Source organism: Flavisphingopyxis soli, from assembly GCF_007995095.1.
Lineage (GTDB): Bacteria > Pseudomonadota > Alphaproteobacteria > Sphingomonadales > Sphingomonadaceae > Flavisphingopyxis > Flavisphingopyxis soli.
In genome coordinates this window covers 914909-972579 of sequence record NZ_VOPY01000001.1, presented here as the reverse complement: position 1 = coordinate 972579, position 57671 = coordinate 914909, and the positions used below count along the sequence as shown (strand labels likewise).

Genomic DNA, 57671 nt, shown 5'->3' with positions numbered 1-57671 from the left:
AGCACCAGCAGAAGCGCACCGACTTCACCCGCGAGGAATTCGTCGCCAAGGTGTGGGAATGGAAGCACGAGAGCGGCGGCACGATCACCCAGCAGCTGCGCCGCCTCGGCTGCTCGATGGACTGGTCGCGCGAACAGTTCACGATGGACCCGCATTTCACTGCCGCGGTCACGAAAGTCTTCGTCGACCTCCACGCCAAGGGGCTGATCTACCGCGACAAACGCCTCGTCAACTGGGACCCCGGCCTCAAGACCGCGATTTCGGACCTCGAAGTCGAAACGCGTGAGACCAAGGGGCATTTCTGGCATTTCCAGTACCCGCTCGCCGACGGCAGCGGTTCGATCAACGTCGCCACCACCCGCCCCGAAACGATGCTCGCCGACATGGCGGTCGCGGTCCATCCCGACGATGAGCGCTATCGTGACTGGGTCGGCAAGACCGTGCGCCTGCCGATCACCGGACGTGAAATCCCGATCGTCGCCGACGAACACGCCGATCCCGAACTCGGCTCGGGCGCGGTCAAGATCACCCCGGGCCACGACTTCAACGATTTCGAAGTCGGCAAGCGCGCCGGCATCGCGGCGGGCGACATGCTCAACATGCTCGATGGCGACGCCAATGTCGTCCAGACGAGCGACGGGCTGATCCCCGAAGCCTATCTCGGCCTGTCGCGCGAAGACGCGCGCACGAAGGTCGTCGCGCAGATGAAGGCCGAAGGCTTTCTCGTCGCGCATATCGACAAGGACGGCGCGCAGCACGACGCCGAACCGCGCACGATCCAGACGCCCTATGGCGACCGCTCGGGCCAGGTCATCGAACCGTGGCTGACCGACCAATGGTATGTCGACGCCGAAACGCTGGCAAAACCCGCGATCGAAGCGGTCAAGTCGGGCGCGGTCGAGATCGTCCCCAAGTCGTGGGAAAAGACCTTCTATCACTGGATGGAGAACATCCAGCCATGGTGCATCTCGCGCCAGCTCTGGTGGGGCCACCGGATCCCCGCATGGTATGGACTACAAAAACGGGATGGCTCGTTTTACGGAAACGTTTTCGACAGCATGGAAAACCATGTCTTCGTTGCGGCTGACGACAATGACCTTAGCGAGCAGCTCGCAGAATATTATGGTGCAGGTACTGAACCTGTTTTTGTGGATAGTTGGGACGAGTTTCGTAAGTGGAATACGAAATTCGCAACGGACATCGAATTCCAAAATACTAACAAATCCAAGATTGTTCTTGTCCACGACCCCGACGTCCTCGACACCTGGTTCTCCTCCGCCCTCTGGCCCTTCGCCACGCTCGGCTGGCCAGAGCAGACCGATCTCGTCCAGCGCCACTATCCCAATGACGTCCTCATCTCGGGCTTCGACATCCTGTTCTTCTGGGATGCGCGGATGCTGATGCAGGGGATCGAGCTGACCGGCACGCCGCCGTGGAAGACGCTTTACCTCCACGGCCTCGTCCGCGCCGCCGACGGGCAGAAGATGTCGAAATCGAAGGGCAACACCGTCGATCCGCTCGGCCTGATCGATCAGTATGGTGCCGACGCGCTGCGCTTCTTCATGGCCGCGATGGAGAGCCAGGGCCGCGACATCAAGATGGATGACGCACGCCTCGCCGGCTATCGCAACTTCGCGACCAAGCTGTGGAACGCCGCGCGCTTCTGCGAGTTCAACGGCATCGGCTCGAGCACCGACATCGCCGCCCCCGCCGCCACGCTCGCGGTCAACAAGTGGATCATCGGCGAAGTCGCCCAGACCGCGACCAGGATCGAGACCGCGCTCGCTGCCTACCGCTTCGACGATGCTGCCAACGCGATCTACCACTTCACCTGGGACCGCTTCTGCGACTGGTATCTTGAACTGATCAAGCCGGTCCTGTCGTCCCCCACCCCCTCCGCTCACCCTGAGCCTGTCGAAGGGTCAGCGGAGAGCGGCGATAGAGGCTTCGACAAGCTCAGCCTGAGCGCGGAACAGGAAGAGACCAAGGCCGTCGCCGGCTGGGCGTTCGACCAGATCCTCGTCATGCTCCACCCCTTCATGCCCTTCATCACCGAGGAACTGTGGCATGCGATGGCCAAGGGAGAAAATGGCCGGGATCACTACGACCTGATCACCGCCAAATGGGTCGCACCCGACGCCAGCGTCGATGGTGCCGCCAGCGCCGAGATCGACTGGCTGATCGCGCTGACCCGCGAAATCCGCTCGGCCAAGACCGAACTCGGCCTCGCGCCGGGGGCCAAGCTGACCGCGCATTTCCCCGCCAGCCTCAGGGCGCGCGTCGAAACCTCGCGCCAGGCGCTGAGCCGCGTTGCCCGCCTCGAAACGATCTCGTTCGATCCCGCCCCCGAAGGTGCGTCGATCCAGCTCGTCGTCGAAGGTGAAACGATCGGCATCCCCTTGGAAGGCGTCATCGACCTCGCCGCCGAACGCGACCGCCTGACCAAGGCGCTCGCCGCCGCGACCAAGGACCGCGACGGCCTCGCCGGCCGCCTCGCCAACGCCAGCTTCGTCGAGCGCGCCAAGCCCGAGGCAGTCGACAAGGCGCGCGCCGATCATGCCGAGAAATCGGCCGAAGCCGAACGCCTCCAGGCCGCGCTCGACCGGCTGGGCTGAGCCCCCGCCCCTCTCCCCTTCAGGGGAGAGGCAGCGAGACTTGGCCGCAAAGCGGCCTAGTCGCAGCGGAGAGGGGCGGTTGGATGCGGCAACCTTCCGCCAAGTGCCCCCCTTGACGGAACGGTAACGATCCTCAGCCATTATAAGCGCATGGCCAGCCGCTTCACCTTCGGACGGATCACCGCAATCGGGCTCGTCGCGGGCCTCGTCGCGGGCGGCGCAACCGCGAGCTTTACGCTCTCGCGCGCCAATTTCGATCGCCCGGGCAGCGGGGGCGACCAAGGCAGCTTTACCCGCTTCAGCGGCAATGCCGATGCGACTGGCGGCGGAATTGACATGGCGAACCGCTGCCCCGGCTGCCGCGACAGTTACGACATGGTCTATCTCAACGACCCGCGCCGGACGCGCTCGGACGTTCGCGTCGGTCGCGGCGATCGCGTTGTCGGCGGCGCGCCCGAAGCGGCCGAATATTCCGAAAGCCTCGATCGTCCGCCACCCGAAACAGGCTGGGGCGACAAGCGCCCGCTCGAAAGCCCGCGCGCCGCGCCGCGCTTCTCGACCGTGCCGACGCCCGAGGAGATCGCCCGCGCAGAGGAAACCGCCGCGCGCGACGAACGCATGGCGCAGGCCGCGCGCCAGATCGCGCGCACCGTCGTCCAGACGCAGGGCATGCAGAACCCCGTGACGATCCACCGCCCCGCACCGCCGCCCGAGCCCGCGCGACCGGCTCCCGGCCCCCTGCCCCCGCCGCGAAACTGATGAGTCCAGCCGAGCGCCGCGCGATTTGACCGCAAGCGCCCGGACCGCCATCCTGCCGTCCTGACATCAGGGGGCAGGCTTGCACACATCACTCAACCGTCCGGTATTTTTCGTGCCGCTGGCCGTCCTTGCCGCGACGCTCGCCGCCAGCCTGATCGGCGGCGATGCTTTCCTCGCGTTCGAAGGCGCGCTGCGCGACGGCATCGTCGGCGGATTCGGCTGGCTGTTCACCGGCGCGGGCCTCGCCTTCCTCGTCCTGCTAACGGCCATCGCGCTCTCGCCGCTCGGCGGCAAGCGGATCGGCGGCGATGACGCGAAGCCGATCCTGTCGCGCTGGCGCTGGTTTTCGGTCACCTTGTGCACCACGATCGCCACCGGCATCCTGTTCTGGGGCACCGCCGAGCCACTGTTCCATCTCAACGCGCCGCCGCCCGCGCTCGGCTTCGAACCGGGCAGCGCCGCCGCCGCGAGCTTCGCGATGGCGACGATGTTCCTCCACTGGACGCTGACGCCCTACGGCATCTACACCGTCGCCGGGCTCGCCTTTGCGCTCGTCTATTACAATCACGGCGAACCGTTCAGCCTGTCGTCGCTGTTCGTCCCGCTGTTCGGTCAGCGCGCGCACGGACACATCGGCACCGGCATCGACATCGTCTGCCTCTACGCGCTCGTCGCAGGGATGGCCGCCGCGCTCGGCGCGGGCATTCTCGCGCTCGCCGGCGGGATCGAGGGGATCGGCGGGTTCGCTGGCGGCCATGCGCTGCGCTGGGGCCTTGCGGCCGCGATCGTCGGCACCTTCATCATCTCCGCCGCGAGCGGGCTGCAGCGCGGCATCGCGCGCCTCTCGGCGATCAACATCTGGCTGTTCTTCGGATTGATCGCCTTCGTCTTTGTCGCCGGACCGAGCCTCGCGATGCTGCGCCTCGGCGGCAGCGGGCTTGGCGACTACGCCGCGCAATTCGTGCCGCGCAACCTGGCGCTGGGCGTCGATCGCGAGTGGGCGCAGGACTGGACGATCACCTATTGGGCCAACTGGTTCGCCTGGGCGCCGGTCACCGCCCTGTTCCTCGGTCGCCTCGCGGTGGGCTACACCGTGCGGGCCTTCATCGGCTTCAACCTGCTGCTGCCGTCATTGTTCGGCGGTGTCTGGATGGTCGTCTTTTCGGGCGCGACGATCGCGCTCGACCGGTCGAGCGGCGGCGCGCTCAATGCGGTCCTCACCAGCCAGGGTCCCGACCCGGTGCTCTACAATCTGTTTGCGCAGCTGCCCGGTGGCGCCATCGCCGCGGTATTCCTGATTGTCGCGATTTTCCTGAGCTACGTCACCGCTGCCGACAGCAACGTCTCGGCGATGAGCGCGCTGAGCACGCACGGTATCTCGCCCGACACGCCCGAGGCACCGCTCGGCGTCAAGATCGTCTGGGGCGTCGCGGTCGGCCTCGTCGCGGTGATCCTCGTCGGCGGCAAGGGCCTCGACGGCATCCGCATGATCAGCGTGCTCGGCGGTTTTCCCGCGCTGTTTGTCGTCATCGGCGCGGCACTGGCGCTCGCCCGGCTGGCGCTGTCGCCGCCGGGCGAGCGCGCCTAGCTCACTTGCTCTCGGCGCCCGGCGCGATGCCGTACCCTTTCAGCAGCGGCGCGATGTCGGGGTCCTTGCCGTAGAAGGCGCGGAACATCTCGCCATAATCGAGCTCATGCCCGCGCGACAGGATCATGTCGCGATAGCGCTGGCCGTTGGCGCGCGTCATCCCGCCATTGGCGACGAACCAGTCGTAGCTGTCCTCGTCGAGCATCTTGGTCCACAGATAGGCGTAATAGCCTGCCGCATAGCCATTGCCCCAGATGTGGAGGAAATAGCTCGACCGGTAGCGCGGCGGCACGTCGGCGGTATCGAGCGGCAGGCTGGCGAGCGCGGCGGCTTCGAAGCTGTCGGCGTCCTGCTTGCCCGCGCTGGCCGGCAGCGAGTGCCACTTCATGTCGAGCAAGGCTGCCTCGAGCGTCTCGCCGACACCATAGCCATTGCCGAAGTTCGCCGCCTTCTTGAGCTTGGCGACGAGCGGCGCGGGCATCGGCGCGCCGGTCTTGTAGTGCTTGGCGTAGTTGGCGAACACCTTGGGGTCGCTCGCCCAATGCTCGTTGAACTGCGACGGGAATTCGACGAAGTCCCGCGCAGTGTTGGTCCCCGAAACATAGGGATAGACCGAATCGGCGAACAGGCCGTGGAGCGCGTGACCGAACTCGTGGAACATCGTCGTCGCGTCGTCGAAGGTGATCAGCGCGGGCTGGCCGTCGGCGGGCTTGGCGAAATTGCCGACGTTATAAATCACCGGCTTGGTCCCGTTGAGGTCCGACTGGGTGACGAAATTGTTCATCCACGCGCCGCCCTGCTTGTTGTCGCGCTTCCAGTAATCGAAATACATCAGGCCCAGCTCGGAGCCGTCGGCATCATAGACGGTATAGACCATCACGTCGGGCTGGTAGACCGGCAGGTCGGTACGCTTCTTGAAGGTCAGGCCGTAAAGCTGGTTGGCGGCATAGAACACGCCGTCCTCGAGCACCTTGTGGATCTCGAAATACGGCTTCACCTCGTCCTGGTTGATCGCGTATTTGGTCTGGTAGACCTTGTTGGCATAATACTGCCAATCCCACGGCTGGAGGTCGCCCTTGACGCCGTCGGCCTTCATCGCCGCCTGGATCTCGGCGGCTTCGGCCTTCTGCGCGGCGGCGAGACCCGGTGCGAGCTTTTGCATGAAGCCGATCGCCGCGGCGGGCGTCTTGGCCATCTGGTCGTTCAGCGTGTAGCTCGCATAATCGGGGAAGCCGAGCAGCTTGGCCTTCTGCGCGCGCAGCAGCGCGATCTGTTCGATCGTGTCGCGCGTGTCGTTGGCGTCGCCGCGCTCGGCACGGTTCCAGCTCGCCTCGAACAGCTTCTTGCGCGTCGCGCGGTTCTTGAGGCTGGTCTGGTAGGGCTGCTGCGTCGTGTTCTGCAGCGGCAGGACGTACTTGCCCGGCATGCCGCGGTCCTTGGCTTCCGACGCGGCCTGCGCGATCTGCGCGGCGTCGAACCCGGCCAGCTCGGCCTTGTTGTCGATCACCAGCGCGCCATCCTTGGCGGCCGCGACGAGCTTCTGCGAGAACGCCGTCTCGAGGCTCGACAGCTTGCCGTTGAGGTCCTTCAGGATTTCCTTGTCGGGACCGCTCAGCTGCGTTCCGGCATGGACGAACTGGTCGTGATAGAGGCTCAGCACCTGCTTCTGCTCGGGCGTCAGGCCGAGCGCGTCACGCCGCTTGTAGAGCGCATCGACGCGCGCAAAGAGCTTTTCGTTGAGGTAGATCGCATCGTTGTGAGCGGCGAGCTTGGGGCTCATCTCGGTCGCCACCGCATCGAGCGTGTCGTTGGTGTTGGCGCCCTGGAGGTTGAAGAAGGTCAGCGCCACGCGCTCGAGCATCCGGCCCGATTTCTCCATCGCGGCGATCGTGTTGTCGAACGTCGGCGCCGCCGGGTTGTTGGCGATGTTCTGGATCTCGGCGAGGTTGATCGCCATGCCCTGCTCGAACGCCGGGGCGTAATCGGCGTCGCTGATCTTGTCGAACGGCGGGGCCTCGAACGGCAGCGTGCTGGCCTGGGCGAAGACGCCCGTGCCCTTGGGGACCGGGGTCATCCAGTCGGTCGATGCAGTCGTCGTCGCGCCGCCCTCGACGCCGCCGTAAACGCCGGTGTCGCCCGTCGTCGTGCAGCCCGCTACTGCCAGCGCGGCCGTTGCCGCTCCCAGCCAAAGTGCCGTCTTCATCATGTTCGTCTCCCAATAGTTCATGAACCACCGCGCACGCCAGGGCGCGCGCCTTGCCGGCGGCATAAGAGGTTTCGTTGCGGGCGACAATAAGCCAGCCGGGCTGAAGCTGGGTTGAACGGGTCCCCGGCTTCGCCACCTTGCCCCGCGCGGCCCGCTTCCTATCTAGCAATCAACCCCTTCGCGCCTTGCGCAAATAGAACAAATATGGAACACGCCGGCTATGGCCCTTACCCACATTTCCGTCCGCGGCGCGCGCGAGCATAATCTCAAGGGCGTCGACGTCGACCTGCCGCGCGACAGCCTGATCGTCATCACCGGCCTGTCGGGATCGGGCAAATCCTCGCTCGCCTTCGACACCATCTATGCCGAGGGGCAGCGGCGTTATGTCGAGAGCCTCTCGGCGTACGCGCGCCAGTTTCTCGAGATGATGCAGAAGCCCGATGTCGAGCATATCGACGGCCTCTCGCCAGCGATCTCGATCGAGCAGAAGACGACCAGCCGCAATCCCCGCTCGACCGTCGCCACCGTTACCGAGATCTACGATTACATGCGCCTGCTCTGGGCTCGCGTCGGCATTCCCTATTCGCCCGCGACCGGAGAGCCGATCACCGCGCAGCAGGTCGCCGACATGGTCGACCGCGTCATGGCGCTGCCCGAGGGGACGCGCGCCTATCTGCTCGCCCCCGTCGTGCGCGGCCGCAAGGGCGAGTACCGCAAGGAGCTCGCCCAGTGGCAGAAGGACGGCTTCACGCGCGTCCGCATCGACGGCGAGTTCTACGCGATCGAGGACGCGCCCAAGCTCGACAAGAAATACAAGCACGACATCGAGGTGGTGGTTGATCGCATCGCGGTGCGTGACGACCTCCAGGCGCGCCTCGCCGACAGTTTCGAGACCGCGCTGAAGCTCGCCGACGGCCTCGCCTATGTCGATCTCGCCGACGGCAACGTCCCCGGCCGCGAGGATGAAGCGAGCGATCCGGGCAAGATGAAGGGCGCCGGCCTCCCGCCCAACCGCATCGTCTTTTCTCAGCGTTTCGCCTGCCCGGTCAGCGGCTTCACGATCCCCGAGATCGAACCGCGCCTGTTCAGCTTCAACGCACCGCAGGGCGCCTGCCCCGCGTGCGACGGCCTTGGCGAGCGGCTCGAGTTCGACCCGCAGCTCGTCGTCCCCAACGAACATCTCACCCTCAAGAAGGGCGCCGTCGTCCCCTGGGCCAAGTCGAACCCGCCCAGCCCCTATTACATGCAGGTGCTGAGCTCGCTCGGCCGCGCTTATGGCTTCGACCTTGAAACGCCGTGGGAGCAGCTCGACCCGAGCGACCAGGACGTCATCCTCCACGGCACGCGTGGGCGTCCCGTCGAGCTGACCTTCAAGGACGGTCGCAAGTCCTACTCGGTCCGCAAACCCTTCGAGGGCGTCATCGGCAACCTCAATCGCCGCATGCTGCAGACCGAGAGCGCGTGGATGCGCGAGGAGCTCGGCAAGTATCAGACCGCGCAGCCGTGCGAGACGTGCCACGGCAAGCGCCTCCGCCCCGAGCCGCTCGCGGTCAAGATCGCGGGCAAGGATATCGCCACCCCGACGCAGTACAGCGTCACCGACGCGCTCGCCTACTTCACCGCGCTGCAGGCCGACGACAGCCCGCTCACCGTCCAGCAACGGCAGATCGCCACGCCTATCTTGAAGGAAATCGTCGAGCGGATCGGCTTCCTCAACAATGTCGGCCTCGACTACCTCAACCTCGACCGCACCTCGGGCACGCTGTCGGGCGGCGAGAGCCAGCGCATCCGCCTCGCGAGCCAGATAGGTTCGGGATTGTCAGGCGTTTTGTACGTATTGGATGAACCGAGCATCGGCCTGCATCAGCGCGACAACGACCGTCTGCTGATCACTCTCCGCCGCCTGCGCGATCTCGGCAACACCGTCATCGTCGTCGAGCATGACGAGGACGCGATCCGCGCCGCCGACTATATCCTCGACATGGGCCCCGGCGCGGGCGTCCACGGCGGCGAGGTCGTCGCCAAGGGCACGCTCAATCAGATCCTCAAGGCAAAGAACTCGCTCACCGCCGATTATCTCAACGGCACGCGCGAGATCGAGATTCCCGCCAAACGCCGCAAGGGATCGGGCAAGAAGATCACCGTCCACGGCGCGCGGGCAAACAATCTTGCCAACGTCACCGCGTCGATCCCGCTCGGCACCTTCACCTGCGTCACCGGCGTTTCGGGCAGCGGCAAGTCGAGCTTCACGATCGACACGCTCTACGCCGCCGCCGCGCGCCAATTGAACGGCGCCCGCATCATCGCGGGCCAGCATGACAAGGTCACCGGCCTCGAATATTGCGACAAGGTCATCGACATCGACCAGTCGCCGATCGGGCGCACGCCTCGTTCGAACCCCGCGACCTATACCGGCGCCTTCACCAACATCCGCGACTGGTTCGCCGGCCTGCCCGAGTCCCAGGCGCGCGGCTACAAGCCGGGCCGCTTCAGCTTCAACGTCAAGGGCGGCCGGTGTGAGGCGTGCAAGGGCGACGGCCTGATCAAGATAGAGATGCACTTCCTCCCCGACGTCTACGTGACGTGCGAAACGTGCCACGGCAAACGCTACAATCGTGAGACGTTGGAAGTGAAGTTCAAGGGCAAGAGCATCGCCGACGTGCTCGACATGACCGTTGAGGACGCGGTCGAATTCTTCAAGGCGGTCCCCCCGATCCGCGACAAGATGGCGATGCTGGCAGAGGTCGGCCTCGGCTACGTCAAGGTCGGCCAGCAGGCGACGACGCTGTCGGGGGGCGAGGCGCAGCGCGTCAAGCTGGCCAAGGAACTCAGCCGCCGCGCCACCGGCTCGACGCTCTACATCCTCGACGAACCCACCACCGGCCTCCACTTCGAGGACGTGCGGAAACTGTTGGGCGTGCTCCAGGCACTCGTCGAACAGGGGAACACGGTCGTCGTCATCGAGCATAACTTGGACGTCATCAAGACCGCCGACTACATCCTCGACCTTGGCCCAGAGGGCGGCGTCAAGGGTGGCGAAGTCATCGCTGAAGGCACCCCCGAACAGGTCGCCGCCAGTCCGCGCAGCTTCACCGGCGGTTATTTGAAGGACATGCTCGCCAAGCAGGGCGCAAGGCAGCTCGAAGCGGCGAAATAGAACAGTCCCTCTCCCTTGATGGGAGAGGGTTGCGCAGACTTGGCAGCTTGCTGCCTAGTCGAAGCTGGGTGAGGGTGCCCGCGTAGAGATCGTCGCCGACCCGCTGATGAAAGACATCGGCATCCTCGATAAGCTCATCGACGAACTCGCCAAGGGCAAGGAGATGGAGAGGGTTTTGCGGGCGGGATTACGCCGAAATTAAATAAGGTCGTCAATTGAACACTTGGCGAATGCTTACTTAAGGCTATTATCGCAAACGGGCATGCTCATATGTCCACTACGGTAAAGAGGAATAGTCATGGAAAAACCTGAAACGTCCCCGATTATCTCTGAGGAAGAAGCCGCTAATCTCCCCGAGAACATAAATGGCGCGCAATGCTACATGCAGGCACATGACCGCTGGTACAATGACGGCGAAACGACCTGTGTGAATGGGCGTGATCACCGCTGCCGCGACGGTCGCTGGGTCGCGCTCGGAACCAGCGACTACTGCTGACCCACATGGATTGGGCGGCGCATTCTCGCGGCGCCTCCCAATCCTCAATCTCACCAGCGCATGAACCCCGATCGCAGCCTCGTCACCGGCACCGTCTGCGGCGTCCGCGTAGAGGATGTCCCCGACCCGCTGATGAAAGAGATCCGCATCCTCGACAAGCTCATCGACGAACTCGCCAGGGGCAAGGCGATGGCGAAGGTTTTGCGGGTGGGGTGATAAACGCTAGCCTGAATGGCCACCAGTGCCCTCAACATCTTCGAAAGGTTGAGCGAAAAGGCATCCTAGAATGGTTGCCTTTCGGCGGGCCAACCTCAATGCCACCTTTCCAGTTTCAATTTCCGTTCTATACATATCGGCATGAAGCTCGCCTCGATCTCAATTAATAATTATCGCGCGATCTCCAGTCTTGAGATTTCGATCAACGACGTCACGACGTTGATTGGCTCAAACGGCGTCGGAAAGTCCTGTGTTTTAAAGGGAATCGATAAGTTCTTCGCAAAAAGCGCCGCCGTATCCCTAGAGGATTTCCACGACAGAAACGTGTCCGATCCAATTGAAATTGGTCTTACTTTTAACAACCTCCAAGAGGATGAGCTCGAACGATATTCGACGCGGGTGCATGGCAATTCACTGCGCATCGTGCGCGTCTTTCACAGTAATGTAGGCAACCGGGATAACGGACGATATTTTGGTTTCGCATATCGCCATGGCGCCTTCGAACAAATTCGGCAGATTGATGGTGCCAACGATCAGAAGTCTGCTTTCAACGCATTGGCTGCTTCAGACGCCTATCCGGAGTTAGAGCCGCAAACTCGCATTGCAGATGTTTCCCAAGCGATGGCGGACTGGGAGGCGGCGCATCCAGATCAGTGTAATCTAGCTCGCGACGATGGGCAATTTGAAGGTTTCGCAAACGTTGCACGCGGTGGACTACAGAAATTTGTATCGTTTGTTTTTATTCCGGCAGTCCGAGACGCCTCCGCTGATGCAGCAGATCATAAGAATGCGGTTCTAGGGCAACTTCTAGAGCTATACGTGAAGACAGTAGTTCAAGCCAAGAAGGCGATTAAGGACTTTCAAGAGGAAGTTGATGAACGTTATAAGGACCTTGTTTCCCCTGAAAAGATCGGTGAACTTGGTGAACTGTCCGTAAGTCTTACAAAGACTCTAAGAAGCTTTTATGGTGAGAGTGAAGTAACCTTAAATTGGAAGGAGGTTGATCCACTGCCACTTCCTATGCCAACAGCGGAAACACTACTTACAGAGCAAGGTTATACGGGACCAGTCGAAGGTAAGGGACACGGACTACAAAGAGCATTTATATTTACTATTCTTCAACATCTGGCGATCGCGCTACACGCTAGTGCGGATGAGGTTTCTATTGAGTCTGACTTGGGTGACAAGGAGAAACAGGAATCACATTCAATAATTCTTGCGATAGAGGAACCCGAACTTTATCAGCACCCTACCAAGCAACGGCATTTTGCCGAAGTGTTGCGTAATTTGAGCAGTTTGGATGCCCATTCCAGCACTCAGTCTGTTCAATTAATACTATGCTCACACTCTCCTCACTTTTTGTCCACGGATCGTTTCGAGGAAATTCGCGTAATTCACCGAGGTTCTAACGAAGATGGTGGATCTGTCTCCGAGGTTAAGCAGGTAACTTACCAAGAGGTTGTCGATAGCCTTGCGGAAATAAGCGATACCCCTGAAAAGGGTTTGAATGTAGAAGCCCTTAAAGTCAGACTGCACACTCTGACTTCGATAGTTGCCGAGGGTTTTTTTGCCAAAAAAGTGGTTCTCGTGGAGGGTGTAAGCGACGTAGCTGCTCTTAGGGCAGCGGCTACCGTAAAAAATCTATCTTTTGAAGCTGAGGGAATCGCACTACTAGATGTAGGTGGGAAAACAAATCTAGATAAACCTCTGATAATTTTTTCCAAACTCGGAGTGCCAACGTTTGTAGTATTTGATTCTGATGGTCACAAGAAAAACGACCATGAGAAAAAAATTAATGCCAACATCCAAATTCAAAAACTCTGCGGGGTAGAGGACCCTCAAGGAATTAGAACCATAGTCGGGTCTAATTTTGCAAGTTTCGAATCATGTTTGGAGAATGTTCTTAAAGAGGAGGTCGGCCAACTGGAATTTGATAAAGCGGTTGGACAGGCTGCGCACGATTTTGGATTGGAAGCGTCTCGGGTTAAAAAGGTTCCAGCCGCGATGACACAAGTAGTAAAAACTTGTAGTATAGCGGGTGCTAAAAGTGTAACTTTGGACGCTATAGTTGAGGCGATTTTTCATGGGAGTTTTTGAACAAATTCGCGAAGCTATTGAAGCTCGTACGGTTATAGAATTCGATTACAAAAGCTCGCGCAGGGTTGTCGAACCCCATCTTGTCGGAATTAATCGCAAGGGTAATTTAACATTAAGTGCATTTCAACTTTCTGGTGGGTCTGGAGTGTCGTTTCGTGCTTTTATGGTTGATGAAATATCCGGCTTGCGAACGCTAGATGAGGGTTTCGACGGGCCTCGGCCTGGTTTCAATCCGAACGATCAAACAATGGACTCCGTCTTATTTACTATCTGAGGAGATATCGAAGGTGCGCATTAGAACCGCCTAGCCAATTTCCCCCTTTCCTACACATTTCCCCCTGGCATATATATCCGGTCCCCTTTTGTTCCTCAGCATAGCGAGGTGGATCGATGGACCACGAGACTTTCCCCCAGGGCGCGCCCGGCGCCGACACTCCCGACGCACTCCACGACGACCGCGCGCCCGACGCCGCGCCGGTCCTCGCCGCGCTCCCCGCACCCGATGCGCCCGACCCCGATGACCCTTCATCCGCCGAAGCCTTTGGCGAAGGAGGAGCCACCGACGCCTATGGCCGCACCCCCGATCGCTGGGCCGGGTCGGGCGATCCCGACGATCCCACCGCGGGGCTGACCGACCGCGAATACGATATCTACTGGGCGGGCGTGCGCGACTCGATCCGCCTCGCGCGGCACCCGCAACCGGGCGAGGCTCCTTCTCCCCTCCCGCAGGCGGGAGGGGCCGGGGGTGGGCACGATGGTGAACTCGCTTCGACTGAATTGCCCACCCCTAACCCCTCCCGCCTGCGGGAGGGGGACTACGCCGACCCCGACGACGCGCTCGTCCGTCCCTGGCTCAGGCAGTTCGATGCCGGGCTGCGCGATGCCGATAACGATGCCGCCACGCGTGACGGCGGCTGGAACCCGCGGCGCAAGCGCGTCTTCCTCGCGACGCTGGCCGCCTCGGGCATCGTCACCGATGCCTGCCGCGCCGCCTCGATCAGCCCGCGCTCGGCCTACAATCTGCGCAACCGCGACGCGGTCTTTGCCGAGGCATGGGTCGCCGCGCAGGCGCTCGCCCGCCAACGCCTCGCCGACGAGCTGCTCGAACGCGCGCTGCGCGGCCAGGCCGACCGCATCGTCAAGAACGGAGAGGTGATCGCCGAGCGTCACCGCACCGACAACCGCCTCGCATTGGGCCTGCTCACCCGCCTCGATCGCCTCGCCGCGCCCGAGCCGGTCTCGTTCGTCCCCGTCGATCCCGCGCCGCACAAGGTCCTCATGGCACACTGGGACGCCTTCCTCGACACGATCGACGCGCCATCCGCCGAAGACGACGCCATCCCCTCCCGCGCTCATCCTGAGCCTGTCGAAGGAGCCTCTGGCGAAACCCCCGAAGGTCACACCCAGGGTCACACCCGTGAACCCGTCCCTGGACGGTGTGAACTGCATGAACTTGTCAGGACTTTGGAGGCTTCGGGCGATTCCGCCCCCGACCCCGCAACCGCCCCCGCTTCACCCGTCGAAGCCGACGAGGACGAGCACGAGATCTGGCAGGACAGCGAGGGCCATTGGTGGACCGACTTCCCCCCGCCCGAGGACTTCAATGGCCGGCAGGACGGCCGCTACGGCGACTGCGACTATCAGCGCACCCTCGACGGGGACGAACGGTTCGCGGTCGAGGAAGAAGACGACGAAGACCGCGCCGAACGCGCCCGCCTAGAATCGCTCCGCCGCGCCGCCTTCGGCCTCCCCGCCGAAGACGAGGACGAGGAGGATGAGGAGGAGGACGAGGAGGAGGAGGACGGAACCCAAATTCCTCCCCGGACCGGGGGAGTCGCAGACGATCTCTCCGATCAGCGGGACCGCGAAGCGGTGGAGGGGCACGTCACCCCATGCGCCGACATCGCAAAGCCAGGCGATTCCGCCGACACCGCGTCACCTCCGCCGCCGCCCCCGATTGCCGCCGGGCCAGAACCCGCCGCAGCTCAGCGTTTGGGCGATCCGTAATCGGGCTTGCCGCCGCCGCCCGATCCGGGGCCGGCGTCCTCGTCGTCGGGATAGGCGTCGGGCGTCGTCGTGCCGACATCGGGGCGGTTCTCGACCGGCTCGATGCCGTGCGGCGTGGGGATGGTGTCGGTATCTTGGGTCTTGGTCGGTTCGGTCATCGCGGGCGCTCCTGCGGGCTTGGGACAAGGATCACCGGGTCAACGCCCATCCCGCTGCGCCGGTTCCTGCCGCCCGCGTCCGCCCCGCATCCGGGCGCGCCCCTTGAACGTAGCTCGGCGGTAACCAGATGCTTACCCCGACGCTTTATCGGGGCAGCAAGGGAGGACACGGCATGCGGAAAATCAGCGGACTGACAGTCGGGCTCATCGCCTTTGCCGCGACCGGCGCCGCGATCGTCGTGCCCGTCCTTGGCCAGCCCGTTTCGCCTCGCACGTCCAGCGGCGCGAGCACGGCTATCGCCGCCCCCGCACCCTCGCTCGACACGCTTACCGCGGGCTAGGATACGCCCGGCGCGGCGCGCTCAATGCCGCGTCGTGAAGCCCTTCGGTCCGAAGAACTTGCCGAGCGCCGCATTCGCCAGCGCATTGAGCGCCTGGCCCAGTTCGTCGGCGCTCTTCGACACATCATCGGCCGCCGCCTCGACATCGGGCGCTTCGCCATCGCCATCGGCTTCGGGCGCTTTCTTCTTCTTGCTCGCCTTCGCCGCCATTGCCGCGCCCGCCGCGATCAGTCCCGCCGCAGCCAGGTCGCGGACCAGCGGCCCGGTCACCGTCCGCGCAAATTCGCGCCCCTTGCGGCGCAGTTCCTCGGGGATCTCGAACTCCTTGAAGCTGTCGTCCATCTCGATGCGGATATGCGGCCCGTTGCCGCGGTGCGGTCGCCGACTGTCATCCTCGCCGCCGCGCGCGTTTCGCCGCGCAGCGCGCATCTCGGCCTTCGCCGCGCGCAGTTCGTCGCGCGCCTTGCGCATCTTTTTCGCCGCCTTGCGGGCTTTCTTGGCAATTTTTTCGGGGTCATCACTCACGAGTCGTCTCCTTCGCAACTGTATTACTCCTGTAAGGCAGTCAATGCAATCAGGAACGTTCGACGCCTCCGCTCGTTACCGTCACGCAACATTCAAAGGATCCCCGTCATGTCTGCAACCTCCACCACCGCAAAACTCGCCATTCCGCTTCTCGCCCTCGCCGGACTCACCGGCTGCGCGACAATCGCCGGCACCGTCGGCGAAAGCTGGAACACCGCCATGGTCGGCAACCAGGAAGTTCCCGGCCCGGGCGATCCCGACGGCACCGGCACTGCCAAGATCACCGCCGATGCAACGACCAACACCGTCTGCTACGACATTACCGTCCAGCGGATCGGCACGCCGACCGCGGCGCATCTCCATCGCGGCGCTGCCGGTGTTTCAGGCCCGCCCGTCGTCACCTTCAAGGCTCCGACCGCCGGCGCCACGTCCGAGTGCCTCAGCGTCGACAAGGCGCTCGCCGCGTCGATCATCGCCGATCCGTCGAATTATTATGTCAACGTCCACACCGCCGATTACCCGGGCGGCGCCATCCGCGGCCAGCTCGCACGATGAGCACGATCCACAAGAGCGGCTCGGCCCGATACGAAGGCCTCGGCAAGGACGGCAAGGGCCATGTCTCGACCCAGTCTGGCGCGCTCGATAACCAGCCATATGGTTTCCAGACGCGCTTCGAGGACAAGCCCGGGACCAATCCCGAGGAGCTGATCGCAGCCGCGCATGCGAGCTGCTTCACGATGGCATTGAGCTTTGGCCTCGCCAAGGCGGGCCATAGCGACGGCACGCTCGAGACAAAGGCGGTCGTCAGCCTCGACAAGGAGGGTGACGGGTTCAGCGTGACGAAATCGGCGCTGACGCTGAGCGCAACGATCGACGGCATTACGGCCGAGGATTTCGCCAAGGCGGCCGCCGAGGCGAAGGTCAACTGCCCCCTGTCGAAGCTTCTCAATTGCGAAATCACGCTCGAGCACAGCCTCAACGGCGGCTGACATCGGCGGGTTAAACGCCCCCGCAGCACGCTCGCCCAACGAAAAATGGGAGCCGACATTGCTGTCGGCTCCCACTGCGCCACGGATGGATTTGTTCTGATCCGAAGATCGTCGCATTTCCGTCGGGCGTCCGGTTTGATTTTTCTCCGAAGAGATAAATCAGACCCGATATCGCGTCCTTCCGGTTCGAAACCTAGGCTCGCGCCGCGGATTCTACTTTGGTTTTCTTCGACATCCCGCGTCCGCATTTCACATCGTGCTCCACGAGGGAGCCTTCCGCGCCGTGCCTGGCGGTCATCCAGTGGAACCTTCATCATCCGTTCGCCGCGTCTCCGAAGAGTCTTGGCGTCCGTCCGAAGGTTCGCCCTTCCGATGAATTGACAATGGCCCGCCAACCCGAGTCGAATCAAACGAAAAAAACCGACTTATCCACAATCACGCAACTAAGCTGTGGATAACCCCGATATCTGTAACAATGTTGCGTGGCTCAGGGCTTATCGCTCTCGGTCAGCGTCTCGTCGTTCGCTTCTTCGTCGTCGATCGGCTCGCCGCGATCGGGGTTGAGATCTGTCTCGATCCCGTCCTTGACCGGATGATGGCCCTCGACCTCAAGGATTTCGGCGCGCTGATCCTCGTCATAATCGCTCAAGTCTTCGCCGCTCGTATCGACCTGTCCGTCCATCATGATTTCCTTTGTGGTTGTATCGTTCAAACGCCCGATCAACGCACCCGTTCCTCGCATATGCGCTAGACCGCCCGCGTCGCCATCGCCGCCATCGTCTCGCGGAAATTACCGTAGCGCGTTTCGAGCTCGTCGAGGGCGGGCCCACTCAGCGACCCGCGTGCCTGGCTGAGCAGCAGCGCGCCCTCCTTAGCGATCGCATCGCGCCGACGCTGTGACGACGATGCGGTCGCGCTCGCGTACAGGCAGTCGAGGAAATTCTTTGCCGCCAGAGGACTGCCTGCCGCCGACGCGCGGATTCCGCCAAACCCGCGCCCAAGGAAATGTGTGAAATCGTCAGCCAATGGCATGACCCGGTCGCGCTTGTAGCCGCCCTGCTCGGGTCCGCGCGTCAGGTCGCGCCGCGCGATTTCGCCCGTCGCCGCGCCGAGCCAGTGCATCGCGGTGATCGCGGTGAACGGATCGTTGATCCCCGGCGATAGCGCGCGCAACGCGATCTCGACCAGCTCGTCGATCAGGAATTCTAGGTCCTGCGTCGGCGTGCGCCGCCCGCCCATTGCGAAACAGTCGCGGATTTCGCCAATCGCTTCGTCGTCCCATTCGCCGCCGGCAACCTTGGCAAAGGTCATATCGGGATGGACGAAATCGCCAGTACGCACGTTGAGCACGATCGTGCCGCCGCGCGCCTCGGCAATGTCGTCGAGCGACGAGAAATCGATGATCTGGACATAGCCGCTGTCGCGCGCGGTAATTGCATCGCCGTCGGGCCGCTCGCCTGGCTCGGTGCCATCGTCATCTTCGGGAAAGCGGCGCTTGAGATCTCGGATCAGCCGCTCGCCGATTCCTTCGAGCACCGTATTGATGCGGATGCTCGACGGGATGTGGTTGAGGAAATAGACGAGCACGGCGACCGCGACGGCCACCATGACCGTAGCGATCAGCAACGACAGTTGCGGTACGAAACCCGGCGCGATGGTTGATACCGCATCAGCAACCGTTGTCGCCTGTTCGCCCTCGCTGCGCACGACGCGCAGGACCATTACCGCATAGACGAAGGTGGCGATAAAGGTTCCAAGCGAAAGCTGGTTGCCCCGGTCCTCCATAAAGTTGGTCAGCAGCCGCGGGCCATACGTGCCAGAGGCATAAGCAACCGCCGCGATGGTGATCGAGAACACCGTCGATGCGACGCCGATCATCGATCCCGCGATCACCGTCAATGTGTTGCGCGCGCCATCGGGCCGCGCCGGGCTCAGCCAGTCGACTTGGCTCAGATATTCGGCCGCCCAGACGCGATCGATATAGACGGTAACGAACGCCAGGATCGCCGCCAGACCAGAGAAGATCGCCGGATAGAACCAGTAGCTCGCGTTGACACTAACCCACCAGCTGCGCAGCGTCGCGATCATGCGCCGGGATGACCCAGGTCGCCCTGCCCCAATGTGCCGGCGGCCATTTCGAGCATTCGGTCGAGCGATTTCTTGGCGGCGATACGCACGTCCTCCTCGATCTCGATCCGCGGTTCGAGGTCGCGCAGCGCGACATAGAGCTTCTCCATCGTATTCAGCGCCATGTACGGACAGATGTTGCAGTTGCAGTTGCCGTCGGCGCCGGGCGCGCCAATGAAAGTCTTCTCGGGTACCGCCTTTTCCATCTGGTGGATGATGTGCGGTTCGGTTGCAACGATCAGCGTGTCGCTCTCGCTGGTCTTGACGAACTGCAGAATCCCGCTGGTCGATCCGACGTAATCGGCATGGTCGATGATGTGCGGCGGGCATTCGGGGTGCGCCGCAACCGGCGCGTCCGGGTATTGCGCCTTGAGCTTGAGCAGCTCGGTTTCGCTGAACGCCTCATGGACGATGCACACGCCGGGCCAGAGCAGCATATCGCGGTCGAACTTGCGCGCAAGATAGCCGCCCAGATGCTTGTCGGGGCCGAAGATGATCTTCTGATCCTTGGGAATCTGGCTCAGGATCGTCTCGGCCGACGAACTGGTGACAATGATATCACTCAATGCCTTCACCGCCGCCGAACAGTTGATGTAGGTCAGCGCGATGTGATCGGGATGCTTGGCACGAAACGCCTTGAACTGTTCGGGCGGGCAGCTGTCCTCCAGACTGCATCCCGCCGCCATGTCGGGGAGGATGACGATCTTTTCGGGACTTAGGATCTTGGCGGTTTCGGCCATGAACCGCACGCCGCAAAAGGCAATGACGTCGGCATCAGTATCGGCGGCTTTTTTCGACAGCTCCAGACTGTCGCCGACGAAATCGGCAAGGTCCTGAATCTCGGGCTTCTGGTAATAATGCGCCAGGATCACCGCGTTGCGATCCTTGCGCAGCCGGTCGATTTCGGCGCGCAGGTCGACGCCGGCAAGGCTGGCATTGGGTTGGGCTGTCATTGCGAAGCGTCCTTTTCTCCGTCGAAGCGCACTTCGACCGTAACATTATCATAGCCCGCCACTTGCAGCGGAATCGTGAGGTTTTGCTGTACCGCATCGCGCGCAGCCGTCCGTGCGAGGTTCATCAGCACCGGGTTCGCGGCCTGCTTGGCCGCCTGCTGTTCGGCGAGGCGCGTGTTATTCCGGTTGAGGCGCTCCTGCGCGTCGCGCGTAATCAACACGCCCTCGCGGATATATTGTGCGCGGGCTTCGTCGAGATTGGGGCGACTGACGGTCAGCGGTGGCAGCGTTACCGTCAGCGTACGGTTTGCATCGTTCCAGCGCATCCGCTGGCGGTCTATTTGCGACAGGTCGAGGCGGTACTCAACGCGCGCCGGGATCACCGCGATCTGTTTCGATTTGAGCAATCCGAGCATGCGTTCATCGTCACTCGCCACGACCGGTGCGAGCTGCGCGCTGAACACCGTCAGGCTGTTCTGCTTTTCAAACGCCAGCAACGACGTTGCCAGCGGGTCGCCGAGTTGCTCGGGGCCAAAGGCACGCCACGCGAGCCAGACAGCGGCCGCAAGCGTCAGCGCGAACAGGACCCAGGGCGCGCGCCGAACAGGCGGCGCCATGGTCGGCGCGACCGTCCTTGGCTGCTCGCGGTCGGACGTGGCCATCAAGTTGCGCGAAGTTTCCATTGCTCTCCTGAACGGGCGACACGCCCTTGGCGTTCCAGTTCGATCAGATGCGCCAGCACCGATCGTCCTGCCGCGCCGTATAGCCGCGGGTCGAGCCCCTTGTACATCGACGGCACCATCTCTTCGATCCGATCGGTGCCCTCGGCAATGCGGCGCAAGATCTGCCCTTCGCGCTGGCGGCGATGGCCCATCATGCCACGCACCAGCTTGCGCGGCGTCTCGATAGCGCGCCCGTGCGCTGGATAGTAAATCCGGTCGTCGCGATCGAGCAGCAATGCCATGCTCGCCATATAGTCTGCCATGTCGCCATCGGGCGGGCTGACCACGGTGGTCGACCAGCCCATGACGTGGTCGCCAGTGAACAGCGCGCCCGATTGATCGAGCGCGAAACATAAATGGTTTGACGTATGACCGGGCGTCGCGACGGCAGTCAGCGTCCAGCCGTCGCCCGCGACCTGCTCACCGTCGGCAAGGACACGGTCGGGCGCATAAGCGACATCGAACGCGGCGTCGGCTCGCGGCCCGTCATCGTCGAGCGTCAGCGCCGCACAGCCGATGATCGGCGCGCCGACCAACCGCGACAGCGGCGCTGCCGCCGGACTGTGATCGCGGTGCGTGTGGGTGCACATGATCGCACGCACAGGACGATCCGCGATTCCGGCGACAATCGCAGCGATATGGTCCTCGTCGGCCGGACCCGGATCGATCACTGCAAGGTCGGATCGGCCAACCAGATAGGTCTGCGTACCGGTATAAGTGTAGGGCGAAGGATTGGGCGCGAGAACCCGCGCGACGAGAGGCTCGATCTGCTCGGCAAGGCCGACGGGTCCTGGTGCGGGAATAGCCATTGCCCTCCATGTGGCATTGCCAAGAGCAAACGAAAAGGGGCGACGCTGCGCGCCGCCCCGATCACGATTGGCTGAACCGCTTAAATCAGTCGGATTGCGCCTGCATCTTTGCGATCTGCGCCTCGAGCTCGGCGAGAACCTGCGCCTTTACCGAAGCGGGCATATCGCTGTCCTGCGAGATTTCAGCGCGGGCCTCGCGCAATCCATCAATGGCACTGGCGCGCGCAGTCCGCGCCATTTCGCGGTCACCGCACATGCGAATGATGATCTTTTCGCGATTACCGTTCTCGCTCGCACTAGTCTCGGTAATTACTGGATTGGTTACGTCACATTTGCCCTTCATCCGTGCGATATCGATTTCAGGGATCATGGCCCTGATTTCAGCCTCGCTCGGCACCGCCTCGCCGGGTCCGCCCCTGACGATCCGACGCTCGACCGTCCGCTTTCCGTCTTCTTTGAGGACGATCATGACATGGCGCTCACCCATATCGCCATCCTGCGCGGTCGGGGGTGCGGGCGGAGCGTTCGGTGGCGTTGGCACCGCAGAAGCCGTTGGTGCAGCCGGGGCCATCGGTGGTAACGGCGGCTGCGGGGGCTGAGGAATGGCGTCACTCTGTCCACCATCTTGAGCAGCAATTGCAGGAACGACGGTCGCCGTCGCGATCAGCCCCGTTGCAAGCAGGAGCCCGATTCCGAAAATTCCGGCGGCAGTCCGGGGGCGTGAAAAGGCGCGTGCATCTTTCAACATGATCAGTCTCTCCTTGAGATCTTTCTGAACTATCATTGGCGCAACCAGGCGCAGAGTGCGCGATCCCGGTCCAATCACTGCCTTGGCGAGTGTTGCGGCATAGAGCGCGCGGTCCTCGCCGTCGGCTTGTGCCGTCACCCGCGCATCGCAGCATTTTTCCTGGTCGAGCCGGAACGCACTCCACGACAGCCAGGCAAGCGGGTTGAACCAGTGGGCCGACAGGACGCATGCGGCGGCGATATTCGCCCACAGGTCGCCATGGCGATGATGCTCGGCTTCGTGGCGTAGGATATGGAGCTTTTCCGCCGCGCCGAACTGCGTTTCGAAATCGATCGGAACGACGATCAGCGGACGCGTAATCCCGATCGCGAGCGGTAAGGTGACTGCGGCCGTCCGAACGACGCGGAAACCCTCGAACCGCGGCGCTTTGATCGCCCCGGCGAGAAGCCGCCGGCGAAAGGCCCAATGCGCGAAGCCGATCGCGGTGAGACACACGATTGCCCCGCCCAGCCAGATCATAGGCAGCGCCGACACCAGCAGGTCCACCGTAGAGGGTTCGGCGATTACGCCCGACGAAGCAGTCGAGGCGGCAACGCCATTGAGCGAAGAAATCGGAATCGAAAGGCTCGCGACGCTCTCCTGCGGCGGACCCGTGAGCGCTGGCATGACACAACGGGCCGCAGGGATCATCCACAACAAATAGGCGATGCGCGGTCCAAACGTGCGCGCCACGGGACGCCGGATCAGCAGCACCAGCGCCATCATGACGCTCGTCGCGAGCAAAGTGTCGCTCAGCCACGCGATCGTGATCGGGCCGATCACGCGCGCAGTTCCTTCAGCAGCGCCTCGATCTCGGCAATGTCGTCTTCGCTCAGCGCATCACGTTTGGCGAGCTGCGCGACGAGCGGACTGACCCGGCCGGCGAACAGCCGATCGAGCAGACGCCGCGACTCGGCGACCGCATGATCGTTGCGCGCGATGAGCGGGCGATAGAGATAGCGACGCCCCTGCGTCTCGAACGCGACCGCGCCCTTGGCGACAAGCCGCGACAACAGCGTCTTGACGGTTTGCAGCGTCCAGTCGTTGTCCTTGGCGACGCGATCGGCGATTTCGACCGCCGTCAGCGGCGCCTTGTCCCAGAGCGGTTCGATGACCGCATATTCCGACTCGCTGATCCGTTCGATAGCCATAATGCCTCTTTCGCTTACGGCTACGTTTGTAATCCTATCCAACTACGCATGTAAACATAAATCTTGATCTCTCGGCGGAGCGCCGTCGTGTCGGGATCTTTGACACTCTTTCATCCCGTCAACCTCTGGGTAACCATCGTCTCCCGCCAAACGGCTGGATAGCACCTGTTCTGGCATGGAGCATGCAACGCCATAATCGTATCTGAGTGTTTCGCTCTAGAGTGACGGGTCGGACTGGTTTGGTCCCTGGTTCGACCCGTCCTCACCCGAAATTCCATATCCTCGCAGAACGACCAAAAACGCCGCCACCCTAAGGTGCCGACGCCAGCTTGGTTGTCGTAAATTCAGTTATGCGGCGCGCGTAGCCCAATCGAGGCTATTCGGCCTTCATCACGGCCTTGTCGGTCATCAACTGGGCGAGTTCGCCAGCTTCGAACATTTCCATCATGATATCCGATCCACCGACGAATTCGCCCTTTACGTAAAGCTGGGGAATCGTCGGCCAATCCGAATATTCCTTGATCGCCTGGCGGACTTCCATGTCCTGGAGAACATCGACGCTTTCATATCCAACGCCGAGATGATCGAGGATCGCGATGGCGCGGCTCGAAAATCCGCATTGGGGAAAGAGCGGTGAACCTTTCATGAAAAGCACGACATCGTGCTGGCCGACCAGGCTGTCGATGCGATCTTTGACGGGAGCGGTCATGATGATGTTCCTTCAGGTAATGCGGTCGTGAGTTGCAGCGCGTGGAGAGCCCCACCCATGCGGCCACCAAGTGCCTGATAGACCGCCTTGTGCTGGGCGACCCGGCTGGTTCCGCGAAAGCTTTCGGCGACGACGCGCGCTGCGTAATGGTCGCCGTCACCGGCAAGGTCGGTGATTTCCACCGTCGCGTCGGGAATGGCGGTCGCGATCATCGCTTGGATCTGTTCTGCGGTCATCGCCATGATCGCTCAGTCCTTGTCGACGCTATCGATAAACTGGCGGTGCGCCTCGACCGATTTTGCCTCAAGCGCGGCGCGAACGCCAGCGTCATCTATATCGCACTTGGCTGACATCATGTCGCCCAGAACCTTGCGAATGACGTCCTCGTCACCCGCTTCCTCGAAATCGGCCGCGATGACTTCCTTGGCATAAGCCTCGGTCTCTTCAGGCGTGAGTCCCATCTTTTCCGCCGCCCATTCGCCGAGCAGGCGATTGCGCCGCGCGGTTACGCGAAATAGCGCTTCGGCCTCGTGCGCGAATTTTGCCTCGAAGGCTTTTTCCCGGTCATTGAAATCTGTCATCGCGTCGCACCCCTCTGATTACTCATATGAGATAGGCAGGCCAGTGGTCTTTCGCAAGCGGTTGACGCCTTGCCCGTTTGGCGCGACAGACCGCGACGATGACTCCCGACACCCCATTGCGGCTGTTCGACAGCCTGACCCGCTCGCTGGTCGATTTCACGCCGGTGCATCCCGGCGAGGCACGCGTCTATTCGTGTGGTCCGACGGTCTATAATTACCCGCATATCGGCAATATGCGCGCCTATGTCTTTGCCGACACTTTGGGACGCACGTTGACGTGGCGCGGCTACAAGCTGACGCACATCATCAATATCACCGATGTTGGTCATTTGACCGACGATGCCGATGCGGGCGAGGACAAACTCGAAAAGGCCGCCGCGCAAAGCGCCCAATCGATCTGGGACATCGCGCGACACTATACCGAGGCCTACTGGCGCGATGTTCGCCGGCTCAATATCCGCCAGCCGGCGCACTGGACGATTGCGACCGAGCATATCGAGCCGATGATCGCATTCGCCAAGAGCATCGCCGACAAACATTGCTACCAGCTCGGCAGCGGCCTGTATTTCGACGTCACGACGGTGCCCGATTACGGACGTCTGGCGCGGGCGAAAACCGACGATGGCGAAAGCCGCATCGATCCCGTCGGCGGCAAGCGCAATCCGCAGGATTTCGCGATCTGGCGAACCACGCCAGCAGGCGAAACACGGCAGATGGAATGGGATTCCCCATGGGGTCGCGGCGCGCCCGGTTGGCATCTCGAATGCTCGGTCATGGCGATGCAGTATCTTGGCCGACAGTTCGACATCCATACCGGCGGTATCGATCATCGCGAGATCCATCATCCAAACGAGATCGCCCAGAACCAGGCGATCACCTGCTCATCGGCGACGGGCGCCAATATCTGGATGCACAACAACTTTCTTGTTGAGCGCGCGGGCAAGATGTCGAAATCGTCGGGCGAGTTCCTGACGCTGCAACGGTTGGTCGATCGCGGCTATCATCCGATCGTGTATCGGATGATGTGCCTGCAGGCGCATTACCGAAGCGAACTCGAATTCAGCTTCGACAATCTCGAGGCAGCCTCGACCCGGCTCAAGCGGCTGGTAATGACGATCGAGCGGCTGCGCGAGGCGGGTCCACCGATCCTCCCGAGCGATCCCCACCCGCATATCGCCAAGGCGCTCGCTGCCTTCGATCGCGCGATGTGCGACGATCTCAATACACCGCTGGCGCTCACCGCGCTCGAGGACATCGTCGGCAACAAGCAGCTGGAGCCAGGCGAACGGCTGGGCGCGGTCGAGCGCATGGATGCAGTGCTGGGCCTCGAGCTACTCGACCTCGAACGCACCGACCTGCGCGTGCGCCCAAAGGATTCGGACCTGTCCGAAGCGGACATCGCGATCCTGATGGCCGAACGCAAAACGGCGCGCGACGAAAAGGATTTTGCCCGGTCGGACGCAATCCGCGACGATCTTGCGGCGCGCGGAGTCATGCTGATGGACGGCGATCCGCTCGGCTGGGACTGGGTCGCGCGCCGGGGCTAAGGCCTAAATCCCTTCGCTGCCTGCCATCAACGCGGTGTTGCCGCCCGCTGCGGTAATATCGGTCGAGATCGTCTTTTCCTCGGCGAAGCGCAGCAGATATTGCGGACCGCCCGCCTTTGGTCCGGTGCCCGACAATCCGCGGCCACCAAACGGTTGCGAACCGACGATTGCCCCAATCTGGTTGCGGTTGACGTAAACGTTGCCGACCTGCGCGCGCGCCGCAACATGCGCCGCGAACGCATCGATCCGGCTGTGAATGCCAAGCGTGAGGCCGTAACCGGTGGCGTTGATTGCATCGATCACGCGATCGAGATGCTTGGCTTTCCAGCGAACGATGTGGAGCACCGGGCCGAACACCTCACGCTCCATTTCGGCAATGTCATCTAGGCGGATAATCGTCGGCATGATGTAGCTGCCGTTGTCGGCGATCGTCCCGGTTCGGACCGCTTGAAGAACAATCCGCCCCTTGGCGGCAAAGGTATCGATGTGATGCTGGATGCTCGCCTGCGCCTCGCCATCGATGATCGGCCCGACGTCGGTCGCGAGTTCGGACGGATCACCGATGGTAAGTTCAGCCGCCGCGCCGGCAATCATTTCGAGCATGTGATCGGCAACGTCGTCCTGAAGATAGACAACGCGCAGCGCCGAACAGCGCTGACCCGCCGACTGGAACGCCGACGATACAACGTCGCGCGCAACCTGTTCGGGCAAGGCGGTCGAATCGACGATCATCGCGTTCATCCCGCCGGTCTCTGCGATCAGCGTCGCAATTGGCGCGTTGCGCGAGGCGAGCTTGCGGTTGATCAGGTGCGCAACCTCGGTTGATCCGGTGAATACGACACCGGCGATCTCGGCATGGCCGGTCAGCGCCGCACCGACGACTTCGCCACGCCCGGGGAGGAAATGGAGCACGTCGCCGGGCACGCCGGCAGCAAGCAGAGCACGCACCGCCTCGTGCGCAATGACCGGGGTTTGTTCGGCCGGCTTGGCGAGCACGGCATTACCCGCCGCCAACGCGGCACCGACCTGTCCGAGGAAGATCGCCAACGGGAAATTCCACGGGCTGATGCATGTGAACAGGCCGCGCCCCTCAAGGATCAGTTCGTTGCGCTCACCGGTCGGCCCGGGCAGAAGGACTGCGTGTTCGAAATGCTCGCGCGCTCCTGCGGCGTAATAGCGCAGGAAATCGACTGCTTCTCGCAGTTCGGCGATCGCATCAGCCAACGTCTTGCCCGCTTCGTCCATCGCCAGCGCGAGGAACTTGGGAGTGTCCGCTTCGAGCAGGTCGGCGGCCTTTTCGAGCCGTGTCGCACGAAAATCGCCGCCGGCTAGGCTCCATTCGCGCTGCGCGGCAAGCGAAAGCGCAATCGCATCGTCAATTTCGCTCAGGCTCGCCTCGACGCACTGGCCAATCGGATCACCGGTTGCCGGATTGATCACCGCCAAGGCGCTGTCGCCTTGCCCTTCACGTCCGCCGATGATCGGCCCGACATGCCAGTCGTTACGCCGATGCTTCGCCATGTCGGCCATCAGTGCTTCGGCCTGTCCGGGTTCGCCGAGGTCATAGCCCTGGCTGTTGCGCCGTTGCGGCAGGAACAATTCGGCCCCGGTCGCGATGCGCGGTGCGGCGACATCGACCTGCTCCCGCGCGTCGACTGACAGATCCTCGATCGTAACGTCAGGATCACTGAACTGGTGGACGAACGAGCTGTTCGCGCCATTCTCGAGCAGGCGGCGAACGAGATAGGCGAGCAAGTCCTTGTGCGTGCCCACGGGAGCGTAGACGCGTACCGGGCGCGGCGGCGGCGCGATGTCGCGCATCGCATCGTGCGCGCCTTCGCCCATGCCGTGGAGGCGCTGCAATTCATAGCCACGCTCGCCGGCAAACAACTTGGCCACAAAGGCGATCGTCATCGCATTGTGCGTCGCAAAGGCGGGGTAAATGTGGTCGGTCATCCCGCGCAGCAACAGGGCGCAGCGCAAATAGCATAGGTCGGTATGCGGCTTGGCGGTCCAGACGGGAAAATAATCGGTGCCCGCGACCTGCGAACGCTTGATCTCGGTATCCCAATAGGCGCCTTTGACGAGCCGCAGGGCGAGATGCACGTCGTGTTTCTGGGCGAGCGCATAAACCAACTTCACCAGTTCGGGCGCGCGCTTCGAATAGGCCTGGACGACAAGCCCGAGTCCGCTCCAGCCATCGGCCACGCCCGCTTCGACGAGGCCGGTAACAATATCGAGATGCGGTTCGAGCCGGTCCGATTCCTCGGCGTCGAGCGTCATCGGGATGTTTGCCGCCCTTGCCTGCAAAGCCAGCTCGACGACACGCGGTAAAAGCTCTTCGCGCACGCGGTCCATCTGGAGATATTCGAAGCGCGGATGGAGCGCGGAAAGCTTGACCGAAATGCCGTGGTTGGCGTGCGGGTCGCCCGCCTTCGCAGTGCGACCGATGCGCGCAATCGCGGCTTCGTAGGAGCGGAAATAGCGCGCTGCGTCGCTCGCAGTGCGTGCTGCTTCGCCGAGCATGTCGAACGAACACAGTTCGCCCTTTGCTACTTTCGCCGCGCGCTTGACGGCGCCGTCGATCGTCTCGCCCATGACGAACTGCTTTCCGAGCAGTTTCATCGCGGCCAGCGCCGCCTGGCGGATGACCGGTTCGCCCGACTTGCGGATCATCCGTTTGAGGATCGTCGCCGGATTGTCGCTGCTCCCGAAGGCGTCGAGTAGCAGGGTCGTGCTGCCAAGCGATAGGCCATAGGCCGAGAGGTCGACCAATCGCGAACCGCTGTCGCCGTTTTGGGATACCCAGTTTCGTCCGGTGATCTTGTCGCGGATCAGCGCATCAGCGGTCCCGGCATCGGGCACGCGCAGCAGCGCCTCTGCGAGGCACATCAGGACCACGCCCTCTTCGGTCGACAGGCGATACCGGTTCATGAAGGCGTCGATCAGCGTCTCGCTGTCGTCGGCCTTGGCATGCGCGACGAGCTTGCGACCCAGCGCCTTCACTTCGGCGACCGCTGGCGCGCCTTCGGCCATCTCGTCGACAAATTGTTGGATCAACGTGGCTTCGTCGGCGCGCAAGGCGGAGCGTAGGGCGGAGCGAGATTCGGGGGATAATGTCATGGTTGCGCCGCTAGACCAAAGCACCGCCCGCGGCCAGCATGGTTTTGCCTAGCCGGCAACGCGGAGGCTGAAGCGTTGGAGCTTGCCCGTCGCGGTCTTGGGCAGGGCATCGACAAAGACGATCGCGCGCGGATATTTGTAGGGCGCGACCGCCGCCTTCACATGATGCTGGAGTTTGACGACGAGATCATCGCTTTCTTCATGGCCCTTGGCGAGCACCACGAACGCCTTGACGATCTGACCACGTTCGTCGTCGGGTGCGCCGATGACCGCACACTCCAGAACGGCGGGATGGGCATAAAGCGCCCCTTCGACTTCGGGCGCGGCAATGTTGTAGCCAGACGAAACGATCATGTCGTCCGACCGCGCGACAAACCAGAAATATCCGGTGGCATCGAGCCGGTAGGTGTCGCCGGTCACGTTCCAGCCGTTATCGACATAGTCCGATTGGCGCTCGTCGTCGAAATAGCGACAGCCGGTCGGCCCCTTGACCGCCAGCCGCCCGACTCCGCTATCGAGCGGTTCGCCTGCGTCATCGAGGACCGTCGCGACATAGCCCGGCACAACCTTTCCCGTCGCACCGGGGCGAATGTCATCGCCGGCGGCCGAGATGAAAATATGCATCATCTCGGTCGCGCCGATGCCGTCGACAATGCCGAGCCCGGTCGCCTCGCGCCATGCCTGCCACGTTGCGGCGGGAAGGTGTTCGCCGGCCGAGACGCAGGCCCTGAGCGATGAAAGGTCATGCCCATCGATCAGCGGGATAAGCGCTTTGTATGCGGTCGGCGCGGTCCCGAGAACGGTGACGCGGTGCCGCTCGATCGCTTCGATCAGCGCTACCGGTCCGGGCGTCTCTATCGTCACAGCGGCGCCGCCGAAGCGCCACGGAAATATCAGTTCCATGCCAAGGCCGAATGTGAAGGCCAGCGGCGCCGAGCACGCCCAGCGATCGCTAGAGCTTGGGGTGAGCAGATATCGCGCGAAACTGTCAGCGCAGGCGAGGACGTCGCGGTGGAATTGGACGCATGCCTTGGGCTTGCCGGTGGTTCCGGACGTGAAGGCAAGCAGCGCGACATCGTCGCGGCACGTGTCGCATGATACGAAATCGGGTAAGAGGTTCGCGGTCAGCCGCTCCATCTCGCCTGTCCCGGCATCACCGTCGTAGCTCAAGGTTCTCGGCGCGCTCCGCGAAAGCTTGCAGCCTTCGTCGAAATCCTGGGAGAAGCGTGCGTCGACGATAGCGTGGCTGATCTTTGCACAATCGAGGATCGTCGCGATCTCCTTGCCGCGCAGCATCGGCATGGTCGCAACCACGATCCCGCCCGCCTTTATGACGCCCAGCCAGGCGGCGAACATCGTTGCCGTATTGGGCCCGCGCAAGAGCACGCGATTGCCGGGAATCAGGGCCTCGCGCTCGACCAGCAACCGCGCGATGCGGTTCGACCAGTCGGACATCTCGCCATAGGTCCATCCGCCGCAATCATTGACCAGAGCGAGATCGTCGCGCGGCGCGCGATCGATCAGCTCGACCGCGCAATTGAAACGCTCGGGGTACCGGAGCTCGGGACGGACGAAGAGGAACTCAGGCTGGTCCTGCGGCGGCGGCAGGCCGTCGGCGATGAAACGGTCGATCAGGCCCGACTTCATGCGGGCACCACCGCCGTCGTTTCGATTTCCACCTTTGCGCCGTGTTCGACCAAGGCGGCGACCGCGACGACCGCCATCGCCGGATAGTGCTTGCCGATGATGTCGCGCCACGCCGCTCCGATCTCGGCCAGGCTTGCGACATAGGCATCGCGATCGGTGACGTAGCAGGTTATCCGCACGATATGTTCGGGAGCAGCGCCCCCTTCTGCCAAGATCGCGACGGTGTTGCGCAGCACCTGCGCGAATTGACCGGCGAGATCATCGCTGACGATGCGTTCGTGCGCGTCCCAGCCGATGACACCTGCGGTGTAGATTGTTCGCCCGCTCGCGGCGATGCCGTTGGCATAGCCCTTGGGTCGCGGCCAGCCGGGCGGCAGCAAGGTTTCATGCACCGTCATGCAGCGAATCCCTTGAGATGTTCGCGCGCGATCACCTGACGCTGGACCTCACTGGCGCCCTCGTAGATGCGCAGCGCGCGGATCTCGCGGTAGAGGCTTTCAACCGCGACGCCGTGCGTCACCCCGAGACCGCCGAACAGCTGGACCGCCTTGTCGATCACCCGCTGCGCCCCGTCGGTTGCATGGAGCTTGGCGAGCGCGGCCTCGCGCGTGTTGCGCACGCCTTTCACGTCGCGCAGCCAGCCCGCGCGATAGATCAGCAATGCTGCGGTATCGATATCGAGCACCATGTCGGCAAGGTTCGCCTGCGTCACCGCATTGTCGGCGAGCACGCCCGCACCAAGTCTGCGGTCGAGCGCACGCGCCGTCGCTTCATCGAGCGCGCGCCGGGCGAATCCTAAAGCCGCGGCACCGACGGTCGTACGGAAGATATCGAGCGTCGCCATGGCCTGGGCAAAGCCGCGGCCCGGCTCACCGAGCAAGCTGTCTGTGGGCACTTTCATGTCGGTGAACTCGAGCGTCGCGAGCGGATGCGGCGCGATGACGCGAATCCGTTCGGTAACTGCCAGTCCGGTGCTGTCGGCATCGACAATGAAAGCGCTGATCCCTTTCGCGCCCGGGGCTTCGCCGGTGCGCGCAAAAAGGATGTAGTAATCGGCAATCCCGCCGTTCGAGATGTACGTCTTGGCGCCGTTAATCGTGAAACCGTCGCCCTGCGCCGTTGCAGTCGTTTCCATCGCCGCGACGTCGGAGCCTGAGCGCGGCTCGGTTAGTGCGAAAGCTGCTATCCTATCGCCGCGCGCGACGGCCGGGAGATAGGTCGCCTTTTGCTTCGCGCTGCCGAACAGCGAGATCGTCCCCGAACCCAGCCCCTGCATCGCAAAGGCAAAGTCGGCGAGCCCGTCGTGGCGCGCCAGCGTCTCGCGGATGATGCTGAGCGAGCGGACGTCGATTGCCTCGTGCACGCCGCCATGGCTGGCCGGCACACAATAGCGCAGCCAGCCGCCGGCACCGAGCTTGCGAACCAAATCGCGGCATGCGCCATCGACATCGTTTTCGTCGTGACCGCCGGCCAGTTCGGTCTTGCACCACGCATCGAGGTCATCGGCGAGCGCGCGATGATGATCGGCAAAGAAAGGCCAGTCGAGGAAGCTACGGTCGGCCATCAATTGCCTTCGAACACCGGTTTACGCTTGGCGGCGAAAGCCTCGTAAGCGCGGGTAAAGTCCTTGGTCGCCATGCAGATAGCCTGCGCCTGCGCCTCCATCTCGATCGCGGTTTCGATCGATACCGACCATTCCTGTTCGAGCTGGCGCTTGGTCATCGCGTGCGCGAAATTGGGGCCGTCGGCGAGCGTGCGCGCCAGTGTTTGCGCCTCGTCGAGCAGCGCATCGCCAGCAACGAGCCGGTTGTGGAACCCCCAGGCGACGCCTTCCTCGGAGCTCATCGAGCGGCCGGTGTAGAGCAATTCGGCAGCGCGTCCCTGCCCGATAATCCGCGGCAGGATCGCGCAGGCGCCCATGTCGGCGCCCGCCAGACCGACGCGGGTAAAGAGGAAGGCGGTCTTCGCTTCGGCTGTCGCCAGCCGCAAGTCCGATGCCATCGCCATGATCGCGCCCGCGCCCGCGCAAATTCCGTCGATCGCCGCAACGATCGGTTGCGGGCAGGCGCGCATCGCCTTGACCAGATCACCCGTCATGCGCGTGAAATCGATCAGCTCGGGCATCGCCATCTTGGTCAGCGGCGCGATAATCTCGTGAACGTCGCCGCCCGAGCAGAAATTGCCCCCCGCCCCTATGATGACGACCGCTTTGACGTGGCGCGCATAGACAAGGGCGCGGAACAAGTCGCGCAATTCGGCATAGCTGGCGAAGGTCAGCGGATTCTTTTTCTCGGGCCGGTCGAGCGTGATCGTCGCGACGCGATCGGCGAAGGCCCAGCCGAAATGATCGGGCGCGAATGTTTTGGGATCGAACGTGCTGGTCATGCCTTGAGCGCTGCCTCCATCTCCGCCGCGCGCTTGAGGTTGCGCGTCAATTGTTGCTGCCCGCCGAGATAGGGTTTGGGAACAGCGACACTGCGATAGTCGGCAGCGGCGGCGGCATGCAACGTCCAATAAGGTTCGACGAGGTGTGGACGGGCCATGGCGACGAGATCGGCGCGGCCGGCGGCGAGGATCGAATTGACATGGTCGGTCTCGTAAATGTTGCCGACAGCCATCGTCCGCACGGCACCTTCGTTGCGGATGCGGTCGGAAAACGGCGTCTGGAACATGCGGCCATAGACGGGGTTGCCCTTCGCCCAGGTCTGTCCCGCCGACACGTCGATCAGATCGGCCCCGGCGCGCGCGAATGCCTCGCCGATCAAGACTGCCTCGTCGGGCGTGACGCCGTCGTCGTCCATCCAGTCGTTGGCGCTGATCCTGACCGACATCGGTCGATCTATCGGCCAGACATCGCGCATCGCCGCAAACACCTCGAGCGGGAAGCGCAATCGGTTTTCGAGGCTGCCGCCATATTCGTCGCTGCGCCTGTTCATCAGCGGGGTGATGAAGCTCGACAGGAGATAGCCGTGCGCGGCGTGCAGTTCGATCATGTCGAACCCGGCATCGATCGCTCGGCGCGTCGCGGCGACGAATGCGTCCTTCACCCGATCCATGTCGGCGCGCGTCATTGGAGTAGGCGTCTGATTATGCTCTGACCAGGCGACGTCCGACGCCGCCATCACCGGCCAGTTGCCCGTGTCGAGCGGGACGTCATAGCCTTCCCAGCCGACCTTGGTCGAACCCTTGGGTCCCGAATGGCCGATCTGGAGACAGAATTTCGCATCGCTGTTGGCGTGGACGAAATCGACGATGCGGCGCCACGCCGATGCCTGTTTGTCGCTCCAGATCCCGGCGCAGCCCGGGGTAATCCGCCCTTCGGGCGACACGCAGGTCATCTCGGTAAAGACCAGCCCCGCCCCGCCCTGCGCCCGCGCACCATAGTGGACGAGGTGGAAATCGTCAGGCAGCCCGTCGCTGGCCGAATAGGTCGCCATCGGCGAAACGACGACACGGTTGGCGAGCGCTATTTCGCGCAGCTTGAACGGCGCGAACATCGGCCAAACGGCTTTGTCGGCAGGCGTGCCCCCGGCCTGACCGAGGAACCAGCGCTCGACCCCGTCGAGCCACGCCGGATCGCGCAGGCGCAGGTTTTCGTGGCTTACCCGCTGTGACCGGGTCAGCAGCGAATAGGCGAACTGGATCGGCGCGAAGCCGGCATAGCGTTCGATATTCTCGAACCACTCGGTCGAATTGCGCGCCGCATTTTGCAGCTTGAGCACTTCGAGGTGTCGCTCTTCGCGATATTCGATCAGCGCATCGCCCAGCGCAAGGCCCGGGCGGTTGAGCACTTCGGCAAGCTTGATCGCGTCTTCGAGCGCGAGCTTGGTGCCCGACCCGACCGAAAAATGCGCGGTGTGCGCCGCGTCGCCGATCAGGATGAGCTTGTCGTGATGCCACGCGTCGCAAATGATCCGGGGAAAGCGCCGCCATGCCTCCGACCCAGCGAGATGCGCGGCGTTGGTCATCAGCGCGTTGCCGTCGAGATATCGCGCGAAGATCGCTTCGCATCTGGCGATGCTTTCGGCCTGGCTCATGTCCTCGAAGCCGAGTGCAGCGAAGGTTTCTGGCGCCATTTCGACGATGAAGGTCGAAAGTCCCTCGCCCTCCTTGGCTTCATCGAAGCGATAAGCGTGCGCCCAGACCCAGCCTTCGGGCAATTGCTCGAATGCGAAGGTGAAGGCGTCGAACAGCTTGTGCGTACCGAGCCAGATGAAGCGGTTGCGGCGCCAGTCGATATCGACGCCGAAATGCGGCTCATAGCCGGTCCGCAGGCGACTGTTGGCGCCGTCGGCGGCGATGACGAGGTCATAGTCACCAAAGGCGGCGAGATCGTCGCTCGCCTCCTGTTCGAAGTGGAGTTTGACGCCGAGTTCGGATGCGCGGCGTTGCAATATCTCGAGCAGGCGCTTGCGGTCGATGCCGATGAAACCGTGGCCGGTCGAGGTGATCGTCTCGCCGCCGAAATGGACGTCGATGTCGTCCCAATGGGCGAACTCGTCGGCGATCGTCTGACCCGAAACGGAATCGTTGGCCATCAGGTTCTCAACCGTCTGGTCGGAGAAGACGACGCCCCAGCCGAAGGTCGAATCGGCGGCATTGCGTTCAAACAGGTCGATGTCGTGCGCGGCATCGCGCAACTTCATCGAAATCGCGAAATAGAGACCGGCCGGACCGCCGCCGATGATTGCGATGCGCATGGTCTGACTCGTTGCTCCCCTTGCCAACGGGATAGGACAGCGCCGAGCCGCGGGCAAGGCGCTGCGGTCGGGGTCTATTGTGCTTGCCCGCGGTCGATCGGCGACATATTCTGATTAATGAACGGGCAAAGGGGACAGATCATGAAAGCGATCATCACGGGTTTGACGGCAGCTGCGCTGACGGCGGGGGCGATGCCCGCGGCGGGGGCGCAGGATGTCAAAGCGAGCGGCATCTTCAAGGACACCGACCAGATTTATGATTTGTGCGTGGCCAAGGATGCCGCGTCGGTGAAGCTATGCGAAACCTATCTGATGGGCGTGTACGACGGGATCATCTATTTCGAGGATCTCGACCAGATCGACGATGCGGTCTGTGTCCCATCGGGCTCCAAACCGCAGATACTGCGAGACGCGTTCGTCGCCTATGTCGATGCCAAGCCCGAGCGGCGCAAATACAGCGCGGTGAGCATTGCCTACAACGCGTTTTACACCGCGTCGTTCAACGCCTGCAAAGACGGATAGCGCCTGGTACCTCTGGCCGGAGTCGAACCGGCACTCCTTTCGGAACTCGATTTTGAGTCGAGCGCGTCTACCAATTCCGCCACAGAGGCAGATACCAGAGCGGCGCTGCCTCTAGCCGAGCAAAGACGGCGCTGCAATGGCTCCGATGCTCATACCCAACATCCTGCCCACCCTAGGCCTGTCGAAGGGTCGGCGTGCGCCGGGGCTTCGACAAGCTCAGCCTGAGCGGAGTGGAGACGGCGACCAAAGGTCACTTCTTGAAATCGCGCGCGATCGTCTTGGCGGTGGTCTTGCCATAGGGCGGCTTCATGCCCGCGAGCTTGGCAATGTCGAGCTTCGGCTGGCGATAGATCGACTTGGCGTGGCTGACCGCGCGGAAGCCCTCGATGCCGTGATAGCTACCGATCCCGGACGGGCCGACGCCGCCGAACGGCAGGTCTTCCATGGCGACGTGGAAGATGACGTCGTTGACCGTCACGCCGCCCGAGATCGTGGTGTCGAGCACGCGGCGTTCCTCGTCGCTGTCCGACCCGAAATAATAGAGGCCGAGCGGGCGGTCGTGCGCGTTTACGTAATCGACCGCGTCGGCAGTGCCGCTCGTCGCCTTGATCGGCAGCAGCGGGCCGAAAATCTCTTCCTGCATGACGGTCATCTCGTCGCGGACGTTGCGGATGATGTGGAGCGGCATCTTGCGCTTGTTCGAACTGGCAAAATCCTCGTTCGCCGGATTGACGACGATGACCTCTGCGCCCTTGGCGCGCGCATCGTCGACATGGCCCTGCAGCCGGTCATAGTGACGATCGTTGACCACCGAGCTGTAGTCGTCGTTGTCGAGCAGGGTCGGATAGAGCGCGCTCGCCGACGCCTTGATCTGATCGACCAGTTCGCCCTCTTTCGCCGCCGAGACGAGGAGGTAATCGGGCGCAAGGCAGATCTGGCCAGCGTTCATCATCTTGCCGAGGACGACGCGTTCGGCGGTTTGCGCGATGTTTGCGCTGTCGGAGACGATGACGGGCGACTTACCGCCGAGTTCGAGCGTGACGGGGACGAGGTTCTTCGCCGCCGCCGCCATGACGTGACGGCCGACATTGGTCGATCCGGTATAGATCAGGTGATCGAAGGCTAGTTCGGAAAATGCCTTGCCGACATCGGGTCCGCCGGTGACGACGGCAAGCTCGGTCGGGTCGAAATAGTCGGGCACGAGCTTCGCGATCAGGTCGCTGGTGACGGGGGTGAACTCGCTGGGCTTGAGCATCGCGCGGTTGCCCGCGGCGAAGACACCGGCGAGCGGCGAAAAGGCGAGGACGATCGGGAAATTCCACGGCGCGATGATGCCCACAACGCCCTTGGGCTGGTATTCGACCGTCGCCCTGGCGCCGAGCAGGCCGAGCGGGAACTGGACCGGGCGGCGTTCGGATTTCATCCACGTCTTGGCATGCTTGCGCGCATGCTTGAGCGCATTGATCGCCGCGTTGACGTCGGTCAGCATCGATTGTTCGCGGCTGCGGTGGCCGAAGTCCTCGCTCATCGCATCGCACAGCGCCGCGCCATGATCGACGAGCAGCGCGACGGCGCGCGTCAGCCGGTCGTGGCGGACGTCGAGGCTGACGGGCAGGTCGGCCATGAACGCGGCGCGCTGGCGGTCGAGCAGACCCTGCATCGAATCAGCGGAAATCTTCGGATCGGCATCGGCCATCAAAGCGGCTCCCAAGCTGAAAAGTTCACGGGTTCACACCGTCCAGGGACGGGTTCACGGGTGTGACCTTCTGTGTGACATTCGCGACGGGCCTGCCCCGCGCAATAAGTCGATCAGTGATCACTGTAGCAGACCCACGATAATGTAGGAAAGCGGGGAGTTTGCGGGCTCCGTCATTGCGAGGCGCCGAAGGCGACGCGGCAATCTCCGCGAAACTGAACCCACGCCGTCAAGACCAACCTTGCGTGTCGGGCCACGTCATCCTCGTGATAGATTGCCGCGCGGCTGCGCCGCTCGCAATGACGATGTTGGCTATTCCCCCGCCGCCTCGATCTGGACGAGCAGCGTGCCTTCGCTGACCTGCCCGCCGGGCCTGGCGTTGAGTTCGGCAACGGTGCCGTCGAATGGCGCGACGAGGCTGTGCTCCATCTTCATCGCCTCCAAGGTGACGAGCCGGTCGCCCTTGGTCACCTTTTGCCCCTCGGCGACCTCGACCGCGATGATCTTGCCGGGCATCGGCGAGACGATCGCGCCGTCGGAGGCTGCACCGGCGCCCGAACCGCGTGTCATCCCAAATATGAATTCATGAGCATGTCCGTTTTCGAACACTCGTATCGGGCCATTCTCTACGCCATGAGTGGACGGTAATCCGTCTACGACTTCGAATTCGCTACGACCGTCAATGGTGAGATCCCACTTCCAATTGTCGGTCCGGTTATTGGGCTGTGCAGAAGCACTGATTGCATTCCCATCGGCAGCGATTTTGAAGCGAGCAGGTTCAGTGGACCGGTTTAACCGGAACCCGAACAGACCGGTCGGGGAAATCGCAATATCGCCTTCGAACTCGGCATCGGTAAATTCTTCTAAACGCCAGCTCATTGCTGCCAATATTGCAGCGTCCGACAACGATTTATCGGTAAGGCTATCGCCTGTGCGCCCGATCAGGCCTGTATCTAATTTTGCAGACCGAAATTCTTTCATTTCAAGCAGCGCGTGCAAAAAACCGGCGTTGGTCTTGACCGGCCAGACTTCGGTTCCCTCGATCAGGTCGGCCAGCGCGTCGATCGCTTCGTCGCGCGTCTCGCCATGCGCTATCAGCTTGGCGATCATCGGGTCGTAGTGTGGCGAAATCTCGTCGCCTTCCTCGACCCCTGTCTCGACGCGGATGTCGCCGTCGCCGGCGGCCTCGAAATGCTCGAGACGCCCCGTGCTCGGCAGGAAACCGGTCGCCGGGTCCTCGGCATAGAGCCGCGCCTCGATCGCCCAGCCGTCGATGCTAAGCTCGTCCTGGCGCTTGGGCAGCGTCTCGCCGCTGGCGACGCGCAGCTGCCATTCGACGAGGTCCTGGCCGGTGATTTCCTCGGTAACGGGATGCTCGACCTGGAGCCGGGTGTTCATTTCCATGAACCAGATTCGGTCGGCGCGCAGGCCTTCGGACCCGTCGGCGATGAATTCGATCGTGCCGGCGCCTTCGTAGTTCACCGCCTGTGCGGCGCGGACCGCAGCGCCGCAGACGGCTTCGCGCGTTTCGGCGTCCATGCCCGGCGCGGGGGCTTCCTCGATGACCTTCTGGTGGCGCCGCTGGAGCGAGCAGTCGCGTTCGAACAGATGGACGACGTTGCCGTGGCTGTCGCCGAACACCTGCACCTCGATATGGCGCGGGCTTTCGATCCATTTCTCGATGAGGACGATGTCGTTGCCGAACGCCGCCTTGGCCTCGCGCTGCGCCGAGGCGAGGGAGTCGGCGAAACCGGCGGCGTCATCGACCTTGCGCATCCCCTTGCCGCCGCCGCCGGCGACCGCCTTGATAAGGACGGGATAGCCAATTTTTTCGGCTTCCTTGGCGAGGTGATCGGGATCCTGATTGTCGCCGATATAGCCGGGCGTGGTCGGCACGCCTGCGGCTTCCATCAGTTTCTTGGCGGCGTCCTTGAGGCCCATCGCGCGGATCGAGTCGGGCTTGGGGCCGACCCAGATCAGGCCTGCGTCGATCACGCTTTGCGCAAAGTCGGCGTTTTCCGAGAGGAAGCCGTAGCCGGGGTGGATCGCCTCTGCGCCCGTTTCCCTGGCCGCAGCGATAATCTTTGCGCCGACAAGATAGCTCTCGTTCGCCGGGCTCGGGCCGATATGGACCGCCTCGTCGGCCGAGCGCACGTGGAGCGCCTTTGCATCGGCGTCGGAATAGACCGCAATGGTGCGGATACCCATGCGCCGCGCGGTGCGGATGATACGACAGGCGATCTCGCCGCGATTGGCGATAAGGAGCGACTGGATCATAGCGACCGAGCGCCTGCGCTGGACTGTGGCGTGTTCATGCGCCCTTCCCTAGCGGGCGGCACCGAATGTGAAAAGAGCGGCCATCGCCGCCCCTCTCTCGCTATCGACGGGCGCGCAAACCTACGCTGCGGAAGCGGTTTCGTCGCGGTTTGCGTCGGGCCGGCGCGAGCGCCGGGCGTTGAGCCATGTGCACAGTTCGTCGAACGACATCGGACAGTCGAACTGGACGCCGATGCGGCGACCGTCGGTCCAGCGGATCCATGCGCCCTTGGTCGGCAGTCCGTCGAACTGGACGGTGACGTGGTCGCCGCTCAATCCGACCGGGCCGGTTTCGAGCTTGGCACCGCCGAGCGAAATATCGAGCACCCGAACCAGCTTCGATTCCATCGCGCAGACGAGCCTAGCCACGGTTTCGAAATGGATCCGCGGCGAGCGGCGCGGAGGATCCTCTTTGGTCGGATGGAGCAAACGTTCGAGGTCGATCGGCTGGACAAAGCGAAAGCCTGCCTCGCCTTCGCGCGCCCAGACGAGTTTCGAAGCGATGCGTTGGCCATTGGGAAATTCGACGAGTGCCTCTTCATCGACGTGCAGGTCGCTGTAGATATTGGCCTTCATGCCTTCGGCCGAGATATCGCGGAGCAGGCAGAGCATTTCGCCACTGTGGTCGGTCAGCTTGGCGGTGAAGCGCACCGCGTGATGACGCTCCTGCCCCCGTCGCTCGCGCGTGGCTCCCGATCGGCCGGCTGCAGCAGGCTTTGCGACGTCGTCGGGACAGGTTTGCGCCATGATCGTGTCTTTCTGGCTTTCGCCGGATACGTAACCCCACTCATGTTTGATCCTGAAAGGTAACGGCACGCGATGCCCTTGCCCGTCGCCCCAAGTTCGCGTCATGTTGTTAACGAAGCGTTATCGTTCCAGAATCGTAACAGAAGAAAGCAAGGCAAGGTCCGTCGGCTTGCGACTGTATTAAATCAAGAACATGCCGACGATAAATAAAAACGGCAGGCGTTTTTTATTTATGCGGCAGGTTTTATATGCGAATTATTCGCCGCTTTTACGAAATTGGTGCGTTGCCGATTAATTCGACTCACGATTTTCGAAAATCACATCCTGAACACGCCGAACTGCGCGCGCTCGGGGATGGGGGCGTTGAGCGTCGCGGCGAAGGCGAGCCCTAGCACGTCGCGGGTCTGCGCCGGGTCGATGACGCCGTCGTCCCACAGACGCGCGGTGGCGTGGTAGGGGTTGCCTTCGTCTTCGTATTTCTGGCGGACGGGGGCCTTGAAGGCTTCGGTCTCTTCGGGCGTCCAGCTATTGGCGTCGCGGTGGACGGTGGCGAGCACACTGGCCGCCTGTTCGCCGCCCATCACGCTGATCCGCGCATTGGGCCAGGTGAACAGGAACCTGGGATCGTAGGCGCGGCCGCACATGCCGTAATTGCCCGCGCCGAAGCTGCCGCCGATCAGCACGGTGACCTTGGGCACGCTGGCGGTCGCGACCGCGGTGACGAGCTTGGCGCCGTGCTTGGCGATCCCCTCTGCCTCATACTTGCCGCCGACCATGAAGCCCGAGATGTTCTGGAGGAAGAGCAGCGGAATGCGGCGCTGACAGGCGAGTTCGATGAAGTGCGCGCCCTTGACCGCGGATTCGCTGAACAGCACGCCGTTGTTGGCGAGGATCGCGACGGGCATGCCCCAGATATGCGCAAAACCGCAGACGAGCGTCGGGCCGTAGAGCGCCTTGAATTCGTGAAACTCGCTGCCGTCGACGATGCGCGCGATGACTTCGTGAACGTCATAGGGTGCGCGGACGTCGTCGGGGATGATGCTGTAGAGTTCCTCGGCGTCGAACTTCGGCGGGCGCGGATCGCGCATCGCGATGTCGGGGGCGCGGTCGTCGGGCAGGCTCGAGACGATGTCGCGGACGATGGTCAGCGCGTGCTCGTCATTCTCGGCCAGGTGATCGACGACGCCCGAGGTCTTGGCGTGGAGCGCGCCGCCGCCGAGATCCTCGGCGCTGATTTCCTCGCCTGTCGCGGCCTTCACGAGCGGCGGGCCGGCGAGGAAGATCGTCCCCTGTTCCTTCACGATGACGCTCTCGTCGGACATTGCCGGGACATAGGCGCCACCCGCGGTACAGCTGCCCATGACGCAGGCGATTTGCGCGATGCCCTGGGCCGACATGTTCGCCTGGTTGAAGAAGATGCGGCCGAAATGGTCGCGGTCGGGGAAGACCTCGGCCTGGTGCGGCAGGTTGGCGCCGCCGCTGTCGACGAGATAGACACACGGCAGCCGGTTGGCCTGAGCAATCTCCTGCGCGCGCAGGTGCTTCTTGACCGTCATGGGGTAATAGGTGCCGCCTTTGACGGTGGCGTCGTTGCAGACGATCATCGTCGTGCGGCCAGAGACGCGGCCGATGCCGGCGATCATCCCCGCGCCGGGGATTTCTCCGCCGTACATGTCGCAAGCGGCGAGCTGGCCGATCTCGAGGAACGGACTGCCCGGATCGAGCAGGCGCTCGACGCGCTCGCGCGGGAGCAGCTTGCCGCGCGCCGTGTGGCGCTCGCGTGATTTTTCGCTGCCGCCCCTGGCCGCTTCGGCGACGCGCGCCCACAGCTCGTCGTTGAGCGCGCGGTTGTGCGCGGCGTTGGCCTTGGCCTGGTCGCTGGCGAGATCGAGTTTGGTATCGAGAATGGGGGCGCTCACCGCTGTGTTTCTCCGCTAGGTTGCCCGCTGTGCCTAGCGGGCGCGGGCGCGCAAGCCAAGCCGTCAGGCCGATCGCGCATATCGTCGCAGAGAGACTTGAATGATCGGCGGCGTTCGTGCGTTATGGCGGTTCACTTCCCTGCCCGAGTCTTTCCTGAAAGGTCCGCCATGTCCCGCCGCCTGCTCTCCGTCTTCCTCCTCTCCGCCACCGCGCTCGCCGGCCCGATCGGCTGCAAGCAGGTCGGCAGCGGCAACGAGGCCGCGGTCGAGACCAAGGCCGGCACCGCGATCGGCATCGACGTCGCGGCGATGGACAAGAGCGTCAAGCCCGGCGACGATTTCTACGCCTATGCCAACGGCAACTGGGACAAGACGGTCCAGATCCCCGCCGACCGGTCGAGCGTGGGCGCGTTCTACGAGGCGTTCCTGAGCACCGAGGCGCGCAACCGCGCGCTGATCGACACGATCGTCAAGTCGGACCCCAAGCCAGGCACCGACGAGGCGCGGATCGCAAACTTCTACAAGGCCTATGCCAATACCGATGCGATCGACGCGGCGGGGATGACGCCGGTCCAGGCCGATCTCGACCGGTTTGCGGCGATTACCGACACCAAGGGCCTCTCGCGCGTCATCGGCGAGCAGCTGCGCGCCGATGTCGATCCCTTGAACGCGACCGATTTCAACACCGAGAACCTGTTCGGCATCTTCGTCACCCAGGGGCTGGCGACGCCGGGCGTGACGCTGCCCTATATATTGCAGGGCGGCCTCGGCCTGCCCGAGCGCGAATATTACCTGTCGTCCGATCCCAAGATGGCGGCGATCCGGACCAAGTACAAAGCGTATATCGCGCAGCTGCTGACCGATGCCGGCATCGCCGACGCCAACGCCAAGGCGGCGCGCATCTATGCGCTCGAAATGAAGATCGCGCAGGCGCACCAGCCGCGCGAGGACAGCGAGGATTTCGCCAAGTCGGCGACGGTGTGGACCAGCGACGAGCTGAAGGCCAAGGCGCCGGGGATCGACTGGGACGCGCTGCTCGTCGCCGGGCGGATGGGGGTGCAGGACAAGTTCGCCGCCTATCACCCCAAGGCGATTGCCGCGCTGTCGGCGCTGGTCGCCTCGCAGCCGCTCGACGCATGGAAGGACTGGCTCGTCTTCCACCAGATCAACAGCCATGCCGACGTCCTGCCGACCAAGCTCGACCGCGACCATTTCGCGTTTTACGGCACGACATTGTCAGGCACGCCCGAACAGCGCGAGCGGTCGAAACGCGCGCTCGACGCGGTCAACGCCTATCTCGGCGATGCGGTCGGCAAGGCCTATGTCGAGAAATATTTCCCCGCATCGGCCAAGGCCGAAGTCGAATCGATGGTCGGCAACATCAAGGACGCGTTCGCCACGCGGGTGAAGGCGATCGACTGGCTGGCGCCAGCGACCAAGGCCGAGGCGCTCAAGAAGGTCGAGACGATCCGCGTCAGCGTCGGTTACCCCGACACCTGGCGCGACTATAGCAAGATCGAGATCGTTCCCGGCAACGCCTATGCCGACGAGATCGCCGCCGAAAAGGGCGAGTACGCGCACCAGCTCGGCAAGATCGGCGGCAAGATCGACAAGGGCGAATGGTGGATGACGCCGCAGACGGTCAACGCGGTCAACCTGCCCGTCCAGAACGCGCTCAATTTCCCCGCCGCGATCCTCCAGCCGCCGTTCTTCGATGCCAAGGCCGATCCCGCCTATAATTACGGCGCGATCGGCGCGGTCATCGGTCACGAGATCAGCCACAGCTTTGACAACAACGGCGCATTGTTCGATTCGACCGGCGCGCTGCGCAACTGGTGGACCAAGGAAGACCTCGCCCATTTCGAGGAACAGGGCGCCGCGCTCGCCAAGCAGTACGACCAGTACAAGCCGTTCGCCGACCTTGCGGTCAACGGCAAGCTCACGCTCGGCGAGAATATCGCCGACGTCGCCGGGCTGCAGGCGTCCTATGATGCCTATCGCGCGTCATTGGGCGGCAAGGAGGCGCCGGTGATCGACGGCTTTACTGGCGACCAGCGTTTCTTCATCGCCTATGCCCAGAACTGGGCGACCAAGACGCGCGAGGAAGCGCTGCGCGCGCGCATCGCCACCGACGGCCATGCGCCCGGCCAGTACCGCGCGCTGACCGTCCGCAACCTCGATGCCTGGTACAAGGCGTTCGACGTCAAGCCGACCGATAAACTCTACCTCGCCCCCGACAAGCGCGTGCGGGTATGGTGAACGGCTAGGCCGGGTCGGCCTTTCGCCAGCCGCGTCCGGATGACCCGCGCAAGGCCAGCAGCATGACACCCGCAAGGGCGGCGAACACCGCGCCCGCGACGAAGGTCATGCCCGAACCGAAGCGGTCCCAGATCACGCCCGCGACTACGCTGGCGACGAGCAGCGAAACGCCGGTAACGAGGCTGAACACGCCGAACGCCGAGCCGCGCAGCCGTGCCGGTGCGGTATCGGCAACGAGCTTGGCCAACAGCCCCTGGGTCAGCGCCATGTGGACGCCCCACAAAGCGATGCCGGCAAAGACCCCGACGAGGCCGACCGAGCGCGCCAGGACGACGTCGGCGGCGATCAGGCAGCCGACGCCGGCGAGCAACAGGCTGCGCGCGGTCAGGCGGTCCGACAGGACGCCCGCGGGATAGGCGCCGAGCGCATAGACGAGGTTCATCGCGACGAGGACCATCGGGGCGAGCCACAGCGGCAGGCCTTCGCCTGTCGCCTTGAGGATCAGGAACGCCTCGCTGAAGCGCGCCAGCGTGAACACGCCGCCGACCGCGACGACGCCCCAATAGGCGCTGCCGAGCTGTTTGAGATCGGCAAGGCGGATCGGTGCTTTTGCCGTCCCCTGCGCGGCGGCCGGTTCCCGGACCCAGAAGACGACGCACAGCACCGCGAGGACCGCGGGGATGACCGCCACCCAGAACACCGCGCGCATGTCGTTGGCGAACGCGACCATCAGGCCGATGGCGAGGATCGGACCGACGAACGCACCGACGGTGTCCAACGACTGGCGCAGGCCAAAGGCCCTGCCGCGCAACGCGGCGGGGGTGACGTCGGCGATCAGCGCGTCGCGCGGCGCACCGCGCAGCCCCTTGCCGATCCGGTCGGCAAAGCGCGCGCCGAGCACGGGGAACAGTCCGGCAGCGAGCGGAAAGAGCGGCTTCGACGCCGCCGCCAGTCCATAGCCGAGCAGGATGAGCGGCTTTCGCTTGCCGAACCGGTCGGACAGATAGCCCGAAAAGACCTTCACGATGCTCGAGGTTGCCTCGGCGATGCCGTCGATCACGCCGACCACAGTAACGCTCAGCCCGAGCGTCGCGGTCATGAATAAAGGCAGGAGCGCGTGGATGATCTCGGACGACGTGTCCATCAGGAGGCTGACCATCCCGAGCGCGATCACGGTGGGCGGCACTTTGAGGCGACGATCGGTCATCGCGCATATAACCAAGTCGCAGGGTCGAACGAAAGACCAATGCGCGCTTGGCTGGGCCTGTCGAAGGTCCCGATCGAACGGCGCGATGCGTGCGCACCTGTCCTTCGATACGCCATTTCGTTACGCGGCTGAGCCGCTACTCATTGGCTACTCAGGACGATTGGGTTAGGGTTGGTGCCGCGTCCGCCTTGCTGCGCAAGTCTTCGGGGACGTCGCTTCCCTCGAGCCAGCGGCCGAGCATCCATTGCCGCGTCGCGGCGCGGGTGCGCTGGGCGTAGTCGGGCGTGTCGAGCCCGATCAGCGGCAGGTCGAAATCGGCGGCGGTCTGCGCCAGGCCGGCGTCATCGAGGGAGCGACCCTGGCGCACCGCGTGGCGCGCGAGTTCGAGCTCCTGCCCCCAGAAATAGACCATGTCGGCGCGAACATTGGCCTGCATGTCGTGGACTTCCTCGGCCCGCTCCCAGCTGACCAGGTCGAGCCAGACATCGGGCATCAACAGGTCGACCGGGCGGTCGGGCTTCCATTCGAGCGCGTCGCCGTGGACGATGTGGACCTTTTCCCCGACATTGCCGGGCAATCGTTCGAACAATCGCAGTCGCTGGTGCATCTCGACCACCTCATCGTCGAGCTCGACGACGGTGACTCGCTCGACCTCGGGGCGCAGCGCGCTCATCGCTGCCGACCAGCCCATGCCGAGGCCGAACACCGCGACATGGCCGCGCGCGAAATCGATCCCGATCTGCTGGCTTTCGAATTCGAACGGCGTCAGCGACATCCAGGTCCGCGTCCGCCGCTGCAGGAGGACGAGCCCGTACATCGCCTGCAATCCGCTCCAGTAACCGGGCATCGCCATGAACGGTACGTGGCGCAGGCTCCACGCGCCCGCGTCGAGCGGCACGTAATAATCGCGCAGCGGATCGGGTGGAGTGACCGGCAGCGCCGAAATGTCGATACCGGCAAGCGCGACCCCGAGGTCATCTCCCTGGCGCAGATCGGCAAACGGGTTGGTGATATTCGGGTCCAGGTCGCTCGTCATGGTGTGCCCCAAAGCAAACTCGATTGCGACAGGAGGTACCGCAGACAATGCGGATTGCAAACCCGGTTGTTGATCAGCCATCTGCGGTCGATTTCGTGGACGCCCCCGGCACGTCCTTGACAACAAGATAGCGCCAGACGCCGACGCAGTTGATGATCAGCAGGGCGACGTTCTGCCAGCCGATGCCTTCACTGTCGTCCTGCCAGAAGCCCCAGGCGATCAGCGCCGCCGAGCTGGTGACGAAGACGACGAACGCCCAGCCGGTCCAACGCCGCCCGAGGTTGAGCGAGACGATAAGCGCGGCGAGCGTCGCGGCAGCAGCGCCGTAATATTGCAGGACATCGAGCAGCAGCTGGCTCATCGCCTCCGCCTAGCGGGAAGCGCTGCGATTGCAAGTACTTGGCGCTATTGCGGGAGGTCGGCGCGCGCCTTCACATAGGCGATAACGGCGGATCGCTCACGCGGTGTGAGGTAGGAGAAATGATCCTTGCCGACCACTGCCATCAGGCCAAGCTTGCTGCCCGGACGCCCTTCCCCCGTGGTCAGCAGGCGGGTGAGCTGCTCCGCGCTATAGGTCGAGGCAATGGTAAGGTCGGGGGTGAAATCCTTGATCCCCGTGAGATCGCCGCCATGGCATTCGGCGCAGGTATTGCGCGCAACGTAGCGACCGAACGCATGGCGTTCGCCAAGATCGACCGGCTCGGACGCTTTGTAGTCGGCCACGGACTTGGCGGCGGTTTTCAACACTCCCGCCGCGATCATTCCCTTCGCCGCGTCGCTCAGCACCGGGGCGGGGGTCGCCTTACCCGACGGCTTGATCGTCCGCAGGTGCGCGATCAGCGCGGTCATGTCGGCCGCGCTGAGGCGCTGGAACGTCTCCGACGGCATCACCCACAGGTCGCCGCGCGTCGGATGCACGCCGGTGCGCAGCAGGCGTTCGAGCTGCTCGTCGGACATATCGGGGAGAATGCGGGTCAGGTTCGAGGCATAGATGCCGTCGAACGGCGGCTCGAAATCGCCGAAGTTGGCCCCTTCGAGCGTTGGCGTGTGGCAGCCGCGACAGCCGAGCACGTGGCTGAGCCGTTCGCCGTGCGCCTGGATCGCGGCACGATTGTCCGACGTAGCGCCGTCGAAGGCGAACTCGGTCGCCGCCGGTTGCGATTGCGCCGCATCACCGGGCTGGTCACTGGCAGACGACCCGCATCCCGCAAGGCACGCCGCCACGCCCGCAATCGCCACTTTCACCGCTGCTGCCAGATAAGAATTGCGCATCGTCATGCCCTCCCCTTTTCCCGCTCGGCAAAGCCGTAATCCTAATCTGGATCCGTGTCACTGCGATTTCGCCAAGTGCGCGTTGCCAAGTCCTCGTCCCGCCATGTCCCAATTGTACGGATTTCGCTGCAAATATAGAAAAACATACAATAAAGCAGGTGGGCGACGGAGAAGGTTGGCCAAAGTGACGTCGCAAGCAAATTATGCTATGTCATTCGCAGGAGGGCGTGGCATGACCTACTGGACACTCAAGGGACGTGAACTGGCCAACTGCAATTGCGACTATGGCTGCAATTGCCAGTTCGGCGGACTGCCCGACAAGGGCAATTGCCAAGCGGTCGTCGGCCTCGCGATCGACGAGGGAGAATACGGCGAGACCGACATATCGGGCCTCAACATCGGCGCGGTGTTCAAATGGCCCGGACCGATCCATGAAGGCCACGGCGAATGCGTCGCCTTTGTCGACGAGCGCGCCGACGAGGCCCAGCGCGGTGCGCTACTGACGATCATGACCGGCGGCGACACCGATCCGATGGCGACGATGTTCGCGGTCTTCGCATCGACGATCGAGACGATGCACGAACCGATTTTCGCGCCGATCGCATTCGACGTCGATGTCGAGGGGCGGACCGCCAGGATGCACATCCCCGGCCATATCGACATGACCGGCGAACCGATCAGGAGCCCGGTCGACGGCAGCGAGGTGCGCGCGCGGATCCACCTGCCCGACGGTTTCGAATATGAATATGCCGATATCGGATCGGCTTCGAGCACGTCGCGCGATCCGATGCCGATGGAGCTGTCGTCGAGCTATGGCCAGTTCGCCAACCTCCACCTCGACAGCCACGGTGTCGTCCGCGCCTGATGGGCCGGATCGCCGAGGCGGCGCTCGCCCGCCATCGCGCAATCACTATGGCGGCGCTGGCGCTGCTGGTGATCATCGCCTGGGCCTGGATTGCGCTCGGCGCGGGCATGGGCATGCCGATCCATGCGGCGCTCGCACTTTTTCCGCATAATCCAACGACGATGCCCGCGATAGGCAGCATGGCGGGCAGCACGCCGGGGTTCGCGCTGACCTTTTCGATGTGGTGGGTGATGATGATCGCAATGATGCTGCCGTCGGCGGCGCCAACCGTGCTGCTCTACGCCCGCGCCAGCCATCGCCGCACCGGCGATCCTGAACCGCCGACCGCCATCTTCGTGCTCGGCTACCTGATCGTCTGGGGAGGCTTTTCGGCGCTGGCCGCGCTCGGGCAGTCATGGCTGCAGGCGCACGCGCTGATGGGCGCGATGACGATGCAGTCGGCCAGCCGCTGGCTATCGGCGATCGTCCTGCTGGCGGCGGGAGCCTTTCAGCTCAGCCCGCTCAAGGACGCCTGCCTCGCCAGCTGTCGCAACCCCGCCGCGTTCATCAGCCGCCATTACCGCCCCGGGGCGGCGGGCGCGATCAGGCTCGGCCTGATCCATGGCGGCTATTGCCTCGGCTGCTGCTGGCTGCTGATGGGAATCCTGTTCGTCGGCGGGACGATGAACCTTGCGTGGATCGCGCTGCTGACGCTGTTCGTCGCGGCCGAGAAGATGTTGCCGCACGGCCGCCGCATCGCGATCGCCAGCGGAATCGGCCTGATCGGCTGGGGCGTCGCGACGCTGCTGGTCTAGGCGCCGATGATCTCGCGCCCGATCAGCATGCGGCGGATCTCGTTGGTGCCAGCCCCGATGTCGAGCAGCTTGGCGTCGCGGAAATAGCGTTCGACCGGCCAGTCCTTGGTATAGCCCGCGCCGCCGAGCGCCTGGATCGCCTCGCCCGCGACCTTCACCGCGTTTTCGGATGCGAGCAGGATCGCGGCGGCGGCATCGAAGCGCGTTGTGCGACCCGCGTCGCAAGATTTGGCGACCGCATAGACATAGGCCCGGGCGGAGTTGAGCGCGAGGTACATGTCGGCGACCTTGGCCTGCATCAGCTGGAACGATCCGATCGGCTTGCCGAACTGCTTGCGCTCGCGAACATAGGGCACGACGACGTCGAGGCACGCCTGCATGATGCCCAATTGGATGCCGCTTAGGACAGTGCGCTCGTAATCGAGGCCCGACATGAGCACGCCGACACCGCCATTCTCGGGGCCCATGATATTGGCTTCGGGGACTTCGCAGTCGGTGAAGACGAGTTCGGCGGTCGGGCTGCCGCGCATGCCCATCTTGTCGATTTTCTGCCCGATGGCAAAACCCGGCATGTCCTTTTCGATGAGGAAAGTCGTGATGCCGCGCGATCCCTCACCGGTCTTGGCATAGACGACAAGCGTATCGGCATAGGCGGCGTTGGTGATCCAGAACTTGGTGCCGTTGAGGACGTAGCCCGTATCGGTTTTCTGCGCCTTCAATTTCATCGAGACGACGTCGCTGCCTGCCCCCGCTTCGGACATGGCGAGGCTGCCGACATGCTCGCCCGAGATCAGCTTGGGGAGGTATTTGGCCTTTTGCTCTTCATTGGCCCAGCGCGCGATCTGGTTGACGCACAGGTTCGAATGGGCGCCGTAGCTGAGACCGATCGAGGCCGATGCGCGGCTGACCTCCTCGCACGCGATGACGTGTTCGAGATAGCCGAGACCGAGGCCGCCATCGGCTTCGGCGACAGTGATGCCGTGCAGGCCGAGTTCGCCCATCTGCGGCCACAGCTCGGTCGGGAACCAGTCGTCGGCGTCGATCTTCGCGGCGAGCGGTTCGATCTTGTCCTGCGCGAAACGGCGCGTGGTATCGCGGATCGCATCGGGCATCTCGCCGAGCGCGAAGTCGAAGGTGGCAAGGTCGGTCATCGGGTCGCTTTCATCTATCGTCGGTTGGCCGCCTCGCTAGCAGCAAAGACGCCGTTTGAAAAAGGGGGGGCGAGACATTAGATGCCTCTGCGACCCCAAACCCACCCGTTGGTGCTGAGTAGGGGCTGAGCGAAGCCGAAGACCCGTATCGAACCATCCTTCGATACGCGATTTCGACAGGCTCAATGGCTACTCAGGACAAACGGAATTGAGAAAGCATATCCCCTATGACCGATTCCCGCGCCACCGATCCCGTTGTCATCCTGTCGTACGCGCGCACCCCGATGGGCTCGATGCAGGGCGTGCTCGCCGATGCCAGCGCGACCGATCTCGGCGCGACCGCGGTCAAGGCGGCGGTCGAGCGCGCCGGCGTGACCGGCGCCGACATCGACCGGATCTACATGGGCTGCGTCCTGCCCGCCGGCCTCGGACAGGCGCCTGCACGCCAGGCGGCGATCAAGGCCGGCCTGCCCAAGTCGGTCCAGGCGACGACGGTCAACAAGGTCTGCGGTTCGGGCATGCAGACGGTCATCATGGGCGCCGAGGCACTCGCCGCGGGATCGGTCGACATGGTCGTTGCCGGCGGGATGGAATCGATGACCAACGCGCCGTATTTGCTCAAGAAGCACCGTTCGGGCGCGCGCATCGGCCACGACACCGCCTATGATCACATGTTCCTCGATGGGCTCGAGGATGCCTATGAGGAAGGCCGCGCGATGGGCAGCTTTGCCCAGTGCACCGCCGACGAATACCAGCTGACGCGCAAGGACATGGACGATTACGCGCTCGAATCGCTCAATCGCGCCAAGTCGGCGATCGAGAGCGGCAAGTTCGACCGCGAGATTACCGCCGTCACGATGACGACGCGCAAGGGCGAGGTGACGGTCGATACCGACGAGGCGCCCGGTCGCGGCCAGCCCGACAAGATCCCGACGCTGCGCCCCGCCTTTGCCAAGGACGGCACGATCACCGCGGCAACGAGTTCGTCGATTTCCGATGGCGCCGCTGCGGTCGTGCTGACGCGCGAATCGAACTCCGGCGGCAAGGCCGTCGCGCGGATCGTCGCACACGCCGCGCACGCGCAGGAGCCGAGCGAATTCACCATCGCCCCGATCGGCGCGATCGAGAAATGCCTCAAGAATGCGGGCTGGAGCGTCGGCGACGTCGACCTGTGGGAAATCAACGAAGCGTTCGCCTGCGTCGCGATGTTCGCGATGAAGGACCTCGGCATCGCGCACGACAAGATCAACGTCAACGGCGGCGGCACCGCGCTGGGCCATCCGATCGGCGCATCGGGCACGCGGATCATCGCGACCTTGCTCGGCGCGCTCGAAAATCGCGGGCTCAAAAAGGGCATTGCCAGCCTGTGCATCGGCGGCGGCGAGGCGACGGCGGTGGCGGTCGAACTGATCGACTGAACATGGTGCCGATGATGGTCTGAGCAGGCTGCGCTTCTCGAATGCGCGAAGGTTTCGCAAGTTTCGTATCGCTGCCGTCAAGCTATTCGGCAACTTCGCCTGGCAAGACCCAAGAATGACACATGCGGCCCGGTGGCAACACCGGGTCGTTTTGTTATGACCAGCCGTCTATCGGCCGAGTCGAAATCACCCCGATTCTATGCGGAATTTGCGATTCGCCATGTGCGGCCAAGAAGTGATAGCATTGCCGCTCTCGAAACAGGGAGAGATGTGATGAACAAGTTTGTACTGATCGCCGGGATGACCGGCCTTGTTGCACTAGCCGGCTGTTCCAAAACCGAAGAGGCCCCGCCGGTCGACAACGGCGCTGCGACGATGAACGAGATGGCGCCCGCCAACGAGATGGCGCCCGCCGATACAGCGTCGGCCGAATCGCCGGTCGGATCCTATGATGTCAAAATGGCCGACGGCAAAATGGGCACGACGGTGATCAACGCCGACGGCAGCTATACCGACACCGGACCCGACGGAAAGGTCATCAAGGGCACCTTTACCCGCAAGGATGGCAAGGATTGCTTCGATCCCGAAGGCGACGCAGTCGAAGCCTGCTGGACGATCGCGCCGCCAGCGGCCGACGGCAGCTTCACCGCAACTTCGCCCGACGGCACCGTCGTGACGGTGTCACGCAAGGCGAGCTGACCGCGCGCGGTTAATCCTGGAACGAACCCGCCGCGATTGCGGGGGTTCGTTTCAGGGCGCCTCGCCGCCCCAGATCTCGTTCGAGCGGATATAGCCCCGCTTGCCCTTCACATCGAAATAGCACCAGCCGTTGGCGCAATCGCTCAACCGTCCGACGACACCTGGCTCGGCGCGCCAGGCAATCGGCGAGCTGTCGTTGGGATCCACGTGCATCGCGCGGATGCCGCCGACGACGTAACCGGTCCGCTGCGCCGACAGCAGCCGTGCCGCCATCCAGCCGATGGTCCCGTCGGGATCCTGGATCTTGCGCCACGTCTGATAGCGTTCGAGCACCTTGACCGGCAGATCTTCGCGCCGATATTCCCAGATTGCGGGCAGGTCGGGCGACGGCCCCTTGCGCATCCGCGCGACCGACTGGCTGATCGAGGCCCAATAGGGCACGTCCTGCGCGCTCTGCGCCGAAACCGGCGTCGGTAGCGCGGTCGAAACGAGGCCCGCACCGACGGCGAGGACGGCGAGCAGACCGGTCAGCAATGGGCGGTAACGCATCGGCGCAAATCCTTTCGCGAACACGTCGGTCGATACGGCATATCCTGTACGATATCTTTTGCAAATGCCCCGCCCGCTGGCAAGCCGCGCCCGCTGGCCAATCGTGCTTAGCCGTTTATAAAGGAGACGTGCGATAGGGCGGCGCGAGCGACTCTCAGGGGGATCAGATGGGCAGACTGGCACTATTGCGGACATTGGGAGCGGTCGCGGCGAGCGGCGCAGCGATCGCGCTGCCGACAATCGCTTCGGCGCAGGAGATCGGTACCGGGATCGTCTCGGACAGCGGCGACACCGGCTTCCTGATCGCCGCCGCGCTGATCGGCTTGCTCGCCGCCCTGCCCGGCTGGGCAATGCTCCAGGCGGGCCAGCAGCGCGCAATCCACGCGCCGCGCGCGGTCGGCCTGATGTTCGGCATCGTCGCGATCGTTTCGGCGCTGTGGCTCGCAATCGGCTACAGCCTCGCGTTCAACGGCGCGAGCCCGTGGCTCGGCTTCGGCCAGAATGCCTGGCTCGCCAATCTCGGCAATATTCGCGAGGGCACGACGGTGCCCGAATCGGCGTTCGCGCTGATCAACCTCGTCTTTGCACTGCTGCCACCGCTGATCATCGCTGGCGCGCTGGCCGAGCGCGTCCGGATGGGCTGGATGCTCGCCTTTGCCGGGCTGTGGTCGCTGATCGTCTATGCGCCGATCGCGCACTGGCTGTGGGGCAGCGGCTGGCTGGCCAGGAACGGAGCGCTCGATTTCGCCGGCGGGCTGACCATATTCCTCGCCGCGGGCGTTTCGGCGCTGGTCGCGGCGGTGATGCTCGGACGCCGGACTGGCTGGCCCGAGACCGCGCTGCCCGGCCATGGACCGACGGTCTCGCTCGCCGGGGCCGGGCTCAGCTGGATCGGCTGGATGGCGCTCGCCGGCGGGGCCGCGCTCGCCGCGACCGACGACGCCTCTTCGGCGATCATCAATCTGCACCTCGGCGCGTGCGGCGGCATCATCGCCTGGCTGGCGTGCAGCCGTCTGTTTGGCGGCGCCGCCGACCTTGCCGGATCGGGCCGCGGCGCGCTCGCCGGGATCGCCGCCAGCGCGGCGGCGTGCGGCTATGTCGCGCCCGGACCCGCTTTGCTGATCGGCCTCGCCGGTGCGGTGCTCGCCTGGCTCGCGGCGCGCTCGATCGAGCGCACCTTCCGTATCGACGACGTTACCGGCAGCTTTGCAATCGGGGCGATCGCCGGCGGGACCGGTGCGCTGTTGCTCGCAATATTCCAGTCACCCGCGCTCGGCGGGGTCGGCTATGGCGAAGGGCTCGACATGGGCGGCCAGCTATTCGCGCAGATCATCGCAATCGGCGCGGTCACCCTGTGGTCGATCATCGGCACGCTAATCGCCGGATACGGCATCGCTATGGTGCTGCCGATGCGGGTCAGCGCCGAAGAGGAAGCGGCGGGGTAAGTCGCACTTCCAACCATTTGGATTGAGACTGCTCAAGCCCAATGCGGCAAGGCCCTTCGATACGCGCCTTCGGCGCTACTCAGGACAAACGGGTGTTGGGGAAAAACGGCAGTAGCGGAATTATGAATTGCTCCGAAAGCATCCTCAAACCTTCGGACCAAGACAGGCACGCGCATGATTGCACCTCATAACCGCCACCCTGAACCGTTGGTCCTGAGTAGGTCCGCAGGGCCGTATCGAAGGATCCTGTTGGCGCACACTAAGCTACCCGCCCTTCGATACGCGCCTTCGGCGCACCCCAGGACAAACGGATGTGGGCGAATTCGCCGCAGGAGGTCCGTGTTCAGTCGCCCGTCTGGATACGCTCGACCAGTTGCTTGACCGTCGGCACGAAACCATTCGAATAGAACGGGTCGCGGCCGAATTCGAACGCGCTGTGCCCGGCGAACATCAGGTTCTCGTCGGTATCGCCGCCATGCGCGATGTCCTGCAATGTCTTCTGGATGCAGAAGCTGCGCGGGTCGGCGAGGCGGCCGGTCGAGTTGGTCTCGGTATCCTTCCAAGCCGAAAATCCGCAGTGCGACAGACAGCCCATGCAGTCGGCCTGGTCCTTGCGGATGACGTCGCGCTGCTGCGGCGTTTCGAACACGACGGTCGAATCGGGGGTCTTGAGCGCTTCGGTATAGCCCGCTTCGAACCAGCCGCGCGCCTTTTGATAGGCGGCCTCGGAGACCCAGTAATTGCGGCCCTTCATGACGAAATCGAGCTGGCGGACATGCTCGCCGGTCTCGATCTTGGTGAAATCGACCTGGCGTTCGGAGCGCGCCTCGAGACTGCGCAGGAAGGGGTTGCGCACCGCCGACGAATAAAAGCCCGTCGGGGAGAACTGGTGGAGCAGGATGTCGCCTTCGTCGAGCGCGGTCAGCTTGTCCTTCCAGCCCTGTGGAATCGGGCTTTCCTGCGTCAGCAGCGGGCGCGTGCCGAACTGGAAGGCGATGCTGCCGAGTTCGGGATTATCGATCCAGTCGTTCCAGTCGCGCAGGTACCAGACGCCGCCCGCCATGACGATCGGCACGTCGTCGGGAATGCCGCCGTCGCGCATGACGTCGCGCAGTTCCTTGACCCGCGGATAGGGATCCTGCGGCGCGCGCGGGTCCTCTGCGTTACTGAGGCCGTTATGGCCGCCGGCGAGCCAGGGGTCTTCGTAGACCACCGCGCCGAGCCATTCGGGCACCTTCGAATACGCGCGCTTCCACAGCGCGCGAAAGGCGCGGCCCGAGGAGATGATCGGCAGGTAATGGACGCCGTACGACGCAGCGATCTCGCTCAATTTGTAAGGCATGCCCGCGCCGCAGGTGACGCCCGCGACGAGGTCGCCGACCTGTTCGAGCGTGCCATGGAGGATGCGCTGTGCGCCGCCCATTTCCCACAGCACGTTGATGTTGATCGCACCCTTGCCGTCGGCGATCTCGTGCGCGCGGCGGACCTGGTCGACCGCGCCGGCGATCGCATATTCGACGAGTTCCTCATGCCGTTCGCGCCGCGTGGCGGCGTGATAGACCTGCGGGATGATCTTGCCGGTGGGATCGTAGCTGTCGGCGTTGACCGCGCTGACCGTGCCGATGCCGCCGGCCGCCGCCCAGGCGCCCGAACTGGCATGGTTGGTCGCGGAGACACCCTTGCCTCCCTCGATCAACGGCAGCACTTCGCGACCGTTATACAGTATCGGCTTCAGGCCCTTAAACACGGCAATCCTTTGCGGTTGT

51 protein-coding genes and 1 tRNA gene (1 of these 52 cut by a window edge) are annotated in these 57671 nt (G+C 63.5%); 21 read left to right on the top strand and 31 right to left on the bottom strand.

Going from position 1 to position 57671, the window contains the following annotated elements:
* The 3 genes from FSZ31_RS04815 to FSZ31_RS04805 all read left to right on the top strand — a co-directional run.
* Positions 1 to 2615 carry the 3' portion of a valine--tRNA ligase gene (locus tag FSZ31_RS04815; RefSeq protein ID WP_147121882.1) on the top strand. It extends 307 nt beyond the left edge of the window, so the window shows 2615 of its 2922 coding nt (coding positions 308–2922); its start codon lies beyond the left edge, outside the window; it ends in the stop codon at positions 2613 to 2615.
* 150 nt (positions 2616 to 2765) lie between these two features.
* The gene (locus tag FSZ31_RS04810; RefSeq protein ID WP_147121881.1) at positions 2766 to 3374 is read left to right on the top strand and encodes a hypothetical protein; all 609 of its coding nucleotides are present in this window, start codon (positions 2766 to 2768) and stop codon (positions 3372 to 3374) included.
* A gap of 79 nt (positions 3375 to 3453) precedes the next feature.
* Entirely contained in the window at positions 3454 to 4962 is a 1509-nt protein-coding gene (locus FSZ31_RS04805) for a BCCT family transporter (RefSeq protein WP_147121880.1), read from the top strand.
* 1 nt (position 4963) lies between these two features.
* On the opposite strand, the gene FSZ31_RS04800 is transcribed toward FSZ31_RS04805, so the two are convergent.
* Positions 4964 to 7168, bottom strand: coding sequence for a M3 family metallopeptidase (locus FSZ31_RS04800; RefSeq protein WP_147121879.1), 2205 nt, complete (start codon positions 7166 to 7168; stop codon positions 4964 to 4966).
* A gap of 220 nt (positions 7169 to 7388) precedes the next feature.
* On the opposite strand from FSZ31_RS04800, the gene uvrA reads away from it, so the two are divergent.
* The 7 genes from uvrA (at position 7389) to FSZ31_RS04765 (ending at position 15141) form a co-directional block, all read left to right on the top strand.
* Complete coding sequence (gene uvrA / locus FSZ31_RS04795) at positions 7389 to 10325, top strand: excinuclease ABC subunit UvrA (RefSeq protein WP_147121878.1); 2937 nt, start codon at positions 7389 to 7391, stop codon at positions 10323 to 10325.
* Between the two features lie 64 nt (positions 10326 to 10389).
* Positions 10390 to 10527 (top strand): DUF2200 family protein, encoded by a 138-nt coding sequence (locus FSZ31_RS04790; protein WP_268934262.1) that lies wholly within the window; start codon positions 10390 to 10392, stop codon positions 10525 to 10527.
* 96 nt (positions 10528 to 10623) lie between these two features.
* Entirely contained in the window at positions 10624 to 10821 is a 198-nt protein-coding gene (locus FSZ31_RS04785) for a hypothetical protein (protein ID WP_147121876.1), read from the top strand.
* Between the two features lie 60 nt (positions 10822 to 10881).
* Positions 10882 to 11037, top strand: coding sequence for a DUF2200 family protein (locus FSZ31_RS04780; protein ID WP_147121875.1), 156 nt, complete (start codon positions 10882 to 10884; stop codon positions 11035 to 11037).
* A gap of 141 nt (positions 11038 to 11178) precedes the next feature.
* A complete protein-coding gene (locus tag FSZ31_RS04775; RefSeq protein ID WP_147121874.1) occupies positions 11179 to 13134 on the top strand; it encodes an ATP-dependent nuclease in 1956 nt (651 codons plus the stop codon).
* On the top strand, positions 13121 to 13408 hold the full coding sequence (locus tag FSZ31_RS04770) for a WYL domain-containing protein (protein WP_147121873.1): 288 nt from the start codon (positions 13121 to 13123) through the stop codon (positions 13406 to 13408). The genes FSZ31_RS04775 and FSZ31_RS04770 overlap by 14 nt, the downstream gene beginning before the upstream one ends.
* Before the next feature lie 116 nt (positions 13409 to 13524).
* Positions 13525 to 15141: a hypothetical protein gene (locus FSZ31_RS04765; protein ID WP_147121872.1), complete on the top strand. Its 1617-nt coding sequence runs from the start codon at positions 13525 to 13527 to the stop codon at positions 15139 to 15141.
* On the opposite strand, the gene FSZ31_RS04760 is transcribed toward FSZ31_RS04765, so the two are convergent.
* Positions 15120 to 15299 carry a hypothetical protein gene (locus tag FSZ31_RS04760; RefSeq protein ID WP_147121871.1) on the bottom strand — a complete coding sequence of 60 codons (180 nt, stop codon included), beginning with the start codon at positions 15297 to 15299 and terminating at the stop codon, positions 15120 to 15122. The genes FSZ31_RS04765 and FSZ31_RS04760 overlap by 22 nt on opposite strands.
* Before the next feature lie 173 nt (positions 15300 to 15472).
* Here FSZ31_RS04760 and FSZ31_RS12810 point away from each other — a divergent pair, with 173 nt between their 5' ends.
* Positions 15473 to 15640: a hypothetical protein gene (locus tag FSZ31_RS12810; RefSeq protein WP_161595950.1), complete on the top strand. Its 168-nt coding sequence runs from the start codon at positions 15473 to 15475 to the stop codon at positions 15638 to 15640.
* A 21-nt stretch (positions 15641 to 15661) separates the two neighbouring features.
* Here FSZ31_RS12810 and FSZ31_RS12805 read toward each other — a convergent pair whose 3' ends face one another.
* Entirely contained in the window at positions 15662 to 16165 is a 504-nt protein-coding gene (locus tag FSZ31_RS12805; protein WP_161595949.1) for a hypothetical protein, read from the bottom strand.
* A 108-nt stretch (positions 16166 to 16273) separates the two neighbouring features.
* Between FSZ31_RS12805 and FSZ31_RS12800 the strand changes: the two genes are divergently transcribed.
* Both FSZ31_RS12800 and FSZ31_RS04750 read left to right on the top strand, forming a co-directional pair.
* Positions 16274 to 16720 (top strand): CHRD domain-containing protein, encoded by a 447-nt coding sequence (locus FSZ31_RS12800; protein ID WP_161595948.1) that lies wholly within the window; start codon positions 16274 to 16276, stop codon positions 16718 to 16720.
* Positions 16717 to 17154, top strand: a complete 438-nt coding sequence (locus FSZ31_RS04750) for an OsmC family protein (protein ID WP_147121869.1) — start codon at positions 16717 to 16719, stop codon at positions 17152 to 17154. Before FSZ31_RS12800 ends, FSZ31_RS04750 begins: the two co-directional genes overlap by 4 nt.
* Before the next feature lie 487 nt (positions 17155 to 17641).
* On the opposite strand, the gene FSZ31_RS04745 is transcribed toward FSZ31_RS04750, so the two are convergent.
* From FSZ31_RS04745 to FSZ31_RS04700, 10 genes are all read right to left on the bottom strand, one after another.
* Positions 17642 to 17866, bottom strand: a complete 225-nt coding sequence (locus FSZ31_RS04745; protein WP_161595947.1) for a hypothetical protein — start codon at positions 17864 to 17866, stop codon at positions 17642 to 17644.
* A 35-nt stretch (positions 17867 to 17901) separates the two neighbouring features.
* A complete protein-coding gene (locus tag FSZ31_RS04740; protein WP_147121867.1) occupies positions 17902 to 19242 on the bottom strand; it encodes a DUF2254 domain-containing protein in 1341 nt (446 codons plus the stop codon).
* Entirely contained in the window at positions 19239 to 20234 is a 996-nt protein-coding gene (gene nadA, locus FSZ31_RS04735) for a quinolinate synthase NadA (RefSeq protein WP_147121866.1), read from the bottom strand. The genes FSZ31_RS04740 and nadA overlap by 4 nt, the downstream gene beginning before the upstream one ends.
* A complete protein-coding gene (locus FSZ31_RS04730; RefSeq protein WP_236643662.1) occupies positions 20231 to 20851 on the bottom strand; it encodes a DUF4230 domain-containing protein in 621 nt (206 codons plus the stop codon). The genes nadA and FSZ31_RS04730 overlap by 4 nt, the downstream gene beginning before the upstream one ends.
* A gap of 44 nt (positions 20852 to 20895) precedes the next feature.
* Positions 20896 to 21765, bottom strand: coding sequence for an MBL fold metallo-hydrolase (locus FSZ31_RS04725; protein WP_147121864.1), 870 nt, complete (start codon positions 21763 to 21765; stop codon positions 20896 to 20898).
* An 85-nt stretch (positions 21766 to 21850) separates the two neighbouring features.
* On the bottom strand, positions 21851 to 23335 hold the full coding sequence (locus FSZ31_RS04720) for a M56 family metallopeptidase (protein ID WP_147121863.1): 1485 nt from the start codon (positions 23333 to 23335) through the stop codon (positions 21851 to 21853).
* A complete protein-coding gene (locus FSZ31_RS04715) occupies positions 23332 to 23703 on the bottom strand; it encodes a BlaI/MecI/CopY family transcriptional regulator (protein ID WP_147121862.1) in 372 nt (123 codons plus the stop codon). Before FSZ31_RS04715 ends, FSZ31_RS04720 begins: the two co-directional genes overlap by 4 nt.
* A 376-nt stretch (positions 23704 to 24079) precedes the next feature.
* Positions 24080 to 24412: a Grx4 family monothiol glutaredoxin gene (grxD, locus tag FSZ31_RS04710; RefSeq protein WP_147121861.1), complete on the bottom strand. Its 333-nt coding sequence runs from the start codon at positions 24410 to 24412 to the stop codon at positions 24080 to 24082.
* The gene (locus tag FSZ31_RS04705; RefSeq protein ID WP_147121860.1) at positions 24409 to 24654 is read right to left on the bottom strand and encodes a BolA/IbaG family iron-sulfur metabolism protein; all 246 of its coding nucleotides are present in this window, start codon (positions 24652 to 24654) and stop codon (positions 24409 to 24411) included. Before FSZ31_RS04705 ends, grxD begins: the two co-directional genes overlap by 4 nt.
* A 6-nt stretch (positions 24655 to 24660) precedes the next feature.
* On the bottom strand, positions 24661 to 24993 hold the full coding sequence (locus FSZ31_RS04700) for a DUF1476 domain-containing protein (protein ID WP_147121859.1): 333 nt from the start codon (positions 24991 to 24993) through the stop codon (positions 24661 to 24663).
* 98 nt (positions 24994 to 25091) lie between these two features.
* Here FSZ31_RS04700 and cysS point away from each other — a divergent pair, with 98 nt between their 5' ends.
* Positions 25092 to 26540 carry a cysteine--tRNA ligase gene (gene cysS / locus FSZ31_RS04695; RefSeq protein ID WP_147121858.1) on the top strand — a complete coding sequence of 483 codons (1449 nt, stop codon included), beginning with the start codon at positions 25092 to 25094 and terminating at the stop codon, positions 26538 to 26540.
* Between the two features lie 3 nt (positions 26541 to 26543).
* Here the strand turns inward: cysS and putA are convergent, their stop codons facing one another.
* Genes putA through FSZ31_RS04665 form a run of 6 tightly spaced genes read right to left on the bottom strand, consistent with a single transcriptional unit; the run spans position 26544 to position 36010 of the window.
* Positions 26544 to 29663, bottom strand: a complete 3120-nt coding sequence (gene putA / locus FSZ31_RS04690; protein WP_147121857.1) for a bifunctional proline dehydrogenase/L-glutamate gamma-semialdehyde dehydrogenase PutA — start codon at positions 29661 to 29663, stop codon at positions 26544 to 26546.
* Positions 29664 to 29711: 48 nt separating this feature from the next.
* Positions 29712 to 31310, bottom strand: coding sequence for an AMP-binding protein (locus tag FSZ31_RS04685; protein ID WP_147121856.1), 1599 nt, complete (start codon positions 31308 to 31310; stop codon positions 29712 to 29714).
* Entirely contained in the window at positions 31307 to 31708 is a 402-nt protein-coding gene (locus tag FSZ31_RS04680; protein WP_147121855.1) for a RidA family protein, read from the bottom strand. Before FSZ31_RS04680 ends, FSZ31_RS04685 begins: the two co-directional genes overlap by 4 nt.
* Positions 31705 to 32874: an acyl-CoA dehydrogenase family protein gene (locus tag FSZ31_RS04675; RefSeq protein ID WP_147121854.1), complete on the bottom strand. Its 1170-nt coding sequence runs from the start codon at positions 32872 to 32874 to the stop codon at positions 31705 to 31707. Before FSZ31_RS04675 ends, FSZ31_RS04680 begins: the two co-directional genes overlap by 4 nt.
* The gene (locus FSZ31_RS04670) at positions 32874 to 33695 is read right to left on the bottom strand and encodes an enoyl-CoA hydratase family protein (protein ID WP_147121853.1); all 822 of its coding nucleotides are present in this window, start codon (positions 33693 to 33695) and stop codon (positions 32874 to 32876) included. The genes FSZ31_RS04675 and FSZ31_RS04670 overlap by 1 nt, the downstream gene beginning before the upstream one ends.
* Positions 33692 to 36010 carry a bifunctional salicylyl-CoA 5-hydroxylase/oxidoreductase gene (locus tag FSZ31_RS04665; protein WP_147121852.1) on the bottom strand — a complete coding sequence of 773 codons (2319 nt, stop codon included), beginning with the start codon at positions 36008 to 36010 and terminating at the stop codon, positions 33692 to 33694. Before FSZ31_RS04665 ends, FSZ31_RS04670 begins: the two co-directional genes overlap by 4 nt.
* Positions 36011 to 36151: 141 nt before the next feature.
* Here FSZ31_RS04665 and FSZ31_RS04660 point away from each other — a divergent pair, with 141 nt between their 5' ends.
* Positions 36152 to 36532, top strand: coding sequence for a Rap1a/Tai family immunity protein (locus tag FSZ31_RS04660; RefSeq protein WP_147121851.1), 381 nt, complete (start codon positions 36152 to 36154; stop codon positions 36530 to 36532).
* 4 nt (positions 36533 to 36536) lie between these two features.
* Here the strand turns inward: FSZ31_RS04660 and FSZ31_RS04655 are convergent.
* The 5 genes from FSZ31_RS04655 to FSZ31_RS04635 all read right to left on the bottom strand — a co-directional run bounded on the left by FSZ31_RS04655 (position 36537) and on the right by FSZ31_RS04635 (position 43210).
* Positions 36537 to 36621: transfer RNA gene (locus tag FSZ31_RS04655), tRNA-Leu, on the bottom strand.
* Positions 36622 to 36782: 161 nt separating this feature from the next.
* Complete coding sequence (locus FSZ31_RS04650) at positions 36783 to 38228, bottom strand: coniferyl aldehyde dehydrogenase (RefSeq protein WP_236643660.1); 1446 nt, start codon at positions 38226 to 38228, stop codon at positions 36783 to 36785.
* Between the two features lie 312 nt (positions 38229 to 38540).
* Entirely contained in the window at positions 38541 to 40505 is a 1965-nt protein-coding gene (locus FSZ31_RS04645) for an acetyl/propionyl/methylcrotonyl-CoA carboxylase subunit alpha (RefSeq protein WP_147121850.1), read from the bottom strand.
* A 120-nt stretch (positions 40506 to 40625) separates the two neighbouring features.
* Entirely contained in the window at positions 40626 to 41291 is a 666-nt protein-coding gene (locus FSZ31_RS04640; protein WP_161595946.1) for a PilZ domain-containing protein, read from the bottom strand.
* Between the two features lie 317 nt (positions 41292 to 41608).
* Complete coding sequence (locus FSZ31_RS04635; protein ID WP_147121848.1) at positions 41609 to 43210, bottom strand: carboxyl transferase domain-containing protein; 1602 nt, start codon at positions 43208 to 43210, stop codon at positions 41609 to 41611.
* 168 nt (positions 43211 to 43378) lie between these two features.
* On the opposite strand from FSZ31_RS04635, the gene FSZ31_RS04630 reads away from it, so the two are divergent.
* Entirely contained in the window at positions 43379 to 45469 is a 2091-nt protein-coding gene (locus FSZ31_RS04630; RefSeq protein ID WP_147121847.1) for a M13 family metallopeptidase, read from the top strand.
* A 4-nt stretch (positions 45470 to 45473) separates the two neighbouring features.
* On the opposite strand, the gene FSZ31_RS04625 is transcribed toward FSZ31_RS04630, so the two are convergent.
* The 4 genes from FSZ31_RS04625 to FSZ31_RS04610 form a co-directional block, all read right to left on the bottom strand.
* On the bottom strand, positions 45474 to 46676 hold the full coding sequence (locus FSZ31_RS04625; RefSeq protein ID WP_147121846.1) for an MFS transporter: 1203 nt from the start codon (positions 46674 to 46676) through the stop codon (positions 45474 to 45476).
* A 151-nt stretch (positions 46677 to 46827) separates the two neighbouring features.
* Positions 46828 to 47712, bottom strand: coding sequence for a polyamine aminopropyltransferase (locus tag FSZ31_RS04620; RefSeq protein ID WP_147121845.1), 885 nt, complete (start codon positions 47710 to 47712; stop codon positions 46828 to 46830).
* 73 nt (positions 47713 to 47785) lie between these two features.
* Positions 47786 to 48073, bottom strand: a complete 288-nt coding sequence (locus tag FSZ31_RS04615) for a hypothetical protein (RefSeq protein WP_147121844.1) — start codon at positions 48071 to 48073, stop codon at positions 47786 to 47788.
* Between the two features lie 44 nt (positions 48074 to 48117).
* Positions 48118 to 48984 carry a c-type cytochrome gene (locus FSZ31_RS04610; protein WP_161595945.1) on the bottom strand — a complete coding sequence of 289 codons (867 nt, stop codon included), beginning with the start codon at positions 48982 to 48984 and terminating at the stop codon, positions 48118 to 48120.
* Between the two features lie 232 nt (positions 48985 to 49216).
* Between FSZ31_RS04610 and FSZ31_RS04605 the strand changes: the two genes are divergently transcribed.
* Both FSZ31_RS04605 and FSZ31_RS04600 read left to right on the top strand, forming a co-directional pair.
* Positions 49217 to 49849 (top strand): DUF1326 domain-containing protein, encoded by a 633-nt coding sequence (locus tag FSZ31_RS04605; RefSeq protein WP_147121842.1) that lies wholly within the window; start codon positions 49217 to 49219, stop codon positions 49847 to 49849.
* Positions 49849 to 50643 carry a DUF2182 domain-containing protein gene (locus FSZ31_RS04600; RefSeq protein WP_147121841.1) on the top strand — a complete coding sequence of 265 codons (795 nt, stop codon included), beginning with the start codon at positions 49849 to 49851 and terminating at the stop codon, positions 50641 to 50643. The genes FSZ31_RS04605 and FSZ31_RS04600 overlap by 1 nt, the downstream gene beginning before the upstream one ends.
* Here FSZ31_RS04600 and FSZ31_RS04595 read toward each other — a convergent pair.
* Entirely contained in the window at positions 50640 to 51794 is a 1155-nt protein-coding gene (locus FSZ31_RS04595; protein ID WP_147121840.1) for an isovaleryl-CoA dehydrogenase, read from the bottom strand. The genes FSZ31_RS04600 and FSZ31_RS04595 overlap by 4 nt on opposite strands.
* Before the next feature lie 227 nt (positions 51795 to 52021).
* Here FSZ31_RS04595 and FSZ31_RS04590 point away from each other — a divergent pair, with 227 nt between their 5' ends.
* Together FSZ31_RS04590 and FSZ31_RS04585 are read left to right on the top strand one after the other, a co-directional pair.
* Positions 52022 to 53212 (top strand): thiolase family protein, encoded by a 1191-nt coding sequence (locus FSZ31_RS04590; protein ID WP_147121839.1) that lies wholly within the window; start codon positions 52022 to 52024, stop codon positions 53210 to 53212.
* A gap of 273 nt (positions 53213 to 53485) precedes the next feature.
* The gene (locus FSZ31_RS04585) at positions 53486 to 53911 is read left to right on the top strand and encodes a hypothetical protein (protein WP_147121838.1); all 426 of its coding nucleotides are present in this window, start codon (positions 53486 to 53488) and stop codon (positions 53909 to 53911) included.
* A gap of 51 nt (positions 53912 to 53962) precedes the next feature.
* On the opposite strand, the gene FSZ31_RS04580 is transcribed toward FSZ31_RS04585, so the two are convergent.
* Complete coding sequence (locus FSZ31_RS04580) at positions 53963 to 54460, bottom strand: SH3 domain-containing protein (protein WP_147121837.1); 498 nt, start codon at positions 54458 to 54460, stop codon at positions 53963 to 53965.
* Between the two features lie 167 nt (positions 54461 to 54627).
* Between FSZ31_RS04580 and FSZ31_RS04575 the strand changes: the two genes are divergently transcribed.
* A complete protein-coding gene (locus FSZ31_RS04575; protein WP_147121836.1) occupies positions 54628 to 55905 on the top strand; it encodes an ammonium transporter in 1278 nt (425 codons plus the stop codon).
* 343 nt (positions 55906 to 56248) lie between these two features.
* Here the strand turns inward: FSZ31_RS04575 and FSZ31_RS04570 are convergent, their stop codons facing one another.
* On the bottom strand, positions 56249 to 57652 hold the full coding sequence (locus tag FSZ31_RS04570; RefSeq protein WP_147121835.1) for an NAD(P)H-dependent flavin oxidoreductase: 1404 nt from the start codon (positions 57650 to 57652) through the stop codon (positions 56249 to 56251).
* Positions 57653 to 57671: the final 19 nt, after the last annotated feature.

Coding starts and splice junctions, on each gene's coding strand:
- FSZ31_RS12810 (WP_161595950.1), top strand. CDS start 15,473: ATGCGGAAAATCAGCGGACTGACAGTCGGGCTCATCGCCTTTGCCGCG.
- FSZ31_RS04715 (WP_147121862.1), bottom strand. CDS start 23,703: ATGGCTATCGAACGGATCAGCGAGTCGGAATATGCGGTCATCGAACCG.
- FSZ31_RS04585 (WP_147121838.1), top strand. CDS start 53,486: ATGAACAAGTTTGTACTGATCGCCGGGATGACCGGCCTTGTTGCACTA.
- nadA (WP_147121866.1), bottom strand. CDS start 20,234: ATGACAGCCCAACCCAATGCCAGCCTTGCCGGCGTCGACCTGCGCGCC.
- FSZ31_RS04620 (WP_147121845.1), bottom strand. CDS start 47,712: ATGACGAGCGACCTGGACCCGAATATCACCAACCCGTTTGCCGATCTG.
- putA (WP_147121857.1), bottom strand. CDS start 29,663: ATGACATTATCCCCCGAATCTCGCTCCGCCCTACGCTCCGCCTTGCGC.
- uvrA (WP_147121878.1), top strand. CDS start 7,389: ATGGCCCTTACCCACATTTCCGTCCGCGGCGCGCGCGAGCATAATCTC.
- FSZ31_RS04780 (WP_147121875.1), top strand. CDS start 10,882: ATGAACCCCGATCGCAGCCTCGTCACCGGCACCGTCTGCGGCGTCCGC.
- FSZ31_RS04785 (WP_147121876.1), top strand. CDS start 10,624: ATGGAAAAACCTGAAACGTCCCCGATTATCTCTGAGGAAGAAGCCGCT.
- FSZ31_RS04765 (WP_147121872.1), top strand. CDS start 13,525: ATGGACCACGAGACTTTCCCCCAGGGCGCGCCCGGCGCCGACACTCCC.
- FSZ31_RS04685 (WP_147121856.1), bottom strand. CDS start 31,310: ATGAAGTCGGGCCTGATCGACCGTTTCATCGCCGACGGCCTGCCGCCG.
- FSZ31_RS04810 (WP_147121881.1), top strand. CDS start 2,766: ATGGCCAGCCGCTTCACCTTCGGACGGATCACCGCAATCGGGCTCGTC.
- FSZ31_RS04645 (WP_147121850.1), bottom strand. CDS start 40,505: ATGATCCAGTCGCTCCTTATCGCCAATCGCGGCGAGATCGCCTGTCGT.
- FSZ31_RS04750 (WP_147121869.1), top strand. CDS start 16,717: ATGAGCACGATCCACAAGAGCGGCTCGGCCCGATACGAAGGCCTCGGC.
- grxD (WP_147121861.1), bottom strand. CDS start 24,412: ATGACCGCTCCCGTCAAAGATCGCATCGACAGCCTGGTCGGCCAGCAC.
- FSZ31_RS04580 (WP_147121837.1), bottom strand. CDS start 54,460: ATGCGTTACCGCCCATTGCTGACCGGTCTGCTCGCCGTCCTCGCCGTC.
- FSZ31_RS04640 (WP_161595946.1), bottom strand. CDS start 41,291: ATGGCGCAAACCTGTCCCGACGACGTCGCAAAGCCTGCTGCAGCCGGC.
- FSZ31_RS04610 (WP_161595945.1), bottom strand. CDS start 48,984: ATGCGCAATTCTTATCTGGCAGCAGCGGTGAAAGTGGCGATTGCGGGC.
- FSZ31_RS04605 (WP_147121842.1), top strand. CDS start 49,217: ATGACCTACTGGACACTCAAGGGACGTGAACTGGCCAACTGCAATTGC.
- FSZ31_RS04660 (WP_147121851.1), top strand. CDS start 36,152: ATGAAAGCGATCATCACGGGTTTGACGGCAGCTGCGCTGACGGCGGGG.
- FSZ31_RS04730 (WP_236643662.1), bottom strand. CDS start 20,851: ATGGCGCCGCCTGTTCGGCGCGCGCCCTGGGTCCTGTTCGCGCTGACG.
- FSZ31_RS04670 (WP_147121853.1), bottom strand. CDS start 33,695: ATGACCAGCACGTTCGATCCCAAAACATTCGCGCCCGATCATTTCGGC.
- FSZ31_RS04590 (WP_147121839.1), top strand. CDS start 52,022: ATGACCGATTCCCGCGCCACCGATCCCGTTGTCATCCTGTCGTACGCG.
- FSZ31_RS04600 (WP_147121841.1), top strand. CDS start 49,849: ATGGGCCGGATCGCCGAGGCGGCGCTCGCCCGCCATCGCGCAATCACT.
- FSZ31_RS04625 (WP_147121846.1), bottom strand. CDS start 46,676: ATGACCGATCGTCGCCTCAAAGTGCCGCCCACCGTGATCGCGCTCGGG.
- FSZ31_RS04705 (WP_147121860.1), bottom strand. CDS start 24,654: ATGGCGATGACCGCAGAACAGATCCAAGCGATGATCGCGACCGCCATT.
- FSZ31_RS04680 (WP_147121855.1), bottom strand. CDS start 31,708: ATGACGGTGCATGAAACCTTGCTGCCGCCCGGCTGGCCGCGACCCAAG.
- FSZ31_RS04725 (WP_147121864.1), bottom strand. CDS start 21,765: ATGGCTATTCCCGCACCAGGACCCGTCGGCCTTGCCGAGCAGATCGAG.
- FSZ31_RS12800 (WP_161595948.1), top strand. CDS start 16,274: ATGTCTGCAACCTCCACCACCGCAAAACTCGCCATTCCGCTTCTCGCC.
- FSZ31_RS04800 (WP_147121879.1), bottom strand. CDS start 7,168: ATGATGAAGACGGCACTTTGGCTGGGAGCGGCAACGGCCGCGCTGGCA.
- FSZ31_RS04630 (WP_147121847.1), top strand. CDS start 43,379: ATGTCCCGCCGCCTGCTCTCCGTCTTCCTCCTCTCCGCCACCGCGCTC.
- FSZ31_RS04615 (WP_147121844.1), bottom strand. CDS start 48,073: ATGAGCCAGCTGCTGCTCGATGTCCTGCAATATTACGGCGCTGCTGCC.
- FSZ31_RS04675 (WP_147121854.1), bottom strand. CDS start 32,874: ATGGCCGACCGTAGCTTCCTCGACTGGCCTTTCTTTGCCGATCATCAT.
- FSZ31_RS04650 (WP_236643660.1), bottom strand. CDS start 38,228: ATGGCCGATGCCGATCCGAAGATTTCCGCTGATTCGATGCAGGGTCTG.
- FSZ31_RS04760 (WP_147121871.1), bottom strand. CDS start 15,299: ATGACCGAACCGACCAAGACCCAAGATACCGACACCATCCCCACGCCG.
- FSZ31_RS04775 (WP_147121874.1), top strand. CDS start 11,179: ATGAAGCTCGCCTCGATCTCAATTAATAATTATCGCGCGATCTCCAGT.
- FSZ31_RS04575 (WP_147121836.1), top strand. CDS start 54,628: ATGGGCAGACTGGCACTATTGCGGACATTGGGAGCGGTCGCGGCGAGC.
- FSZ31_RS04740 (WP_147121867.1), bottom strand. CDS start 19,242: ATGATCGCGACGCTGCGCAGCTGGTGGGTTAGTGTCAACGCGAGCTAC.
- cysS (WP_147121858.1), top strand. CDS start 25,092: ATGACTCCCGACACCCCATTGCGGCTGTTCGACAGCCTGACCCGCTCG.
- FSZ31_RS04665 (WP_147121852.1), bottom strand. CDS start 36,010: ATGCGCATCGCAATCATCGGCGGCGGTCCGGCCGGTCTCTATTTCGCG.
- FSZ31_RS04770 (WP_147121873.1), top strand. CDS start 13,121: ATGGGAGTTTTTGAACAAATTCGCGAAGCTATTGAAGCTCGTACGGTT.
- FSZ31_RS04595 (WP_147121840.1), bottom strand. CDS start 51,794: ATGACCGACCTTGCCACCTTCGACTTCGCGCTCGGCGAGATGCCCGAT.
- FSZ31_RS04700 (WP_147121859.1), bottom strand. CDS start 24,993: ATGACAGATTTCAATGACCGGGAAAAAGCCTTCGAGGCAAAATTCGCG.